The organism is Aquincola agrisoli (assembly GCF_036621135.1).
Taxonomy (GTDB): Bacteria; Pseudomonadota; Gammaproteobacteria; order Burkholderiales; family Burkholderiaceae_C; genus Aquincola; species Aquincola agrisoli.
This window is the reverse complement of the sequence record NZ_JAZIBG010000012.1, coordinates 1-55,826: the sequence shown is the minus strand read 5'-3', so window position 1 is coordinate 55,826 and position 55,826 is coordinate 1. Positions and strand designations below refer to the sequence as shown.

The 55,826-nt window shown below is 70.8% G+C and carries 52 protein-coding genes and 2 pseudogenes (1 of these 54 running past the window's edge); 32 read left to right on the top strand and 22 right to left on the bottom strand.

Annotation, left to right across the window (positions count from 1 at the left end; genetic code table 11):
• The 7 genes and pseudogenes from V4F39_RS04275 to V4F39_RS27175 form a co-directional block, all read right to left on the bottom strand.
• Positions 1-167, bottom strand: partial view of an aldo/keto reductase gene (locus V4F39_RS04275; RefSeq protein ID WP_332288056.1) — the start only. The gene continues 856 nt to the left of window position 1, outside the view; only the first 167 of its 1,023 coding nucleotides appear in the window; it begins with the start codon at positions 165-167; its stop codon lies beyond the left edge, outside the window.
• Positions 164-976 (bottom strand): hydratase, encoded by an 813-nt coding sequence (locus V4F39_RS04270; RefSeq protein WP_332288055.1) that lies wholly within the window; start codon positions 974-976, stop codon positions 164-166. Before V4F39_RS04270 ends, V4F39_RS04275 begins: the two co-directional genes overlap by 4 nt.
• Positions 977-1,048: 72 nt before the next feature.
• Positions 1,049-4,159 carry an efflux RND transporter permease subunit gene (locus V4F39_RS04265; RefSeq protein WP_332288053.1) on the bottom strand — a complete coding sequence of 1,037 codons (3,111 nt, stop codon included), beginning with the start codon at positions 4,157-4,159 and terminating at the stop codon, positions 1,049-1,051.
• A 19-nt stretch (positions 4,160-4,178) separates the two neighbouring features.
• Positions 4,179-5,342: an efflux RND transporter periplasmic adaptor subunit gene (locus V4F39_RS04260; protein ID WP_332288052.1), complete on the bottom strand. Its 1,164-nt coding sequence runs from the start codon at positions 5,340-5,342 to the stop codon at positions 4,179-4,181.
• Positions 5,343-5,347: 5 nt separating this feature from the next.
• The gene (locus V4F39_RS04255; RefSeq protein ID WP_332288051.1) at positions 5,348-6,778 is read right to left on the bottom strand and encodes an efflux transporter outer membrane subunit; all 1,431 of its coding nucleotides are present in this window, start codon (positions 6,776-6,778) and stop codon (positions 5,348-5,350) included.
• 47 nt (positions 6,779-6,825) lie between these two features.
• Positions 6,826-9,582 (bottom strand): response regulator, encoded by a 2,757-nt coding sequence (locus tag V4F39_RS04250; RefSeq protein ID WP_332288050.1) that lies wholly within the window; start codon positions 9,580-9,582, stop codon positions 6,826-6,828.
• A 91-nt stretch (positions 9,583-9,673) separates the two neighbouring features.
• Positions 9,674-9,880 (bottom strand): annotated as a pseudogene (locus tag V4F39_RS27175) (CHASE3 domain-containing protein); the annotation flags it as partial.
• A gap of 313 nt (positions 9,881-10,193) precedes the next feature.
• On the opposite strand from V4F39_RS27175, the gene V4F39_RS04245 reads away from it, so the two are divergent.
• The 19 genes from V4F39_RS04245 to nusB all read left to right on the top strand — a co-directional run bounded on the left by V4F39_RS04245 (position 10,194) and on the right by nusB (position 24,118).
• On the top strand, positions 10,194-10,433 hold the full coding sequence (locus V4F39_RS04245) for a hypothetical protein (protein WP_332288049.1): 240 nt from the start codon (positions 10,194-10,196) through the stop codon (positions 10,431-10,433).
• A gap of 129 nt (positions 10,434-10,562) precedes the next feature.
• A complete protein-coding gene (locus V4F39_RS04240) occupies positions 10,563-10,868 on the top strand; it encodes a hypothetical protein (RefSeq protein WP_332288048.1) in 306 nt (101 codons plus the stop codon).
• A gap of 73 nt (positions 10,869-10,941) precedes the next feature.
• A complete protein-coding gene (locus V4F39_RS04235) occupies positions 10,942-11,115 on the top strand; it encodes a hypothetical protein (RefSeq protein WP_332288046.1) in 174 nt (57 codons plus the stop codon).
• 72 nt (positions 11,116-11,187) lie between these two features.
• On the top strand, positions 11,188-11,475 hold the full coding sequence (locus tag V4F39_RS04230; RefSeq protein ID WP_332288045.1) for a hypothetical protein: 288 nt from the start codon (positions 11,188-11,190) through the stop codon (positions 11,473-11,475).
• 535 nt (positions 11,476-12,010) lie between these two features.
• Positions 12,011-12,943 (top strand): sigma-70 family RNA polymerase sigma factor, encoded by a 933-nt coding sequence (locus V4F39_RS04225; protein WP_332288044.1) that lies wholly within the window; start codon positions 12,011-12,013, stop codon positions 12,941-12,943.
• Positions 12,944-13,032: 89 nt separating this feature from the next.
• A complete protein-coding gene (locus V4F39_RS04220; protein ID WP_332288043.1) occupies positions 13,033-13,773 on the top strand; it encodes a c-type cytochrome in 741 nt (246 codons plus the stop codon).
• Positions 13,770-15,071, top strand: a complete 1,302-nt coding sequence (locus tag V4F39_RS04215) for a cytochrome c (protein ID WP_332288042.1) — start codon at positions 13,770-13,772, stop codon at positions 15,069-15,071. Before V4F39_RS04220 ends, V4F39_RS04215 begins: the two co-directional genes overlap by 4 nt.
• Before the next feature lie 15 nt (positions 15,072-15,086).
• Positions 15,087-15,275, top strand: coding sequence for a DUF2970 domain-containing protein (locus V4F39_RS04210; protein WP_332288041.1), 189 nt, complete (start codon positions 15,087-15,089; stop codon positions 15,273-15,275).
• A gap of 183 nt (positions 15,276-15,458) precedes the next feature.
• On the top strand, positions 15,459-15,953 hold the full coding sequence (locus tag V4F39_RS04205) for a pilus assembly FimT family protein (protein ID WP_332288039.1): 495 nt from the start codon (positions 15,459-15,461) through the stop codon (positions 15,951-15,953).
• Positions 15,947-16,489 (top strand): type IV pilin protein, encoded by a 543-nt coding sequence (locus tag V4F39_RS04200; protein ID WP_332288038.1) that lies wholly within the window; start codon positions 15,947-15,949, stop codon positions 16,487-16,489. The genes V4F39_RS04205 and V4F39_RS04200 overlap by 7 nt, the downstream gene beginning before the upstream one ends.
• The gene (locus V4F39_RS04195; RefSeq protein WP_332288037.1) at positions 16,474-17,064 is read left to right on the top strand and encodes a pilus assembly FimT family protein; all 591 of its coding nucleotides are present in this window, start codon (positions 16,474-16,476) and stop codon (positions 17,062-17,064) included. The genes V4F39_RS04200 and V4F39_RS04195 overlap by 16 nt, the downstream gene beginning before the upstream one ends.
• Positions 17,052-17,708, top strand: coding sequence for a PilW family protein (locus V4F39_RS04190; RefSeq protein WP_332288036.1), 657 nt, complete (start codon positions 17,052-17,054; stop codon positions 17,706-17,708). The genes V4F39_RS04195 and V4F39_RS04190 overlap by 13 nt, the downstream gene beginning before the upstream one ends.
• Positions 17,705-19,009, top strand: coding sequence for a pilus assembly PilX family protein (locus V4F39_RS04185; RefSeq protein WP_332288035.1), 1,305 nt, complete (start codon positions 17,705-17,707; stop codon positions 19,007-19,009). Before V4F39_RS04190 ends, V4F39_RS04185 begins: the two co-directional genes overlap by 4 nt.
• A complete protein-coding gene (locus V4F39_RS04180; protein WP_332288034.1) occupies positions 19,009-20,169 on the top strand; it encodes a type IV pilus modification PilV family protein in 1,161 nt (386 codons plus the stop codon). The genes V4F39_RS04185 and V4F39_RS04180 overlap by 1 nt, the downstream gene beginning before the upstream one ends.
• A gap of 40 nt (positions 20,170-20,209) precedes the next feature.
• Complete coding sequence (gene ribD / locus V4F39_RS04175; protein WP_332288033.1) at positions 20,210-21,328, top strand: bifunctional diaminohydroxyphosphoribosylaminopyrimidine deaminase/5-amino-6-(5-phosphoribosylamino)uracil reductase RibD; 1,119 nt, start codon at positions 20,210-20,212, stop codon at positions 21,326-21,328.
• Between the two features lie 43 nt (positions 21,329-21,371).
• Positions 21,372-22,004 (top strand): riboflavin synthase, encoded by a 633-nt coding sequence (locus tag V4F39_RS04170; protein ID WP_332288031.1) that lies wholly within the window; start codon positions 21,372-21,374, stop codon positions 22,002-22,004.
• Positions 22,005-22,051: 47 nt separating this feature from the next.
• On the top strand, positions 22,052-23,161 hold the full coding sequence (gene ribBA / locus V4F39_RS04165) for a bifunctional 3,4-dihydroxy-2-butanone-4-phosphate synthase/GTP cyclohydrolase II (RefSeq protein WP_332288030.1): 1,110 nt from the start codon (positions 22,052-22,054) through the stop codon (positions 23,159-23,161).
• 1 nt (position 23,162) lies between these two features.
• Positions 23,163-23,627 carry a 6,7-dimethyl-8-ribityllumazine synthase gene (gene ribH / locus V4F39_RS04160; RefSeq protein ID WP_332288028.1) on the top strand — a complete coding sequence of 155 codons (465 nt, stop codon included), beginning with the start codon at positions 23,163-23,165 and terminating at the stop codon, positions 23,625-23,627.
• Positions 23,624-24,118 carry a transcription antitermination factor NusB gene (nusB, locus tag V4F39_RS04155; RefSeq protein WP_332288027.1) on the top strand — a complete coding sequence of 165 codons (495 nt, stop codon included), beginning with the start codon at positions 23,624-23,626 and terminating at the stop codon, positions 24,116-24,118. The genes ribH and nusB overlap by 4 nt, the downstream gene beginning before the upstream one ends.
• Positions 24,119-24,136: 18 nt before the next feature.
• Here nusB and V4F39_RS04150 read toward each other — a convergent pair whose 3' ends face one another.
• Entirely contained in the window at positions 24,137-24,385 is a 249-nt protein-coding gene (locus tag V4F39_RS04150) for a hypothetical protein (protein ID WP_332288026.1), read from the bottom strand.
• Between the two features lie 115 nt (positions 24,386-24,500).
• The gene (locus tag V4F39_RS04145; protein WP_332288025.1) at positions 24,501-24,881 is read right to left on the bottom strand and encodes a Fur family transcriptional regulator; all 381 of its coding nucleotides are present in this window, start codon (positions 24,879-24,881) and stop codon (positions 24,501-24,503) included.
• Positions 24,882-25,148: 267 nt separating this feature from the next.
• Here V4F39_RS04145 and V4F39_RS04140 point away from each other — a divergent pair, with 267 nt between their 5' ends.
• Genes V4F39_RS04140 through V4F39_RS04115 form a run of 6 tightly spaced genes read left to right on the top strand, consistent with a single transcriptional unit; the run spans position 25,149 to position 30,885 of the window.
• Entirely contained in the window at positions 25,149-25,889 is a 741-nt protein-coding gene (locus tag V4F39_RS04140; RefSeq protein ID WP_332288023.1) for a metal ABC transporter ATP-binding protein, read from the top strand.
• Positions 25,886-27,709 carry a metal ABC transporter solute-binding protein, Zn/Mn family gene (locus tag V4F39_RS04135; RefSeq protein ID WP_332288021.1) on the top strand — a complete coding sequence of 608 codons (1,824 nt, stop codon included), beginning with the start codon at positions 25,886-25,888 and terminating at the stop codon, positions 27,707-27,709. The genes V4F39_RS04140 and V4F39_RS04135 overlap by 4 nt, the downstream gene beginning before the upstream one ends.
• Positions 27,706-28,305: a ZrgA family zinc uptake protein gene (locus V4F39_RS04130; RefSeq protein ID WP_332288020.1), complete on the top strand. Its 600-nt coding sequence runs from the start codon at positions 27,706-27,708 to the stop codon at positions 28,303-28,305. The genes V4F39_RS04135 and V4F39_RS04130 overlap by 4 nt, the downstream gene beginning before the upstream one ends.
• Positions 28,302-29,072 (top strand): ABC transporter ATP-binding protein, encoded by a 771-nt coding sequence (locus V4F39_RS04125; protein WP_332288018.1) that lies wholly within the window; start codon positions 28,302-28,304, stop codon positions 29,070-29,072. The genes V4F39_RS04130 and V4F39_RS04125 overlap by 4 nt, the downstream gene beginning before the upstream one ends.
• Positions 29,069-30,328: an ABC transporter permease gene (locus V4F39_RS04120; protein WP_332288017.1), complete on the top strand. Its 1,260-nt coding sequence runs from the start codon at positions 29,069-29,071 to the stop codon at positions 30,326-30,328. The genes V4F39_RS04125 and V4F39_RS04120 overlap by 4 nt, the downstream gene beginning before the upstream one ends.
• A gap of 2 nt (positions 30,329-30,330) precedes the next feature.
• Positions 30,331-30,885 (top strand): DUF3299 domain-containing protein, encoded by a 555-nt coding sequence (locus tag V4F39_RS04115; RefSeq protein WP_332288016.1) that lies wholly within the window; start codon positions 30,331-30,333, stop codon positions 30,883-30,885.
• A 12-nt stretch (positions 30,886-30,897) separates the two neighbouring features.
• On the opposite strand, the gene V4F39_RS04110 is transcribed toward V4F39_RS04115, so the two are convergent.
• From V4F39_RS04110 to V4F39_RS04100, 3 genes are read right to left on the bottom strand one after another with little or no spacing between them, the layout of a single operon-like run.
• Complete coding sequence (locus V4F39_RS04110) at positions 30,898-32,700, bottom strand: GGDEF domain-containing protein (protein ID WP_332288014.1); 1,803 nt, start codon at positions 32,698-32,700, stop codon at positions 30,898-30,900.
• Positions 32,701-34,947, bottom strand: coding sequence for a putative bifunctional diguanylate cyclase/phosphodiesterase (locus tag V4F39_RS04105; RefSeq protein WP_332288013.1), 2,247 nt, complete (start codon positions 34,945-34,947; stop codon positions 32,701-32,703).
• A 16-nt stretch (positions 34,948-34,963) separates the two neighbouring features.
• On the bottom strand, positions 34,964-35,431 hold the full coding sequence (locus V4F39_RS04100) for an Hpt domain-containing protein (RefSeq protein ID WP_332288012.1): 468 nt from the start codon (positions 35,429-35,431) through the stop codon (positions 34,964-34,966).
• Between the two features lie 101 nt (positions 35,432-35,532).
• Between V4F39_RS04100 and V4F39_RS04095 the strand changes: the two genes are divergently transcribed.
• The gene (locus V4F39_RS04095) at positions 35,533-37,155 is read left to right on the top strand and encodes a sensor histidine kinase (protein ID WP_332288011.1); all 1,623 of its coding nucleotides are present in this window, start codon (positions 35,533-35,535) and stop codon (positions 37,153-37,155) included.
• 5 nt (positions 37,156-37,160) lie between these two features.
• Here the strand turns inward: V4F39_RS04095 and V4F39_RS04090 are convergent, their stop codons facing one another.
• The 10 genes from V4F39_RS04090 to fliE form a co-directional block, all read right to left on the bottom strand.
• Complete coding sequence (locus tag V4F39_RS04090) at positions 37,161-37,769, bottom strand: ANTAR domain-containing response regulator (protein ID WP_332288010.1); 609 nt, start codon at positions 37,767-37,769, stop codon at positions 37,161-37,163.
• A gap of 60 nt (positions 37,770-37,829) precedes the next feature.
• Positions 37,830-41,162: a PAS domain-containing sensor histidine kinase gene (locus tag V4F39_RS04085; protein ID WP_332288009.1), complete on the bottom strand. Its 3,333-nt coding sequence runs from the start codon at positions 41,160-41,162 to the stop codon at positions 37,830-37,832.
• A gap of 25 nt (positions 41,163-41,187) precedes the next feature.
• Entirely contained in the window at positions 41,188-42,363 is a 1,176-nt protein-coding gene (locus tag V4F39_RS04080; RefSeq protein ID WP_332288008.1) for an EAL and HDOD domain-containing protein, read from the bottom strand.
• A gap of 39 nt (positions 42,364-42,402) precedes the next feature.
• Entirely contained in the window at positions 42,403-43,590 is a 1,188-nt protein-coding gene (gene flgL, locus V4F39_RS04075) for a flagellar hook-associated protein FlgL (protein WP_332288007.1), read from the bottom strand.
• 41 nt (positions 43,591-43,631) lie between these two features.
• Positions 43,632-45,605 carry a flagellar hook-associated protein FlgK gene (gene flgK / locus V4F39_RS04070; protein ID WP_332288006.1) on the bottom strand — a complete coding sequence of 658 codons (1,974 nt, stop codon included), beginning with the start codon at positions 45,603-45,605 and terminating at the stop codon, positions 43,632-43,634.
• 16 nt (positions 45,606-45,621) lie between these two features.
• Positions 45,622-46,542: a flagellar assembly peptidoglycan hydrolase FlgJ gene (gene flgJ / locus V4F39_RS04065; RefSeq protein ID WP_332288005.1), complete on the bottom strand. Its 921-nt coding sequence runs from the start codon at positions 46,540-46,542 to the stop codon at positions 45,622-45,624.
• 13 nt (positions 46,543-46,555) lie between these two features.
• Positions 46,556-47,689, bottom strand: a complete 1,134-nt coding sequence (locus tag V4F39_RS04060) for a flagellar basal body P-ring protein FlgI (RefSeq protein ID WP_332288004.1) — start codon at positions 47,687-47,689, stop codon at positions 46,556-46,558.
• Positions 47,690-47,727: 38 nt separating this feature from the next.
• On the bottom strand, positions 47,728-48,423 hold the full coding sequence (locus tag V4F39_RS04055) for a flagellar basal body L-ring protein FlgH (protein ID WP_332288003.1): 696 nt from the start codon (positions 48,421-48,423) through the stop codon (positions 47,728-47,730).
• Positions 48,423-49,208 carry a flagellar basal-body rod protein FlgG gene (gene flgG / locus V4F39_RS04050; RefSeq protein ID WP_332288002.1) on the bottom strand — a complete coding sequence of 262 codons (786 nt, stop codon included), beginning with the start codon at positions 49,206-49,208 and terminating at the stop codon, positions 48,423-48,425. Before flgG ends, V4F39_RS04055 begins: the two co-directional genes overlap by 1 nt.
• A 202-nt stretch (positions 49,209-49,410) precedes the next feature.
• Entirely contained in the window at positions 49,411-49,737 is a 327-nt protein-coding gene (gene fliE, locus V4F39_RS04045) for a flagellar hook-basal body complex protein FliE (protein ID WP_332288001.1), read from the bottom strand.
• A 214-nt stretch (positions 49,738-49,951) separates the two neighbouring features.
• Between fliE and fliF the strand changes: the two genes are divergently transcribed.
• From fliF to V4F39_RS04015, 6 genes and pseudogenes are all read left to right on the top strand, one after another.
• Positions 49,952-51,661, top strand: a complete 1,710-nt coding sequence (fliF, locus tag V4F39_RS04040) for a flagellar basal-body MS-ring/collar protein FliF (RefSeq protein ID WP_332288000.1) — start codon at positions 49,952-49,954, stop codon at positions 51,659-51,661.
• Between the two features lie 30 nt (positions 51,662-51,691).
• Positions 51,692-52,696 (top strand): flagellar motor switch protein FliG, encoded by a 1,005-nt coding sequence (gene fliG, locus V4F39_RS04035; protein WP_332287999.1) that lies wholly within the window; start codon positions 51,692-51,694, stop codon positions 52,694-52,696.
• Positions 52,680-53,495: a FliH/SctL family protein gene (locus tag V4F39_RS04030; RefSeq protein ID WP_332287998.1), complete on the top strand. Its 816-nt coding sequence runs from the start codon at positions 52,680-52,682 to the stop codon at positions 53,493-53,495. Before fliG ends, V4F39_RS04030 begins: the two co-directional genes overlap by 17 nt.
• Positions 53,492-54,883 carry a flagellar protein export ATPase FliI gene (gene fliI, locus V4F39_RS04025; protein ID WP_332287997.1) on the top strand — a complete coding sequence of 464 codons (1,392 nt, stop codon included), beginning with the start codon at positions 53,492-53,494 and terminating at the stop codon, positions 54,881-54,883. The genes V4F39_RS04030 and fliI overlap by 4 nt, the downstream gene beginning before the upstream one ends.
• 22 nt (positions 54,884-54,905) lie before the next feature.
• Positions 54,906-55,352 (top strand): flagellar export protein FliJ, encoded by a 447-nt coding sequence (gene fliJ, locus V4F39_RS04020; protein ID WP_332287996.1) that lies wholly within the window; start codon positions 54,906-54,908, stop codon positions 55,350-55,352.
• A 49-nt stretch (positions 55,353-55,401) separates the two neighbouring features.
• A pseudogene (locus tag V4F39_RS04015) lies at positions 55,402-55,826 on the top strand (hypothetical protein); the annotation flags it as partial.

Genomic DNA, 55,826 nt, shown 5'->3' with positions numbered 1-55,826 from the left:
TCGGCGGTGTCGATCGCGTTGAGGCCGGCGTCGCGGGCCAGGTCGACCATGCTGCCGGCCTCGGCCTCGGGCGTTTCGCCGCCGAACATCATCGCCCCGAGCCACAGCGGCGAGACCTTCAGTCCGCTGCGGCCGAGCGTGCGGTAAACGGGGGCCGGCGGCGTCATACGGCGATGTCCGCGATCGAGAACACCACCCGCGCGGCGCCGAGCCGGCCTTCGTAGGTGCCGGGCCCCGCCGTGTCCCACGGCTTGATCAACGTGCCGGTGGAGACGATCGCGCCGGCCGGCACGGACCACCGCTGCTGCGCGGCATGCCGCCAGAAGAGTGCCATCGACTGCAGTGGATCGGTGCGGTCGTCGCCCGCCAGGGCGGGGCCGACCTGTTCGTCGTGGTGCCACAGCGTCGCCGGCTCGCCGAGCAGCGGCGAGGCCGCACCGAGCGGCAGCGGATCCCCCAGGATGAAGGCGTGGAAGCCGGCATCGTCGCCGATGAAGCTGGGCACACCCACCGCCTTGCGGTCGACGAAGCGGCTGCAGACCACTTCGACCGCCAGGAATGCGGCGTCCAGCATGCCGGCGGGATCGAACGGCTCTTCGGCCGGCGCGGCCGCGCGGCCGAAACGCAGCGCCACCTCCACCTCGAGCGTGAACACCGCACTGGCCGGCGGGGCAGCCAGCACCGCGCCCGACGGATGCACACACGGCTCACGCAGGAAGCCGAACAGCGGCGCGCCGTGCGGACTCGCCTTCAGGCCGTTGACGCTGCCGCCGGCGATCTTCCAGCCAACGCTGCCGTCGCCCATCGCCTGCTGCAGCGCCGCCTGCAGCGCATAGGCCTGCGCCACGTCGGCCGGCCGCTCTTCGGGCGGCAACTCGGCCAGCCGGGTGCGCTTGCGCCAGGCGGCGGCGAGCCGGGCGGCCCCGGCACGGGGATCGAAGGAACCGGATGGACGTTCGGCGGGCAGTTCACTCATGCGGGGAGGCTCCAGGGGGCGGCGGCCAGGACGCGGCCGCCCGTGATGTTCGCACCTTCGAGCCGCTCCCGCTCACTTCGCCGCCGCGGGCTTGTCCGGGGCAGGCAGGTGCTCGGCGTGCGGCATCTTGAAGGTGTGGCGGCGCAGGAAATTCACCAGGTCGTCGACGTAGGTGAACACCACCGGGATCACCAGCAGGCTGAGGAAGGTGGAGGTGATCAGCCCGCCGATCACGACGATCGCCATCGGGGCGCGGAAGCTCGGGTCGACGCCGATGCCCAGCGCGATGGGCAGCATGCCGGCGCCCATCGCCACGGTGGTCATCACGATCGGCCGCGCGCGCTTGTGGCAGGCGTCGCGCAGCGCCTCCCAGCGGTTCATGCCGCGGTCGCGGCGGGCGACGATGGCGTACTCCACCAGCAGGATCGAGTTCTTCGTCGCGATGCCCATCAGCATGATCATCCCGATCATCGACGGCATCGACAGCGCCGTCTGCGTCGCGAACAGCGCCAGCGCCGCGCCCGGCAGCGACAGCACCAGCGCGGCCAGGATGGTCACCGGCTGCACGAAGTCCTTGAACAGCAGCACCAGCACGATGTAGATGCACAGTACGCCGGTCAGCATCGCGAGCGCGAAGCTGTCGAAGAGCTCGCCCATCGCCTCCGCGTCGCCCACCGCGCGCACCACCACGCCGGGCGGCAGGTTGCTCAGGCTGGGCAGCGAGAGCGCCTGCCGCTCCACGTCGCCGAGCGGCTGCTGGTTCAGCTCGATCTCGAAGTTGATGTTCCGCATGCGGTCGTAGCGGCCAATGATGGCCGGGCCGCTGCCGACCGAGATGTCGGCCACGTTGCCCAGCATCACCGGCCCGCGCGCGCCGGGAATCGCCAGGCGCGCGATCAGGTCGGGATCGCTGCGCGCCTCCTCCTTCAGCCGCACCAGCACCGGCACCTGCCGCTGCGACAGGTTGAGCTTGGGCAGGTTCTGGTCGTAGTCGCCCGAGGTGGCCACGCGCAGCGTGTCGGCGATCGCGGCCGAGGTGACGCCCAGGTCGGCCGCGCGGGCGGAGTCGGGCCGCACCACCAGCTCGGGCTGCACCAGGCTGGCGGTCGAGGTGACGTTGCCGATGCCGGGGATGGTGCGCAGGTCGGTCAGCACGCGCTGCGCATGCGCGTCCAGCACGGTGCCGTCCTCGCCGGCCAGCACGAGCACGTACTTCTCCGACGAGGCGCCCAGCCCGACCTTCAGCCGCGCGCCGGGCAGCACGGCCAGCGCATGGCGGTACTCGTCCTCGATTGCCTGCTTGCGCACGCCGGGCCGGTCGCCCCGGGGCGACATGTTGATCGTCAGCACCGCCTTGCGCACCTGCACGAGGCCCTGCGGCGCGAACGGGTCGCCGCCCGCGCTGCCGCCGCCCACCGCGGTGTAGACCATGCGGGTGTGCGGATTGCGCTGCACGATCTCGCGCGCCTGCTCGGCCAGCACCAGCGTCTCCTTCAGCGTGGAGCCGGGCGGCAGTTCGATCGTCACCTGCGTCTGCGCCAGGTCGTCGGGCGGGATGAAGCCGGTGGGCAGCAGGCCCATCAGGCTGAGCGAGCCGAAAAAGAACACTACCGCCGCGATCGATGTGAGGATGCGGTGCTTCAGGCACCACGTCACCCAGCGCATGTAGCTGCGCATGATGCGGCCGTCGCTCTCCTCGCGGCCGCTGTCGCGCAGGAGGTAGGCGGCCATCATCGGCGTGAGCATGCGTGCGACGACCAGCGAGGCGAACACCGCGATCGCGGCGGTCCAGCCGAACTGCACGAAGAACTTGCCGGGCACGCCGCTCATGAACGCGGTGGGCAGGAACACGGCGATCAGCGTGAAGGTGGTGGCAATCACCGCGAGGCCGATCTCGTCGGCCGCCTCCATCGCGGCCTGGTACGGCGTCTTGCCCATGCGCAGGTGGCGCATGATGTTCTCGATCTCGACGATCGCGTCGTCGACCAGGATGCCCACCACCAGCGACAGCGACAGCAGCGTGATGACGTTGATCGTGAAGCCCAGCAGGTGCATGCCGGCGAACGCCGGGATGATGGACAGCGGCAGCGCCGTGGCGGCGACGAAGGTGGCGCGCCAGTCGCGCAGGAAGAACCACACCACGATGACGGCGAGGATGGCGCCCTCGTACATCAGCTTCATCGAGCCGTCGTAGTTCTCGATCACCGGGTCGACGAAGTTGAACGCCTCGGTGATGGTGATGTCCGGGTGCGCGGCCTTGAGCTTGTCGAGCTCGGCGCGCACGCCCTCGGCCACGGCCACCTCGCCGGCGCCGCGGCTGCGGCTGATCTCGAAGCCCACCACCGGCTTGCCGTTGAGCAGCGCGGCGGAACGGATCTCGGCCACCGTGTCGCGCACCGTCGCCACCTGGTCGAGCCGGATGCGCCGGCCGTCCGACAGCGGCACCTCCATGCGCGCCAGTTCGTCGGCCGTCTCGACCGTGGCGATGGTGCGCACCGACTGCTCGGCGCCGCCCAGGTCGGTGCGGCCGCCGGAAGCCTCCAGCTGCACCTGGCGCAGCTGGCGGGAGATGTCGGCGGCCGTCGCGTTGAGCGCCAGCATGCGGGCAGGATCGAGCTCGACGGCCACCTCGCGCGTGACGCCGCCCACGCGGCCCACCGCGCCGACGCCCTGCACGCTGAGCATCGACTTGGTGACCTCGTTGTCGACGAACCAGGACAGCGCCTCGTCGTCCATGCGGGTCGACGAGACGGTGTACGTGAGGATGGGCAGCCCCGACAGCGTGACCTTGGCGATCACCGGGTCGCGCAGGTCGCCGGGCAGGTCGGAGCGCACGCGGGCGACGGCGTCGCGCACGTCGTCCACCGCCTCCTGCGTGGGCTTTTCCAGCCGGAACTCGATGGTCATCGACACCAGGCCGTCGGACGCCTGGGTGTAGATGTGCTTGATGTCCTGCAGCGTGGCGACCGAGTTCTCGATCTTGCGCGCGACCTCGGTCTCGAGCTGCGCGGGCGAGGCGCCCGGCAACGAGGCCGTGACGGTGACCATCGGCAGGTCGATGTCGGGGAAGTTCTGGACCTTCATCGCCCGGAACGACATCAGCCCGACGATCGTGAGCATCACGAACAGCAGGATCGCGGGCGTCGGGTTGCGGATCGACCAGGAGGAAACGTTGATGGCCATGCGCTGTGCTCCGGCTGCTTCAGCGTGCCGCGGCGGACGCGGGCGGCGCGGCGGCCTCGACCACGCGGACCAGGTCGCCGTCGGCCAGGAAGCCGACCCCCGCGGCCACGACACGTGCGCCCTGCGGCAGGCCCGACAGGACCTCCACCCGGTCGCCCTGGCGGCGGCCCAGCGTCACCTTGGTCTGCCGCACGCGCGACTGATCCTCGATCACGAACACGTACTGGAAGCCGTCGCGCAGCGCCACGGCGGCCTGCGGCAGCGTCAGTGCGCTCGAACGGCCCAGTTCGAATTCGCCGCGCGAGAACATGCCGGCGCGCACCGACGACGCGCCCGCCGCCGGCAGATCGACGTAGACGAGGCCGTTGCGCGTCTGCGGGTCGACCGTGGGCGCCACCATGCGCACCTGGCCGGTGGCGCTGCCGCCGTCGGGCAGCGCGAGCACGACCTTCATGCCGGGCTTCACCTGCGACAGCTCCGCCGCGGTGACCTCGCCGCGCCATTCGAGCCGGCCGCCGCGGATCAGGCGGAACAGCTCCTGCCCGTTGCCGGCCACCGCACCGACGGTCGCCATGCGGGCCGAGATCACGCCGTCGTCGGGCGCGGCGATCGTGGTCTTGGCCAGCCGCAGCTCGTCGGACTGCAGCCGGGCGCGCTGCGCCAGCAGCCGCGCCTGCGCCGTCTTCTCGGCCGTGAGGTACTGGTTGATCTGCTGCGCGCTGATGGCGCCGGTCGTCTGCAGCTGCCGCGCGCGCTCGGCGTTGGCCTGCGCCTCGGCCAGCGTGGCCTCGGCTTCGGCCAGGCTCGCGCGTGTCTGCGCGAGCTCGACCTGCACCGTGTCGACCGACATCCGCGCCAGCACCTGCCCGCGCCGCACCCGGTCGCCCACGTTGACCAGCACCTCGGCGAGCCGGTAGCCGCCCTGCTCCGCACTGACGATGCTCTCCTGCCAGGCGGCCACGCTGCCGTTGGCGCTGAGCGTGCGCGGCCAGGCCGACGGCACGGCGACCACGGCGTTGACCGTGAGCGCGGCCTGCGCTGCGGACGCCGGCTGCGCGGGCGCCGACGCCGCGCCTGGCGATGCCTCGCCCGCGGTCTTGCCGCCGCCGCAGGCCAGCAGCACCGCCGCCACACCCAGACCGGCCAGCGCGGCCGCGATGCCGCGTGCGGCCCTGTGCTCCATCGAGTTCAATTCGAATCCCCTGTCGTGCCGGCGGCGGCCTGCTGCCAGCCGCCGCCCACCGCCTTGTAGAGCGCCAGCCAGGCGGCGACGCGCTCGCGCCGCACCTGGATCAACGCCGCATCGGCGCCCAGCGAGCTGCGCCGCGCCTGTTCCAGATCGAGCAGGCTGCCAGTGCCCACCTGCCATTGCGTCTGCGCGGCCGCCAGGAACTCGGCGTAGCCGCTGGCAGCGCGCTGCGCGTCCTGCTCGCGCCGCTGCGCGGCCTCGAGGCGCACCAGCGCCTCCTCGACCTCCCGCGCCGCGGCGAGTACGCGCTCGCGCCAGCCCGCCACCGCTTCGTCGTAACGCCCCTGCGCGGCATCGACCGCCGCCACGCGCCGCCCGCCGTCGACCAGCGGCGCCAGCAAGGCGGGGCCGAACGACCAAGTGCGCCCGTCAAAAGTGTCGCCCCCCACGCGAACGCCGGCCCGCCCGATCGAGCCGGTGAGCGACAGCCGCGGGAACCGGTCCGCGTGCGCCGCGCCCACGTCGGCGGAGGCCGCGGCGATCTCCCGTTCGGCGGCAGCGACGTCGGGCCGCTGCGCCAGCACCTGCGCCGGCACCGCCTCGACGGCGAACGACGCCGGCTGCGGCAGCCGGGCCCGGCGCTCCGCGAGCAGGCCGCGCAGCACGGGCTCGGCCTCCACGGTGAGCGCGGCGAGCTGCTTGACCGAGAGGTCGCAGTCGGCACGCTGCGCGACCACCCGGTTGGCCGCCTCGGCCGCCGCGGCGCGTGCGAGGCCGGCGTTGGCCGGTGCCTCGAAGCCGGCGTCGACCTTCTGCTGCGTCAGCGATGCCGTCTGTCCGCCGGAACGGGCGTCGTTCTCGTAGACCTCCAGCACGGCCTCGCAGCTGCGCAGGCCGACGTAGGCGCCGGCCACCTCGGCGGCCAGGCTGACGCGGGCGTTGTGCCACTGCGCGTCGGCGCCGTCGGCGCGGGCCTGCGCGGCGGCCACCGCCTGGCGCGTGGCGCCGAAGAGGTCGATCTCCCAGGCGGCATCGAGCGTCGCGCTGCCCGCCGTCTGCAGGCCGGTGGTGCCGGGCAGGTCGTTGTCGGAACGCTGGGCACCCACGTTCGCGGCGAGGGTGGGCCGCGCCGCGGCACCCGCGATCCGCACCGAGGCCCGCGCCTGCGCGATGCGGGCCGCAGCCTGGGCCAGGGTCGGGTTGCGCCGCTGCGCGGTATCGATCAGCTGCGCGAGCAGCGGGTCGTCGAAACGGGCCCACCAGCCAGCCAGCTGCGCCGCCTCGCCGCCATGCGGCAGCGCGGCCTGCCACTGGGGCGGGACCGTATCGGCGGGTGGCTGGGCGGGCGGAGGGCTGGCGCAGGCGGTGAACAGCAAGCAGGCCAGCAGCGGCAGCGACGGGCCGCGCAGGCGATCGGATGTTGTTGTCATTGCTCGGTGGCGAACGGAGCCGGCCGGCAGTTTAAGGGCCTAACAAGTCAGGCCCGCATCCACACCCTCACCAGCGACAGCAGCTTCTCGACGTCGAGCGGCTTGGCGATGTAGTCGCTGGCGCCGGCCGCGAGGCACTTCTCCTGGTCGTCCCTCATCGCCTTGGCGGTGAGCGCGATGATGGGCAGGCCGGCGAACTCGGGGCGGCTGCGGATCTCGCGCATCGCGCTGTAGCCGTCCATCTCCGGCATCATGATGTCCATCAGCACCAGGTCGACCGGCGGCCCTTGCGCCGCGCTGCGCGCCAGCACCTCCAGCGACTCCCGGCCATTGCGCGCGATGGCGACGGTGCAGCCCTTGGGCTCCAGCACCGCGGACAACGCGAAGATGTTGCGCACGTCGTCGTCCACCACGAGCACGCGCCGGCCTTCGAGCACCGACTCGCGCTCGCGCGCCTGGCGCAGCATGCGCTGGCGGTCGGCCGGCAGGTCGCCCTCGGCCTGGTGCAGGAAGAGCGTCACCTCGGACAGCAGGCGCTCCGGCGACCGCGCCCCCTTCAGGATGATGGACTTGGAGAAGCGGCGCAGCCGTTCCTCCTGGTCGCGTGTCAGCGAGCGCCCGGTGTAGACGATGACCGGCGGATACACGATGCCCCCTCGCTCGGACAGCCGCTCCAGCAGGTCGAAGCCGCTCATGTCGGGCAGGCTGAGGTCCATGACGACGCAGTCGAACGCCTCGCCCTGCAGCCGGCCGAGCGCGGCGCCGGCGGTGGCTGCATCGACGATCTCGATGCCGTCGGACTGCAGCAGTGCACGGATGCTCTCGCGCTGGCGCGGATCGTCCTCGACCACGAGCAGGCGCCGCAGCGTGCGCGACAGCCGCCCGGCCAGCCGGGCCAGCACGCCGGCGAGCTGCTCGCGGTCGGCGGGCTTCATGTCGTAGCCGACGGCACCCATCCCGAAGGCATCGCGCGCATGGTCGACCACCGACACCACGTGCACCGGCACATGGCGGGTCTGCGGGTCCTGCTTGAGGCGGTCGAGCACCGCCAGGCCCGGCTGGTCCGGCAGCTGCATATCCAGCAGGATGGCTCCGGGCCGGTGCTCGCGGGCCGCCTGCAGCCCGTCGGCGGCGGTGTGCGCCACCACGCACTGGAACCCAGCCTCGCGGCCGAGGTCGCGCAGGATCGCCGCGAAGGGCAGGTCGTCCTCGATCACCAGCAGCGTCTGCACGCCGGGCTGCAACGCGGCCCGGTCGTCGGTTACGGCCTCGGCGGCCACCGGCGGCGCCGGCAGGACGGGCGCCGAGGGCGGCCCCAGGGCGGCGGGCGGCGGCAGCCCGTGCCCCGGCGGCCGTGCGCCCGGCGCCGCCGATGGGGCCGGAGCAGGCATCGACCACGGCAGGGTCAGCGTGAAGACGCTGCCGCGGCCGACGATGCTGTTCATGCGGATGCCGCAGCCGAGCAGCTGCGCCAGGTCGCGCGAGATGGTCAGTCCCAGGCCGGTGCCGCCGAACCTGCGGTGCGTGCTGCCATCGGCCTGAGTGAAGGCCTCGAAGATCGCCTCGTGCTTGCCTTCAGGGATGCCGACGCCGGTGTCGCGCACCGCGAAGTGCAGCATGCGGGCATCGGCATCGCTCGATACCTGCAGCACGACCTCGCCGGCCTCGGTGAACTTCACTGCGTTGGACAGCAGGTTCTTCAGGATCTGCGCGCAGCGGGCCTCGTCGGTGACGAAGCCATCCGGCACCTGCTCGTCCACCACCAGGCGAAACGCCAGGCCGCGGTCATGCGCCAGCGGCTCGACACTGCGCCGCAGCCGCTCGAGGAAGCCGGCCAGCCCGACGTGCTGCGGATCGACCTCCATCTTGCCGGCCTCGATCTTCGACAGGTCGAGGATGTCGTTGATGAGGCCGAGCAGGTCGTTGCCCGCCGCGGAGATGGTCTGCGCGAATTTCACCTGTTCCGGCGAGAGGTTGCCAGGGCGGCTGTCGGCCAGCAGCTTGGCGAGGATCAGCGTCGAGTGGAGCGGCGTGCGCAACTCGTGGCTCATGTTGGCCAGGAACTCGCTCTTGTACTGGCTCGCGCGCTCGAGCTCGCCCGCCCGTTCCGCCAGGATGCGCTGGGCGTTGGAGAGTTCGTCCCGCTGGTTCTCCAGCGTGCGCGCCTGGGTCCCGAGCCGCTGGTTGCTCTGTTCCAGCTCCGCCTGCTGGCCTTCCAGGCGCGCCTGCGACTGGCGCAGCACGCGGCTCTGCTCTTCCAGCTCCTCGTTGCTGACGCGCAGCTCCTCTTGCTGCGCCTGCAGTTCCTCGGCCTGGTGCTGTGTTTCCTCGAGCAGTTCCTCGAGGCGGCTGCGGTCGCGCGAAGCCCGCACGCCCATCGCCAGCGAAGCTGCGATCCGCAGCATCAGCTCCCGGTCGACGGGCGTGACACGCCGGAAGAAGCCCAGCTCGACCACGCACTGCACCCCGCCGTCGACCACGACCGGCGCGAGCAGCAGTTCGCGCGGCTTGGCGCGGCCCAGCGGGGAGCCGACGTGCAGGTAACCGTCCGGCACCTGGCTCACGTGCAGCACGCGCATGCCCTGGGCTGCCTGGCCCAGCAGGCCCTGGCCCGGCAGCACCGCCGCCGGCAACGGGGCCGCGTCCTCCAGCGCATAACCCGCCATGCGGCGGAAACTGCCGTCCGGCTGGGCGACGTACAAGGCACCGACCGGCGCCTCCATGAAGCCCGCCAGGAAGCGCAGGGCACGCTCGGCCAGCAGCTCGAGCCGCGGGTCGCCCTGAAGCTCGGCCCCCAGGGCCATCTGGCCGTGGCGCAGCCAGTTCTCCTCCGATGCGCAGCGCCTCCTCGGCCTGCCCGGCCCGGCGCAGCTCGATGGTTTCGGCCAGCTCGGCGAGCTTGTCGTCGGTGAGCTGTTCCAGTTGCGCGAGGCGGCCGCGCTGCTGCTGGTCGTCGCCGATCAGGGCCCCCAGCGCGACGAACTGGCCGGTGAGGGCCGCCTTTGCCATCCGGTACGGCGCCAGGTAGGACTCCTCGCCAGTGAGCAGGTAGCCCCGCTGGCCGGTCTCGGCGTCCCTGGTGCTGGACACCACGCCCTGCATCTGCTCGATCACCTCCAGGGTGTGGGACAACGCGTCCGCCGCCTGGTTCTGCCTCACCTGGACTTGATGGTTCCCCACCGCCATCACGACGATGATGGCGAAAGCGACCAGGAAGGCCGCCAGCGTGGGCCACGGCAGCCGGCCCAAAGGCGGCCCAGGGGGACGGCGACTGCTGGCGAACCGGTGGAGGGCATGGCGGGGGGCGAGTATAGGGACGGCCCCGCTGGCCGCCTGGCGCCGGCCGGCGCCCGCGCGGGCGTGGCGATTGCCCCGCTCCCGCCGAGCAAGGCAGGGGCCGTGCGAGGGTGATCGAATGGACGAGGCCGCGTTGATGGATCTGCTGCAATGGCCCGCGATGCTGGTGACGGTGGCCGCCTCCTGGCTCGTCGCGTCGCAGCGCCAAGGGCCGCGGCGCTGGGCCTTCTGGCTCTTCCTGTTCAGCAACGTGCTGTGGACCCTCTGGGGATGGCACAGCCAGGCCTGGGCGCTGGTCACGTTGCAGTTCTGCCTGGCCGCGATCAACCTGCGGGGGGCACACAAGAACGACGGCTGAACTCGGGAAAAGGGGGCGTCAGCCGTCGCACAGCGGCCTCCCACATGCCGACGGCATGCTGTCCTACAAAGGCGCCGCCAAGACGTTGCAACATGTCACCTGCCGCTGACGACAAGAAGGAGAACAACCGTGACCATGTGCCATCGATGCCATGCGCTGGAAGAGGCGCCGGATGCACGCGCCCACGAGGGCCTGCGGCTCACCGATGCGAAGAAGCGCCAGGGCGGCCTGTCGAGCGGCGTGGTGTTCCTCTACCGCTGCGGCAGCTGCGGCACCTTGTGGTCGCGCACCGCCGACTCCATGACGCGCAGCGCGAGCTGGGTCGCGCCGCTCGCCCCTGGACAACTCGATCACGTGGCAGGTGGACGCGGCGGCGGCGCAGCCACCTGCCCCTCCCTGTTCCAGACCGGTCTGCGCAACCAGCAGAGTGCATAACGCCGGCGCATCCCATCACCGACAGCGAGGAGTGCACGTGGCCATCCCTCCCGACACTTGCGGCGCCCCCCCCTTGGACGACCCGGACATGCCGGCCGACTGGCCGAAGGGACTCATCGTGCTGCCAGGCAGCGAGCGCCGGGTCTGGTGGACCGGCCGCGTTGCCATCGGCCTGCTCTACGGCATGCAGCGGCAGGAGGCGCCGCCCGGCGGGCCGCAGGCGGGGCGGGCAGGCACACTTTCTTGAGGCCGATCAGGCGGCCGGGTCAACATTCACCGGCCTGCACACCGGCCGGGGCGTGGCGGTTAGATTCCGCGCATGTTTTCCTGGCGTGTTCTCGAAGAAGCTGGAGCCACCAAGGCGCAGGTGCTGCGCGTGTGGCAATCCCGGCTGCAGGCCCAGATCGAATGGCTCAATGCCGAGTACTCGCTCGATCCGAGCGTGCGGCAGGGTGTGGTGATCGCGGGCCGCCGGCGCCTGCTGGCGGAGATCGCCGGCGTGGCCGAGGCAGGCGAGAAGGCGCACGAGTCGTTTGCCGCACAACTGTCGTCGTTGAGCATTGCGTTGGCCGCGGCAGGGCTGCTGGCGGACGAGACGGCTTTCTGAGCGCGCAGCGCCTGTCTCAGGCGCGCAGTGCGCCGCTGTCCGCCATCCACCGTGCCAGGCCGCTCTGCGAATCGGCGGCCCGCAGCCAGGCGCTGCCGCAACGGCTGCACCGGTAGCGGAACACCACGCCGGCTGAGAGGCCGCCGGGCAACTTGGTGGCGCCGCCCAACTGCAGGGCCCCATGCGCCGGCCCGCCCACGTTCCGTACCAACCCATCGCAGTTCGTGCATAAAGAGAGGGGAGCGATCGGATCGGGTTTCATGCCGGAGCAAATGCACCATTCGTGCCATGCTGCCCGCAGGGCACGACGGTGCCCCATGCGCGGCGCGCACAGCCACCTGAAGCGCCTGGAAACGCCCGGACTTCGCGTCTGAAGTATGTTCGGGGCTGGCGGACCGTCTGTACACACAGACCGGAACGCCCGCCGCGCCGGCCCTCCAACGGGCGGGAGCGTCGTACGCTCGCCCCCTGCCTTCGCCCTGGGGACACCTGCCGCAGGCAGGTTGACGGTCTGCAGTAACGGGACGTAAACCTCATGATTTCCATGGAAGGCGTGTGTTCGTCACTCGTCGCCCGAAACACCTCGTGGGTGCGACAGGAGGCAGCTTCGCTGGCCCGGCGTCTGCCCAGCAACGTGGAGCGGGCGGACCTGATCCAGGCGGGGCTGATCGCCGTGGCGCAGTCCGCCGTGGCTTTCGAATGGGAGGGCGACCACGACAGCGAGGAGGCGCGCGAGGCCTTCGTCCGGTATGCACGCATGCGCGTGCGCGGCGCGATGCTCGACGAATTGCGCGGCATGGACGTTCTGCCCCGCAGCGATCGGCGGAAGGTCAAGGCCTTGGAAATAGCGCGCGACCGGTGGATCGCCGCTCACGGCAGGGAGCCTAACCTGTCGGAGCTGGGCGAGGTGTGCGGCCTGACGGTGGCGGAGGTCGCCGACCTGCAGTACGCAGCCCATATGGCGCATCCGCGAAGCCTGTCGCCGCGCGCGGACGACGAGGCACCGGAGCACGTGCACGAGCCCGCGACAGCCCACGACGAAGTGGAAGCGCGCGTGGATACCGGCCTGGTGTTGCGCCACCTGGAGAAGCTGTTCGCCAAGCTGCCGGAATCGGAGCGCCGCGTGATCGATGCCTACCTTGGCGTGGGGATGACGCCAGTGCAATTGGCGGGCTCGATGGACCTCAGCCCCTCGCGCATCGCACAGATGTACGCCAATGTGTGCCGCAAGATCGCGATCCACATGGGCCACGCGCCGGTGCGGGCCGCGGACTTGAACGGCGCCGAGTCTTCGGACAAATTCGACGCGCTGATGGATGCCCGGGATTCCGAGTTGTCGCGCCAGCCGGGCGGCACCCACTGGGCCGCCATGCTCGAAACGGTGCTGACGGCACCGGCTGAACGTTTCGGCGAAGCGTCGGCAGGCGAAGAGCACATTCACGTCGGTCCGGGAACACGCTGGGGCTGAGCGCGCGCCGCGCAGCGGCTGCGCTGATCCGGTGTCCGGCTCCTCACTGATCCTGTGCAGGACCGCCGCGGCTGCCTACCCTCCCCGGCATGCAAGCAAGTGATCAGAGTGCACGGCGGGCGCCCGGATGGGCCGCGCTGGCCGCGTGCATCGCCAGGGCCGGGGTGACGTTGCTGCTGGCTGCGAACGTGTCCGCGGCACAGGACCTGCCGGACACCCTAGGCCAGCGCATGCAGGCGTGCATGGGCTGCCATGGCAACGAGGGCCGCGCCACCAACCACGGCTACCTGCCTCGCATCGCCGGCAAGCCGGCCGGCTACCTCTACAACCAGCTCGTGAACTTCCGGGAAGGCAGGCGTCCCAACGCCGACATGGCCGCCCTGCTGCAGCACATGACGGACGACTACCTGCGCGACATCGCCGGCTACTTCGCGGCCTCGAAGCTGCCCTACCCGCCGCCGCAAACCACGGGCGCGGATGCAGCGGTGTTATCGCGAGGCCAGGCCCTGGTACGGCAGGGCGATGCCGCGCAGGGCATCCCCGCCTGCGTCCAGTGCCACGGCGCCGCCATGACCGGCGTGCGGCCCTCGGTGCCAGGACTGCTGGGTCTGCCGCGCGACTACCTGCTGGGGCAACTCGGCGCATGGCGCAGCGGCCAACGCCGTGCAGCCAGCCCCGACTGCATGGCGCACATCGCCAGGCAGCTGCAACCGGCAGACGTCGGCGCGCTGGCGACTTGGCTGTCGTCGCAGCCCGTCCCCGGCGATGCCGAACCTGCCGATGGGCTGCCGCTGCCGCCGCCGGCCGATTGCGGAAGCGGTCTGCCATGAGCGCCGCCCGCCGGACCCCTGCGCCGCACGTCCTGCGCAGAACGATCCGCCTCGCACTGCTCGCATGCGTGTCCGCGCTGGCTACCGCCGCCTTGGTGGCCTGGCTGAACGTGCGGGGCGAAGCAGCCATCGACGACATGCAGGCGCGACCGGACCGCTTCTCAGAGCAGCAGGTCGAACGGGGTGCCTACCTCGCACGCGCCGGCAATTGCGCCGGATGCCACACGGCACCCGGCGCGCCGGCATACGCCGGTGGCAAAGGCATCGACACGCCATTCGGCACCGTCTACGCCGGCAACCTCACGCCGGACGCGCAGACCGGGCTCGGCAGCTGGACGGCTGCGCAGTTTTGGCGCGCCATGCACCACGGCCGGTCGAAGGACGGGCGCCTGCTCTATCCCGCCTTTCCGTACGCGAGCTACACGCTGATCACGCGCGACGACAGCGACGCGCTGTACGCGTACCTCGGCAGTCTTCCCCCGGTCGTGCGAGCCAATCGGCCGCATGACCTGCGCTTCCCCTACGGCCTGCAGGCATCACTCGCGGTGTGGCGCGCGCTGTTCTTCCGCCCCGGCCAGTTCGTGCCGGACAGCCAGCAGACCGCTGACTGGAACCGTGGCGCCTACCTGGTGAAGGGACTCGGCCACTGCATGGCATGCCATGCACCACGCAACGTCTTCGGGGCGACGATCGATGGCGATGCACTGGACGGCGGATCGCTCGCGCTGCAGGGCTGGCATGCCCCTTCGCTCGCCGCAGCCTCCGAGGCCGGCGTGGCGGACTGGCCCCTGGCAGACATCGCCGGCTTGCTGAAAAGCGGCACCGCACCAGGGGGATCGACGCTCGGCCCGATGGCGGATGTGGTGTTCCGAAGCACGCAATACCTGGACGACGCCGACCTTCGCGCGATGGCTGTCTTCCTGAAAGCCTTGCCGCAGCAGAGACGCCCGCCCCAGCCACCAGCGCCGGCCGACCCGGGCACACTCGGGTTGGGCGAACGCCTCTACGCTCGACACTGTGCCGAGTGCCATGGGGCGCAAGGGCAAGGCCGAGGGCCATATCCGGCACTCGCCGGACAACGAACCGTGACGCAGCACGCACCCGACAACCTCCTCCAGGTGATCCTGGCCGGCGGCTTCGCGCCGACCACGCCGGCCAACCCGCGCCCTTACGGCATGCCGCCGTTCCGCCAGGCCCTGTCGGACGCCGAGGTAGCTGCGCTCGCCACCTATCTGCGGCGCTCCTGGGGTCATAACGCATCGCCTGTGTCCGAGCTGGCCGTACTGCGAAGCCGCTGAACGGCATCGATCGAGATGAAGCTGCTCCGATACGTCCAGGCTGTTCTCTGGAGCTTCATCGGCCTGGGCCGACGAAGCGACATGGCCGAATTGCACCGCACAGGCCATCCCCTCGTGCTGGTCATCGTCGCCGTGGCGCTGGCGGCATTGCTCGTGGGGTTGCTGGTGGGCGTGGCTGTCGTGGCCGTTCGAACCTTGGGCTGAGCCTCTTCCGGTCAACTTTGCCGTGGCACTTTCACGGCTTCGCTGCACTCCGTGTCGATCGTCCCTCCAGCGAGGGAACTGCAATTCATGATACGGCCAATAAATTTGCATCATCTATGCCGATTTATTGGACGACAAGTGACATTGCCAATTCATCAATTCGCCAAATCAAGCGGCGTCACGATGATCGAAGCGACGGTGGCGGCAGCGATCCTCGCGCTATTGACCAGCCTTGCGACACCTGCGTTCGTCGGCAGCATTGAACGCCATCGCGTCGAAGGCACGACCTACCAGCTCAGGACGGATATCCGCTACGCCCACTCGGAAGCACGAGCAAGGGGCGAGACGGTGCGTATCGGGTTCTGGGACACCACGGCCGGCAGCTGTTATGTCATGCACACCGGCGAGCATTGCCGGTGCACCCACGAGGGCCTGGCTGTCTGCGAGGCAAGCGCCCGCCCGCTGCGCACGGTGCTCCTGCCCGCGCAGTCCGGGGTGAGGTTGCACGCCAACGTGGCGCACATGACGTTCGACGGGCAACGCCACACCGTGACGCCTGCGGCCGCGATCAGCATCCAGTCGGCGCACACACCCCCCTTGAGGACCATCGTGAACGTCCTGGGCCGCACGCGCGTCTGCGCGCCAGCAGGCGCGATCGCCGGATACAAGCCGTGCTGAACCATCGCCCGAAGGCTGCGCTCGGCTGCGACGAACGGCCATTCAAACCCGACAGGCGGCAGGCCACACTGTGCATAAAGTCACGCCGGCCTTTCACAATCGGCGGCATGGTCCGCCCCGAAGTTCATGCAGACCGCGGCTTCACGCTCGTGGAGTTGCTGGTGGTCATTGCCGTGCTGGCCGTGATTGCCGCAGTGGCGCTGCCCTCTTTCACCGAATCCATCCGCAAGAGCCGACGCGCGGATGCCATCACGCTGCTGACCGGACTGCAGCAGATGCAAGAGCGGTTCCGTTCCAACAACGCGAATTACGCGACCACGCTCGAGCAGCTGCAAACCGATGGCAAGGGCGAGCACTACCAGGCCGCCGTCGTCCAGGCCGATGCGACCAGCTACACCCTCAGCGCAACGGCCTTGAGCACCTCGCCGCAGGCAGAGGACGACAAATGCAACGTCATGACGCTGGTGATGGCAGACGGGGGCCTGTTGCAGTACACGGGCACCTCGAGCGCCAGCAAGCCATGCTGGAGCCGATGACCATGCGGCATACACGGCGGCATCCGGCGAGCGGGGCTTCGGCGGGCCTCACGTTGGTGGAGCTCATGGTCACGCTCGTCGTCCTGGGCGTCGTGCTGACGCTGGCCGTGCCGGCCTTCAACGACCTCATCGTTCGCGAGCGCGTCAGGGGCGTCAACAACGAACTGATCGCTGACATGCAACTGGCGCGTTCGGAGGCCGTGCAACGGCTCAATACCACGCTCATCCACTTCAAGGCCAACGAGACGATGTCCTGCTACGCGGTCTACGCGAAGCAGGGTGGCGGCGGATGCGATTGCCTGCGCACCGCGAACCATTGCGAGAACGGCGGTGTCACGCTGACGCGTCTTCTGAAGGTGGTCCAGATCCCGCGTGACAGCGGCATCACGATCGGCGTCGCCGGACGAAGAGCCGAGATCGAGAACCGGCGGGGGACCCTGGACGTCGAGAGCCTGGCGGTGCCCGTCACCAGCACGCGCGGCCCCGCGCTGGTGACGACGCTGGAAAAGGCCGGGCGCATATCGACCTGCTCCCCGAATCAGTCCTTTGCCGGAGTGCCCGCATGCGCGCCCTGACGCCGCCCGTCGCGGGTACCCGCCAGCGCGGGTTGTCGCTGGTCGAACTCATGGTCGGCATCACCGTCGGCCTTTTCATCGTCGCCGCCGCGTCGATGATGGCCACCAACCAGCTCAACGACAACCGGCGACTGATGCTGGAAACCAACGTGCAGCAGGAGCTGCGATCGGCAATGGACGTCATTGCGCAGGATGTACGCCGTGCCGGCTACTGGGCGGGCGCCCCCAGCGGCGTGTGGAGCCCCGACAACCCGTCCGTCGCCACCAATCCCAACGATGCGATCGACAGTTCGGAAGGCGCGACCACCCTCGAATTCGACTATCGCATCGACAGCAGCCGGACCGCCGCCGGGTTCCGTCTGCACGAACACGCCGTGCAGATGCTGATCGGGGACCGATGGCAATCCGTCACGGATCCACAGACTGTCCTGATCGACACGTTGACGATGCAGGTCGACGAGCATGAGGTGCCGCTCTCGGCCTATTGCCTCAACGCCTGCGCTGCAGGATCGTGCCCGGCGCTGAAGGTGCGCACGGTGGCGGTCAACCTGGCCGGCCAGGCAGCGCACGATGGCAATGTGCGGCGAGAGCTGAACAGCACGATCCGGCTGCCGAACGACAAGGTGACGGGGAGCTGCCCATGAGCACCGTCCGGCCGCATGCACCTCGAGGCGCTTGCCGCCCTGTGCACCAGTCTGGCGCGGCCACGCTGGTCGTCGTGATGATCCTCTTCTTCCTGATGCTGCTGGTATCGGCGTATGCCAGTCGCACCTTGATCTTCGAACAACGGACCTCGGCGAACCAGTACCGCTCCACACAGGCATTCGAGGCTGCGCAGGGCGGACTGGAATGGGCCCTGTCGATGCTGAACAGCGAGCGCCGCATCGACACCTCCTGCAATCCCACGACCGACCCGTCGGCAACGACCTTCCGTGCGCGCTACCTGGCCACGGACGTCGTCACGGAGCGGGTCACACCCGTCCCCGCCAGCGGAACCGCCTTTGCCGCCTGCATGCGCAACGATGCGGGCTGGCAGTGCCAATGCCCGCTGACGGGTGCGCCGGCACTGGTCGCCGAAGCGAACACCCGGTCGGCATTCGTCCTGAGGTTGGTGCCGCCCCCGGCGGGCGCACCGGGCGTCATGAAGGTCCAGGTCTCTTCCTGCTCCAGCACGAACGACATGCGGTGCTTCTCGACGGAGTCGGTCACGGGCTCGGAGGACGCGAGTTCGCTGCAGCAAATGCAGGTCGCGCTGGTGCGTGTGCTGCGCGCACCGCCGGCTGCGGCCCTGACGGTGGTCGGCGACGCTGCATTCCCATCTGGCTCGCTCGTGCAGTTGGTCAACATTGCACCGGGCGGGAACGCCCTCGCGATCCATGCCTCGGGATCCGCGTCCGGCTACCAAGCCCGGTTGGTGCTGCCAGGCGGCACCCCGCCGGAAGCGGCGGTGCTGGACGGCGACGCCGCTTTGGGCTCGATCCCGTTTCCCTCGCGCTTTGCGAACTTCAGCGGCATCAAGCAGACGACATTCCGCAACCTTCCCGGCGTCGTATCGCTCGCATGTCCCGGAGGAGACTGCGCAGCGCAGATCACGGAAGCGGCCGCCAAGGGGAAGAAGCTGTTCTACCGCTCCGGCGACCTGATGCTGCCCACGGGCACCTCGCTAGGCACGCCCGACGACCCCGTCATGGTGGTCGTCGATGGGCGATTGCGGCTCGAAGGCACCGTGCAGATCGTGGGCCTGGTCTATTCGACCGGCATCGAATGGCAAAGCGGCACGGCGAATGCGTTGATACGCGGTGCCACGGTGGTCGACGGCGATTGCTGCACCCAGGTCACCGGCTCCCCCAGCCTGGTCTACGACAAGGAAGTTCTCACGCGCCTCCAAGTGGGAGCCGGTGCTTATGCCCGCGTCCCTGGAAGCTGGACTGATCGGCACGAATGATGAACCACCAGCACCGCGGCAACGGCCGACGCCCCCGGGCACAGCGCGGCGTCACGCTCGTCGAAGCGCTCGTGGCGTTCCTCGTCATGGCGATCGGCATGTTGGCCGCCGTGGGAACCCAGCTCACCCTGCGCTTGAACAGCGACGTCGCCAAACAGCGCTCCGAAGCCGTGCGCCTGGCGCAGAACGACCTCGACGTGATGCGCTCGTTCACCACGCTCCCGGCCACCGAGGGCGTGAACAGCTACGCCGACATCGTGCAGACCCAGGCGCCGGTGCCGCTGGGCTTTTCGAGCAACACCCAGCATCGGCTGACCCGCAACGTCGCGTCGACGGAAGACCTGCCTTTCCGGACCGTGTCGGCGGAAATCACCTGGGAGGACCGCCAGGGCGTGGCGCATCCGGTGCGCCTGGACACGATCGTGGCCGGCATCGATCCGGCACTGTCCGGCTACCTCGGCCTGGTGGCCAACGGCAAGCCGGCGGCCGTTGTCAGCCGCTCGAACCACCGGCTGCCTGCGTGGGTGCGCGACCTCGGCAATGGCCGCAGCGTGCTCAAGCCCGCAGGATCGGACACCACGGCGTGGATCTTCGACAACCGTTCGGGACTCATCGTTTCCCGCTGTGTCGTGCCGGCCAACAGCACGACCCAAAGCCTCACGTTGGGCGACCTGAGCGGCTGCCTGGACCCGACCTTGACGCCGCTCGCCGGCCGGCTGGTCGCGGGCTACGTGCGATTCTCCCTGGCGTCTCCGCCGGACCCGGCGACGCCGGCCTCCCCGGCGATCGAAGTCCACCCCGTGCTGGACTTGAGCGGTGGGCTCTCGCAGACCTCCGAATGCTTCGACGATGCAGCAGCCGCCGCCGGCCAACGCACCCTTGTCCAGTACTACTGCGCGGTGTTCTCGCCCTCTGCGGAGGTGGGGTGGTCGGGCTACCTCTCGCTCGATCCCTCGACGCATTGGCGCGGAGACAATGCGCTTTACCTGCTTTGCCGGTACACCGCGGACGTGGACGCGTCAGGCTCCATCGGCAATGAGGAGCACCCGCTCGACTACGCGAATGTGACGAAGAACCTGCTGAACCAGAATTTCCTCGTGGTCGCGAGGGGCGAAAGCTGCCCTCTCGGCACGGCACAGCACGACCCACGCCCGCTCTGATCCGCAGCCGGGGCACATGGGTTGGCCGACAATCCCGGCCATGTCGACGACGCAGTCCTTCACCGCCGAAGACGTGCAAGCCATGCACGAGGCCCTGGCATGGGCAGACAAGGCCATCGGCCTGTCCGACCCCAACCCCCGCGTCGGCTGTGTCCTGGTAGGAGCCGGATGGCGGGCAGGCGGGCATACCCAGGCAGCCGGCGAGGCTCACGCCGAAGTGATGGCCTTGAGGGCGGCGCGACAGGCCGGCCATGATCCCCGCGGCAGCACGGCCTACGTCACGCTGGAGCCCTGCGCGCACCATGGCCGCACGCCGCCCTGTTGCGACGCGCTGATCGACGCCGGCGTCGCTCGCGTCGTCGTCGCCCTCGAAGATCCCTTCCCTCAGGTTGCCGGCAAGGGTCTCGCCCGGCTGAGACAGGCCGGCATCGACGTGCGGCTCGGCCTGTTGGCCGCGCAGGCTCGGGACATCAACATCGGGTTCCTGTCGCGTGTTCAACGCGGCAGACCGTGGGTGCGGATGAAGATCGCCGCGTCGCTCGACGGCCGCACGGCCTTGCACAACGGGGAGAGCCAGTGGATCACGGGCCCCGAGGCGCGTGCCGACGGCCACGCCTGGCGCAAGCGCGCCGGGGCTGTCCTCACCGGGATCGGCACGGTGCGCGACGACGACCCGCGCCTGGACGTCCGCCTGGTGGGAACGCACCGGCAGCCGCTGCGGGTGATCGTGGATTCGCGGCTGGAAATCACCCCGACGGCGCGTGTCCTCCAGCCCCCCGGCCAGGCGCTCGTCTACACCACGGTGGCGGCAAGCCGAAGGCACCTGGATGCCATCCATGCCGAAGTGGCGCCGTTGCCGTCCACCCCCGATGGCAAGACCGATCTCGCGGCGCTGCTCGACGACCTCGCAACACGCGGCATCAACGAACTCCACGTGGAAGCGGGCCATCGGCTCAACGGCTCGTTGCTGCGTGCGGGGCTGGTCGATGAACTGCTGGTCTACCTTGCACCCACGCTGCTCGGCAGTGGCCGCGACATGGCGGCATTCGGCCCGCTGGAGCGGCTGGCGGACGGCCTGCCGTTCCACTTCGTCGACAGCGCCTTCGTGGGTACCGACCTGCGCCTGCGGCTGCGCCGCGCGGGCGCTGCCGAGTTCTGACCCTGGCCAAGCCCTGCCCCGCGCGAACTGCGAGAATCGGCGCATGTTCACAGGCATCATCAGCGGCGTGGGCCGCATCACCGGCATCGACCCGCTCGGGCCCGACGCCACGCACGGCAGGCGGCTGACGATTTCTGCCCCGCCGGGCTACCTCGACGACGTGCAGCTGGGCGACAGCATCGCGCTGAACGGGGCGTGCATGACCGTCACGTCGTTCGACCGTGCGGCCAACTGCTTCACGATCGACATCTCCGCCGAAAGCCTGCAACGCACGGCCGGCCTCGCCGAGCGGGGCCGCATCAACCTCGAGAAGGCGTTGCGTGCCCATGATCGCCTCGGAGGCCACCTCGTGTCCGGCCATGTGGACGGGGTGGGGACGGTGTCCCATTTCTCGCCCGTCGGCGAATCGTGGGAGCTCCGGATACTGGCGCCGCGGGCACTCGGCAAGTTCCTCGCGTACAAGGGCTCCATCACCGTCAACGGCGTGAGCCTGACCGTCAACCGCGTCACCGACGCCCCGCAAGGCTGCGAGTTCAGCATCAACCTGATCCCGCATACCCTGGAGAACACGGCGCTGGGCGAACTGGCGCCGCAACGGCCGGTGAACCTCGAAGTGGACCTGATCGCCCGCTATGTGGAGCGCATGCTGAGCGTCGAGGCCGCGGCGTCCGACTGACGAGGCCCGGCGGCGGAGCCGTTCCAGCCGCCACCTACAATCCACTGATGCCCATTTCTCCTGTTCCCGAGCTGGTCGCCGAGCTCGCAGCCGGCCGCATGGTCATCCTCGTCGATGAGGAGGATCGCGAAAACGAAGGCGATCTGGTGCTGGCCGCCGAGCATGCGACGCCCGAAGCGATCAACTTCATGGCCCGGTACGGGCGCGGGCTGATCTGCCTGACGTTGACGCGCGAACGGTGCGAAGCCCTCCAGTTGCCCCCGATGGCCAGCCGCAACGGCACCAAGCACGGCACCGCCTTCACCGTCTCGATCGAAGCTGCGGAAGGCGTGACCACCGGCATCTCGGCAGCCGACCGCGCCCGCACCGTCCAGGCGGCAGTGGCCAAAGGGGCCGTGCCCGGCGACCTGGTGCAGCCAGGCCACATCTTTCCGTTGCAGGCGCAGGAGGGGGGCGTGCTCATGCGCGCCGGCCACACGGAAGCCGGCTGCGACCTGGCGGCCATGGCGGGTTTGACGCCAGCGTCGGTGATCTGCGAGATCATGAACGACGACGGCACGATGGCCCGGCTGCCCGACCTGGAGATCTTCGCCCGCGAGCATGGACTGAAGATCGGCACGATCGCCGACCTCATCCAGCACCGCAGTCACAACGAATCGATGATCGAGCGCGTCGGCACCCGCCGACTGACGACGGCCCAGGGCACATTCGACTGCATCGTGTACCGGGATCGCACGGGCGGCGCCCACCTGGCGCTGAGCGTGGGGCAGTGGCAACCCGAAGATGAAGTGCTCGTGCGCGTGCACGAGCCGTTGTCGTTGATCGATCTGCTCGACGCCGCGGGCACACGCCATTCCTGGCCGCTGCCCAGCGCGCTCGCCGCACTGCAGGCCGGCGGGCGTGGGGTCGCCGTGCTGCTGAACTGCGGGGACGACGCGGAGGGCCTGCTGACGCGTGCCCTGGCCCCCCAAGGCGGGCCGTCGCTGCGCAACAGCGGCAGCATCGACCTGCGCACGTACGGCATCGGGTCCCAAATCCTGCGGGATGTCGGCGTGCGGCGCATGCGCCTGCTGGGCAAACCGCGCCGCATGCCCAGCATGACCGGCTTCGGGCTCGAAGTCACCGGCTTCACCGCCGCGCCCTCTACGAAAGATTGATATGCAAGGCTCAGACAAGGGCGATGCCGCCGGCATCGATGGCGGGCAACTCGCCATCGGCATCGTCCGCGCCCGCTTCAACGACGCGCTGACCCGCCAGCTCGAATCGGCCTGCCGTGCCGAGCTGCAGGCGCTGGGCGTATCTGCCGAACGCATCGTCGGTATCACCGTGCCTGGCGCGCTCGAAGTGCCCCTCGCCTTGAAGGCGCTGGCCGGACAGGGCCGCTTCGACGCGCTGGTGGCGCTCGGCTGCATCATCCGTGGCGAGACCTACCACTTCGAGTTGGTGGCCAATGAAAGCGGTGCCGGCGTCACCCGGGTGTCGCTGGACCATGCGCTGCCCATCGCCAACGCGATACTGACCGTCGAAAATGATGCCCAGGCCCGGGCACGCGCCGAGGACAAGGGCCGCGACGCGGCACGCGTCGCGGTCGAAATGGCCCTGTTGCTGAAGGACCTGAAGTGAGCCCCGCCCCCAAGAAGCCGCACGGCGGCAAGCGGCCGTCCGCGGCCAACGTCGCGAGGCGCCGTGCCCGCGAGGTCGCCCTGCAGGGCCTGTATGAATGGCTGGTGTCCGGCACCGACGCCGGCGTCATCGACGCACACATGCGCGAACAGGAAGATTTCGCCCAGGCGGATGCGGTCCATTTCGATGCCCTGCTGCACGGCTGCATCACCGAGGCGGCCGACCTCGACACCGTCATCGCGCGGCACGTCGACCGCCAGACCTCGCAGTTGTCGCCCGTCGAGCACGCCGTGCTGCTGATCGGCGCGTACGAGCTCAAGCACTGCGTCGACATCCCCTACAAGGTCGCCATCAACGAGGCGGTCGAACTGGCCAAGAGCTTCGGCGGCACCGACGGCCACAAGTACGTCAACGGCGTGCTCGACAAGACGGCTGCCGACCTGCGCCCTGTCGAGACCCAGGCCGCGCGAGAGGCGCGCCGGCCCGCTTGACCCGCCGCAGCCGCGCCATCAGGCGCGGCCGAACTCGCCGGCCGCCAGGTCGCACGAGACCGCGGTGAGCCACGAAGCGCCGAGGTAGAACCGCACCGCGCCGGTCGACCGCCGGCGCACCAGCATCAGGCTGTCCTGCAGGCCCAGCGCCGCGCTGAGATCGGGCTCCGGATCGCGCTCGAGCTCGAAATCGCGGGCGTCGAAGCCATGCGCCGCCAGCGTGGTGCCGAACCACTGGGGCGGGGCTGAGTGCTGCATCGTCGACATGATGTCGCATCCTCGAATCAGGGGGGTTCGGCAATGGTGCCTGTGCAGCAAATCGCACTGCATCCCCCTGAAGGACGAAACCGTGGGCGACCGGCGCCCTGGCATGCCAGGAATGTCAGCCCTGCGCCGCCATGCACTCGGCGCAGCGGCCGTACAAGGTCAGCTCGTGCCCGTCGACCGCAAAGCCGGCCGGTGCCAGCCGGGCAAGATCTCCCGGGCATCCGTGGACGTCAAAGACACGCTGGCACGACCTGCACTGGAAGTGGTGGTGGTGCGCCAGGTGGGTCGGTTCGTAGCGGGGGCTGTCGCCCGGCAGCGCGACCGCCTGGATGCTGCCCTCGTCCACCAGCAGCTTGAGGTTGCGGTAGACGGTCGCGATGCCCAGCCCGCTGACCTCGGCACGCGCCGCTTCGAGCACCTCCTGGGGCGACAAGGGCCGCGAGGCAGCGTCGATCACGGCGCGGATGGCGGAACGTTGGCGGGTGGTTCTTTCCATGGCTGGCGGCAGCGGGACGGGAGGCCGAGCCCCGGCATTCTGGCATGGCCCGATAAGGAGAATTCGTTATCATTAGGGATCACGATGCATCCGCGGCCATGAACCCACCCGTTGTTTCCCCAGACGCCGATCGGGCGCCGGACGGCCGCAGGCCTGGCGGCGGGCGCACCTGCTGCGGCCTGTTGGCAGCCGGTGCCCCTGCGCGGGTCGGCGCTGCGCTGTCAGCCACCGTGGCGCTGTGGCTGCTCGTCGAATGGGCGCTCCGCCATGCTGCATGACACGGCGCCCGCCGTGCGGCTCGACGCCGTTGAAGTGGCCTATGGGGCGGCTTCGGCGGTCGGCCCCGTCACGGGCATCTTCGAACGTGGCCAACTGCATGCCATCGTCGGGCCCAACGGCGCCGGCAAGAGCAGCCTGCTCGGCGCACTGGCAGGCCACCTTCCGGCTGCGGGCTGCATCACCATCGCGAGCGACCTGCGCGACCGGATTGGCTGGCTGCCGCAACGCACGCAGATCGACCGCAGCTTCCCCATCCAGGTCGACGATTTCGCCGCGCTCGGCCTCTGGCCGCGGATTGGCGCCTTCGGCGCCGTCGGCGTGCCACACCGCCGGGCGATCGACGGGGCGCTGACGCGCCTCGGGCTGCAGGGCCTGCAGCGCCGACTGATCGGGGAGTTGTCGACCGGACAGTTCCAGCGGCTGCTCTTCGCCAGGCTGTGCCTGCAGGATGCCCGGCTGCTGCTGCTCGACGAACCGTTCACCGCGCTCGATGAACGGACGGCCACCGACATGCTGGCGCTGCTGCACGAGTGGCAGCGCGAAGGCCGCACGGTGATCGCCGTGCTCCATGAGCACGCCGTCGTGCACGATCACTTCACCAACATGCTGCTGCTCGCCCGCCAGCCGATGGCCTGGGGCGCCCCCGCCGAGGCACTGACCGCCGACGCCTGGCAGCACGCGCAGGCATGCATGGCATCGCACCAGCGCATGGCCGAGGTGGCCGCATGACGATGCTGATGCACGACCTGTACGCCATGCTGTGGCAACCCTTCGTCGAGTTCGCCTTCCTGCGCCGGGCATGGGTCGCCTGCCTGGCCCTGGCGCTCACCTGCGGCCCGCTCGGCACGCTGCTCGTGCTGCGCCGAATGAGCCTGGTGGGGGATGCGATGGCCCACGCGCTGCTGCCCGGCGCCGCCGTCGGCTACCTGGCGGCCGGCCTGTCGCTCGGCGCGATGAGCGCCGGCGCCTTCGCCGCGGCCCTGCTGGTCGCGCTGCTCGCGGGCGCCGTGGCGCGGTTCACGCCGCAGCGGGAAGACGCCAGCTTCGCCGCCTTCTACCTGATCGCCCTGGCCGCGGGCGTGCTGCTGATCGCGCAGCGTGGCGGCAGCGTCGACCTGATGCATGTGCTGTTCGGCAGCGTGCTCGCCGTCGACGACGCCTCGTTGCAGCTGGTGGCCACCGTGTCCGGCGCGTCGCTGCTGCTGCTCGCGCTGCTGTGGCGCCCGATCGTCGCCGGTGCCGTCGACCCAGTCTTCCTGCGGTCCGTGTCGCGGGCTGCGCCGGCGGTGCACTACGCCTTCCTCGCCCTCGTCGTCGCGAACCTGGTAGCCGGCTTCCAGGCGTTGGGAACCTTGATGGCCGTGGGCCTGCTGATGCTGCCTGCCACGGCCGCACGCTTCTGGGTTCGCGGCCTCGGTGCACTCGCCGGGCTCTCCAGCGTGATCGCGGCGCTGAGCGCCTGGGCCGGGCTGCTGCTGTCGTACCACGCGAACCTGCCTTCGGGCCCGGCCATCGTGCTCGCCGCGGGCGGCTGCTACCTGGCCTCGCTGGCCTTCGGACGCCACGACAGCCTGCGTGCGCGATGGCGGCGACACCCAGGCACGACGGGGCCGGCTCGACGGCCGCGCGCCGCGGCCCTCACCGTCCTCGGCGCCGCTGCCGCCGCCCTCCTGCTGGCGCCCGCACCGCAGGCCCGCGCGGAGACCGTGCCCCCCTTGCCGGCCAAGCCCCGCGTCGTGGCCAGCTTCTCGATCCTGGCGGACCTCGTCAGGGAGGTCGGCGGAGACGCCTTCGACGTCAGCAGCCTGGTCGGCCCGGGCGGAGATGCACACGTCTACGAGCCGACGCCGGCCGCGGTCCGGCAGATCAGCTCGGCACAGCTGGTGGTCGTCAACGGGCTGCGCTTCGAGGGCTGGCTCGACCGGCTCGTCTTCGCTTCCGGCTACCGCGGGCCGGTGCTGATCGCCAGTGAGGGCATCGCCGCGCGCCAGGTGTTCGGTGCGCCCGATCCCCACGCCTGGCACGACCCCGCCCACGTGCGCCGCTATGTCGCCAACCTTCGCGAAGGGTTGACGCGGCTGGCACCGCAGGAGGCCGCCGCGATCGAGCGCCGCGCGGCGCAGTACCTCCAGCGGCTCGATGCGCTGGACACGCGCCTGCGGGCCCGCGTCGCGCAGGTGCCTCCCGAGCGCCGGCGCGCCATCACGTCGCACGACGCGTTCGGCTACCTCGCCGCCGCCTACGGCGTGCGCCTGGTCGGCGTGCAGGGCTGGACGACGGCCGCCGAACCGTCGGCCGCCGACATCGCCCGCCTGATGCGGCAGATGCAGTCCGAGCACGTGCGCGCCCTTTTCCTGGAAAACACCGGGAACCCGCGGCTGGCCGAGCGCATCGCACGCGACACCGGTGCCGTCATCGGCGGCACGCTCTACGCTGACACACTCTCGCCGCCGGGCGCCGGCGCAGACACCTTGCTGCGCCTGCTCGAGCACAACCTGACCACCCTGACCACCGCCTGGCTCACCGCCGGCCGCACCGCGACACCATGACCACACGACGCCTCTCCAAGACCTTGTGCCGCCATGCTGCGGTGCTGCTGCTGGCCACCGGTGCCGGCGCCGCCTGGGCACAACCCCACGGCCATGCCGGCCACGCGGCCCACCAGCATGGCAAGGCGTCGCTGGACATCGCCGTCGAGCGCCAATCGCTGGCGGTGCAGATCGAGACCCCGTTGGACAGCCTGCTCGGCTTCGAGCGCGCGCCGCGCACGGATGCAGAGCGGCAGGCCGCGGCCCAGGCGCTGGCCAAGCTGCGCGAAGCCGACAAGCTGCTGGTCGTCGACCCCGCCGCCGGCTGCACGCTCGCCAAGGTCGACATCGACGCGCCGGTGCTGGGCGAGCCCGGCGGCCAACCGCAGGCGCCCCAGGCCGGCCACGGCGCACAGGGTGCCCATGAAGACCATGCCGAACTGCAGGCCGCCGTCGAGTTCCGCTGCACCGACGCGTCACTGGCCAAGTACATCGATGTCGGCCTGGCCGACGCCTTCCGCCGCATCCGCACGATCGATGTCCAGGTGGCCGCCCCGCAGGGTCAGCTCAAGCGCACGCTCACCGGCAAGGCGCGCCGCGTCAACCTGACGCGATGAGCCTGCCAAGTTCCCCTGCTGCGCGCGTGCAGGGCGCGCCGGCCGGCGCCGGCGGCCCGCTGCTGGCCTGCACCGGCCTGCGCTTCAGCTGGCCAGGCGCCGCCACCCCCACGCTCGACATCGACCGCTTCGACGTGGCCGCCGGCGAGACCCTCTTCCTCCACGGCCCCAGCGGCTGCGGAAAGAGCACGCTGCTGACCATCCTCGCGGGCGTCCTGCAGCCGCAAGCCGGCAGCGTGGAGCTGCTCGGCACGCCCTGGTCCGCGCTCCGGTCGAGCCGGCGCGACCAGCGGCGCGCCGACCACGTCGGCTACGTCTTCCAGCAATTCAACCTGCTGCCCTACCTGAGCGTGCTCGACAACGTGCTGCTGCCCTGCCGCTTCTCCGCGGTGCGGGCGCGGGCAGCCGGCGATGCGCAGGGCGAGGCGCGCCGCCTGCTCGGGCACATGGCCCTGCCCGCCGCGCTGTGGCAGCGCGAACCCACGGCGCTGTCCGTGGGCCAGCAGCAGCGCGTGGCGGCCGCCCGCGCCCTCATCGGGCGGCCGGCCCTCGTCATCGCCGACGAACCCACCTCCGCACTCGACGAAGACCTGCGAGAGCGCTTCGTCGAGGTGCTGCTGAACGCCTGCCGCGACGCCGGCAGCGCCCTCGTCTTCGTCAGCCACGACCAGCGGCTGGCCCCGCGCTTCGAGCGCAGGGTGTCGCTGCCCGCGCTGAACCGCGCGGCCGGCGCCACGCTGGCGGCCGGCGAGGAGGCCGCGGCATGAAGGCATTGATCGGCCTGGCCGCCCGCAGCGCGTGGAACCGCCGCTTCACGCTGATGCTGACCGTGTGCTCCATCGCCCTGGCGACCGTGCTGCTGCTGGGCATCGAGCGGGTACGGACCGACCTGCGCGCCAACTTCTCGTCGGCAGTCTCCGGCACCGACCTCATCGTCGGCGCCCGCAGCGGCTCGACGCAGCTGCTGCTCTATTCGGTGTTCCGCATCGGCGCGGCGACCAACAACATGGGCTGGCAGAGCGTGCAGGCGCTGGCCGGCCACCGGGCAGTGGCCTGGGTGGTGCCGCTGTCGCTGGGCGATTCGCACCGGGGCTTTCCGGTGCTGGGCACCACGCCCGACTACTTCCAGCACTTCCGCTACGGCGACCGCCAGCCGCTGCGCCTGGCCGAAGGCCAGCCCTTCGCCCAGGTCTTCGAGGCCGTGCTGGGTGCCGACGTGGCCCAGCAGCTCGGCTACCGCCTCGGCCAGCGCCTGACGCTGGCCCACGGCAGCGGGGAGCTCGTCGCCGAGCATGCGGACAAGCCCTTCGTCGTCACCGGCATCCTCGCGCGCACCGGCACCCCGGTGGACCGCACGGTGCACATCAGCCTGCAGTCGATGGAAGCGCTGCACATCGACTGGCTCGGCGGCATGCAGGTGCCCGGCATGGCCCTCTCGCCCGAGAAGCTGCGCCAGATGGACCTGCAGCCCCGGGCCGTCACCGCGGCGCTGGTCGGCCTGAAGAGCCGGCCGGCGGTGTTCTCCGTGCAGCGCTGGGTGGCCGACTACCGCGGCGAGCCGCTGATGGCCATCCTGCCCGGCGTGGCGCTCGACGAGCTGTGGGACGTGGTCGGCGTCGGGGAGCGTGCACTGCTCGTGATGTCGGCGCTGGTCGGCATCGTGAGCCTGGCCGGGCTGGTGTCGGTCGTCCTCACCAGCCTCAACGAACGCCGGCGCGAGCTGGCCGTGCTGCGCGCCGTGGGTGCGGGGCTGCGCCACATCGTCGCGCTGCTCGCACTGGAAGGCGCGCTGGTCACCCTGCTGGGCGCGGTGCTCGGGCTCGTCCTCGTGCTGGGGCTCACCGCGGCGCTCGGCCCCTGGCTGCAGGCCCATCACGGTCTGGTGATAGGCTGGGGCCTGCCGTCGCCGGTGCAGTGGGCGCTGTGGAGTGCCGTCATCGCCACCGGCTGGCTCGCCAGCCTGCTGCCCGGGCTGCGCGCCTACCGCCTGTCGCTGGCCGACGGGTTGTCACCAAGGATCTGAGCATGTCGTCGCTGTCCCGCCGTTCGCTGTTGTCCATCGCCTTCGCCGCCACCGCCCCGGCGGCCTTCGCCGCTCCGCCGGGCGGGGAGTACCGCACCATCACCTGGGAAGCCCTGGTGCCGAAGGACTGGGATCCGTCGTCGCAGTTCAAGGACGCGCCGGCCAGCCTGCAGGACGGCGACCCCCGGGCGGTCGAGATGCTGAACAAGCTGCGGGAGGTCTGGAACAACGCGCCGGCCAACTCGGCGATGCAGAACGCGGCCGTGCGGCTCCCGGGCTACGTGGTCCCGCTGGAGGAAGCCAACGGCGGCATCACCGAATTCCTGCTCGTGCCCTACTTCGGCGCCTGCATCCACACGCCGCCGCCGCCGGCCAACCAGATCGTCCACGTGCTGCCCAAGGCGCCGCTGAAGCAGCTGAAGTCGATGGACGCGGTATGGGTGCGCGGCAAGCTGCAGCTCAGCCGCACCGATTCCGCGATGGGCACGAGCGGCTACCGCATGGAAGCGGTGTCGGTCGACAAGTACGTCGCGGACGAAGACGCCAAGAAGCGCTGAGCCCGGCGTGGCTCATCCTGCGCAGGTGCGGTTCTTCCCCTGGTGCTTGGCTTCGTAGAGCGCCTCGTCGGCGCGCTCCAGCGCCACCTCGATGCGCTCGCCAGGCCGGTAGGCGGTGACGCCCGCGGAGAACGTGACGAACACGTCCTGGCCTTCATGCATGAAAAGGCTCGCGGTGAGCTGCCGCTGCAGCCGGGTCAGCACCTGCTGGGCTTCCTCCACCCCGGTGTCCGGCAGCAGCACCACGAACTCCTCGCCGCCGAACCGCGCCACATGGTCGATCGGCCGCAGGGCCTCGCGGACCCGGCGGGCCAGCGACTTGAGCGCCTCGTCGCCGGCGCCGTGGCCCAGCGTGTCGTTGAGCCGCTTGAAGTTGTCGATGTCGATCAGCCCGACGGCCAGCGGCCGGCCGTCGCGGTCGATGCGCGCACGCTCGGCCTCGAAGGCCTGCATCAGGCCCCGCCGGTTCGCCACCTGCGTCAGCGCGTCGGTGGCCACCTCGTCGGACAGGCGGCGCAGCTCGCCCTCCAGATCCCGCACGCGTGATTCCAGCTCGCTCGCACGGGCGTGCTCCTCGCTCAGCCGCTGCTGCGTCCGGCTCACCCGCTGCTGCACGGCGCGGCTTTCGTCGACCATGGCCTGGACCACGCCCGCCAGGTCGACCAGCGAGTCGGCCTCGGCGATGGTCTCGGCGTAGCGGCCCAGGTTCTCGCTGAAGCGGCCGGTCTCGTCGCCGAGGTCGCCCACCTGTTGAAGCAGGCTGTGGATCAGGGTCTTCAGCGCATCGCGCGCCTGGTCGCGTTCGGAGCGCAGCCGGTGTTGCTGCTGGCGGGTCTGCGCGAGCAGTTCGCCCGCGGCACGCACGCCGCGCACGTTGAGCGTCTCGGCGCCTGTGTCGGCGTCCTCGCCCTGCAGCCGCGCACGCAGCGCTTCCGCCTGACCCTGGGCCCAGCTGCCCTCCTCGGCCAGCTCCGTCAGGCCGGCAGTCAGCTCCAGGCACAGCGCGCCCACCTGCTCCAGCAGGTGATGCCGATGGGCGAACAGCCGGCGCGCCCGCTCGCACACGCCGTGCACCGCCTGCGCCAGCTCCGGCGTCGCGCCTTCGTGGTGGATGCGGTCGGCCAACTGGGCCAGCGTCGCCGCCAGTTCGCAGGCGTTGGGCGCCGAGGTCGGCAAGGCAGCCACGACGGTACCGCTCAGGCTGCTCGCGAGTTCGGGCCAGTGCCCTGCCGACGAGGCCGGCATGCCGCCGACCGCCGCGCTGGCGGGCTCCTGCGCCGCGGCCGCGTGGTGCACGGGGACGGCAGCGCCGCCCGCATCGCCCGACCCCTCGTCCACGTTCGAATCGCTGTCCCAGCCGGCGACCAGCTGCCGCAGGCGCTGCTGCAGCCGCGGAAGATCGCTTCGGCTGCCGTCCAGCACACGCTGAAGGCTGTCCTTCTTGCGTGCCATGGTCCACTGCCGGCCGCCGCGCTCCAGGCCGCGCACCATGCGCTCGAGCAGGCCCGCCCACGCCTGGGCCGACGAGGCACCGTGGTCGGCGCTGCGGTCCAGCGCCCGCGCCAAGTCGTCCCACTGGCCCTGCATCAGGCTGCGCACGAGCTCGGTCCGGCTGTCGGCATCGTCGCTCGCGCGGGCGGCCAGCCGCTCCAGCAGCGGCCGGCTGCGTTCAGGCAGCGCCGCGGCGGCGGCCGGCTGGCCCAGTTCCTCGGCCCAGGCGCGCGCGTAGTTCTCGGGGGTAGGCTCCTGCTGCGTGACGGCCAGGCGGCGCAACGCACCCTTGGCGATCTGCGCCGGCGTCAGGGTGGCGTTCATCTACAGGCGGCCGCCGCCGATCACGCGGGTAGGCTCGCCGCCGTCCGTAGAGGCTTGCGCGATCCAGGGCGCCTTGCGCGGCAGCACCGTCTGCTGCAGCCACTTCTCGATGTCGTTGGGCGGGATCGGCCGGCTGAACAGGAAGCCCTGCATCACGCCGCAGCCCAGGCGGTGCAGCACCTCCATCTGCCGAAGGTTCTCGACGCCCTCTGCGATCACCCGCAGGCCCAGCGAGCGCGCCAGTGCGATGATCGCGGTGACCACCGCCGAGCTCTGCGGCGTGATGCCCAGGTCGCGCACGAAACTGCGGTCGATCTTCAGCTCCGAAATCGGCAGCGTGGTCAGGTAGGCCAGCGACGAATAGCCGGTGCCGAAGTCGTCGATCGAGATCTCGACGCCGATTTCGTTGAGCCGGTGCAGCGCCGGGATCACGTTCTGCAGGTCCTTCATCAGGCCCGTTTCGGTGATCTCCAGCTGGATCGACCGGTGCGGCACCCCATAGGTGCCGACCGACTGGTGGATGTGCTCGACGAGGTCGGAGCGCTCGAACAGCCGGTTGGGCAGGTTGACGGCGATCGAATCGGCGAAGCCGAAGCTCACCGCCCACGCCTTGGCCTGCCGGGCGGCCTCGCGGATCGCCCATTCCGACAACGGGATGATCAGGCCGGTTTCCTCGGCCAACGGGATGAACTCCCCGGGCGGCACCAGCGTGCCGCCGCGCTGCCAGCGCATCAGCGCCTCGGCACCGACCATGCGCGCCGCCCGCACGTCGACCTTGGGCTGGTAGTGCAGCACCAGCTCGTCGCGTTCGATCGCCTTGTGCAGCGCGCTTTCGAGCTCGAGCTTCTCGCGGCCCCGCCCCGCCAGCTGCGGGCTGTAGACCGAGGCTGCGTTGCGGCCCTGCGACTTGACGGCATACATCGCGACGTCGGAGTTGCGCAGCAGGTCGGCCACGGCTGCGCCGTCGCGCGGAAAGAGCGCGATGCCGACCGATGCAGTGACGAAGCACTCCTGGCCCGCGACGAAGATCGGCTCGCGCATCGCATCGAGCACGCGGGCGGCGACGCGTTCGGCGTCACGCTCGTCGGCCACCTCGGGCAGCAGCGCGACGAATTCGTCGCCGCCCAGCCGGCCCACGGCCTCCAGCGTGCGGTGCGACCGGGAGCCCACGGCTTCGAGCGCCCCTTCCATCACCTGGTCGGAGTGGCGCACGCAGGCGCGCAGCCGGCGCGCCACTTCCATCAGCAGCTCGTCGCCGGCGGCATGACCCAGGGTGTCGTTGATGATCTTGAAGCGGTCGAGGTCGATCAGCAGCAGCGCGGCCTGGTGGTTCAGGCGGCGCGCATGCTCCAGCGCCCGCTCGGTGCGCCAGATCAGCTGGCGTCGGTTGGGCAGCCCCGTCAGCGCATCGAAGTTGGCGAGGTGGCGGATCTTGTCCTCGGCGATGCGCCGGTCCGTCACGTCCTGCACGATGCCGGTGTAGCCGCTGCTCTGCCCGTGCTCGTTGAACTCCGGCTCCGCCTCGACGTGGATGATGCGCTGGCGGCCGTCGAGCAGCGTCACCGGCACGTCGGTGGCCAGCACCGAGCTGTGCGCCAGCACCTCGTGCAGCACGCGCAGCAGGCCGCGGCGGTCGCTCGGCGGCACCATGCGCAGCAGCGGCCGCAGGCCCAGCCGCTCGTTGGGGCTGCGGCCGAAGACGCGCAGGCCTTCCGGGGAGATCACGATGCCGCCGCCGGCCGGCGGATGGCCGCGCCGCCAGTCGAAGCTGCCCATGCGGGCCAGGTCCTGGGCGCGGGCCAGGCGCGTCTTGCTGCGCTCCAGTTCGACGCGCGTGCGCGACGCACGCAGCAGGTAGTGCAGCCGGCCAGCCAGCAGGCTCCACTGCGTGCTCTTGACGAAGAAGTCCGTCGCCCCCGCCTGGTACGCCCGCGTGATCGATGCGTCGTCGTCGAGGCCCGTCAGCATCAGCACCGGCATGTTTTCGAAACCAGGCAACGTGCGCAGCTCGGTGCAGGTGCGGAAGCCGTCCATGCCGGGCATCAGCGCATCCAGCACGATGATGTCCGGCGCCCACTGCGCCAGCATCTGCAGGGCCTGTTCGCCGCTGCTCGCCTCCGTGATCGAGAAACCCCGCTCGCGCAGCGCGACGGCGGTGAGCATCAGGTTCACTTCGTCGTCGTCGACGAGCAGGACCTTGGGCTCGGTCGGGCCGTGCTGGTCGGCAAATGCGTGGAGCGAGTTCATGGGTCGTTGACTCATGCTATGCACTGCCAAGCAATTTCAGGCCGGTCTGCAGTCGCTTGCATTCGGTAACCATAGCATCGAGTTGCGTCGACAGGCTCGCCGTCTGCAGCTCGCGCACGTTGCGCTCGATCTCGGCGCACAACTGCGAAAGATGGAGCGCGCCCACGCTGGCCGCCGACGATTTGAGCGTATGTGCCACATGCTTGATCGCCTGGAAGTCCTCGGCGGCACGCGCCTGTTCCAATTGGATCAGCAGTTTCGCCATTGAACTGTCGAAAGTCCGCAGCACCCGCAGCACGAGCCCCATCTGGCCGGCAGGATCCAGCTCACGCAGCCGGTTCAGCGCGGCCTCGTCCAGCATGGCGAGCAGCGTGCCCGGCAGATCGCTCCGCGCAGCACCGCCGCCGCCCTCGCCGGTTTCAGCGGAGGGGGCGCGAGTCTGGGAGCGGAGCGGAGAGAAGGGCACGAGGCGATATTCGGCCATTGTCGGCCGCTTCTGAAATGGAACGATGAATCGGGCGGCCGCCCGTAACAGCGCAGCCAGGCTGGAATCTTGCCACGTCGCCGATGCATACAATCCCTTGCATGTTTGGTGGCTCCCCTCACGACGCCGAAACGTCAGCGGCGCGCGACGGACGCCGAGCGCCGCTGCGTGCCGGGTTCCTTTCGCAGCGCGGCCCGGCGGCGCTCATCAAGATTGCGGCCGCGCTGGCCGTGGCCTCGCTGCTGGCTGTGTGGCCCGTCCTTATCGCATTGCAGCAAACCGCGCCGCAGACCGTGCCGCCCCTCTGGCTGATGTGGCTCGCTTGCGCGCTGTGGCTGGGTGCAGCGGCCGCGGCCGGCTACCTGCTGGCCCGGCGCAGCAGCGCCGCCGTGCTGCGTGACACCCGCCTGGAGCGCCAGGCGCTGGGCCAGATGCTGGATGTCTGGCAGTGGCACACCGACCGGCAGCACCGGCTCGTCCACCTGCAGCCTCCGCTGGGCGCGCCGCCCCTCGACTGGCTCGGCCGCGCCGGCGTACCGCTGTGGGAGCGTTTCGACAGTCCGCAGCATCCCGGCGTGATCCGCGGCAAGCTGGAAGCGCACACCGCCCTCGACGACCGCGTGACGCAGCCCGACGGCAGCACCTGGCAGCTGCGTGGCATGCCCCGCTTCGACGAGGCGGGCCTCTTCGCAGGCCACTGCGGCACGGCGCGGCTGCTCGACCACGCCATCGAGCAGGCTGCGGACCACGCCGCGTTCAAGGCCCTGCTGCCCACGCTGCCGGGGCCCTTCTGGGTGGCCAGCCCGGCCGAAGGCGGCCTGCGCATCGTGCGGTGCAACGACGCGGCGCAGCGCCTGGCTTGCGGCGTCGGCGCCACCTGGGACGAGCTGCTGGCGCGGCTGCCACACGACCTGGCACGCGCGGTGCAGGCGCTGCAGCCGGGCGATGCCGGCACCCACGAAGGGTGGGCCGTGCACCTGATGCCGGTGGGCGACGCGGGCGAAGGCCGGCTGCTCGCGCTGCTGCCCCGGCCCGGCCTTCCCGAGGCGACGGAAGACAACGATTCGGCGGCCTTCAGCTACACCGTCTCGCACGACCTGCGTGCGCCGGTGCGCGTGGTCGAGGGCTTCACCCGCATCCTCAAGGAGGACTACGGCCGCTCCCTCGACCGCATCGGCAACGACCATCTCGACCGCGTGCTGGGCGCCGCCGCGCGCATGAACAGCATGATCGATGCGCTGCTGGGCCTGGCGCAGCTGTCCAACCAGCCGCTGGTCCGCCAGCCGGTGAACCTCTCGCAGCTGGCCAGCTATGTCGTCGACGACCTGCGCCGCCAGCAGCCGCAGCGGCACGTGGAGGTGCACATCCAGCCGGGCCTGCAGGCGCAGGGCGATCCAACGCTGCTGCGCCTGGTGCTGGAGAACCTGCTGGGCAACGCCTGGAAATACACCGGCCAGCGCGAACGCGCCGAGATCACCTTCGAAGGCACGGCAAATGACCACGGCGAGGGCTTCGTCGTGCGCGACAACGGCGCCGGCTTCGACATGCGCTTCGCGGACCGGCTCTTCGGCGTCTTCCAGCGCCTGCACAGCGCGAACGACTTTCCCGGCACCGGGGTCGGGCTCGCCTCGGCACGGCGCATCGTGCGGCGGCACGGCGGGGACGTCTGGGCCGAATCCGAGGTCGGCCAGGGCGCGCGCTTCTACTTCACGCTGCGCAGCTAGCCGGCTCAGCCCGAGCCGGCTAGCAGCTCCACCGCATCGACCACCCGTTCGGCGTAGGCCGGCAGCGACCGGTTCTCCGCCTGGGCCTGGCGCTGCAGCCGCTCCAGCGCCTGCGTGCGCGACAGCGAGTACCGGTGCATCAGCACGCCGGCCGCCAGCGCCACCACATCGCCCAGCGGATCGCCGCCCTCGCGCGGGCGCTCCGGCACGGCGGCAGCGGACGCCGCGCGCGGCGGCTCGGCCCGGCGCAGGCGCGCGAAGGCAGCGTCGACGGTCGGCAGGATCTGCCCGATGTCCAGCGGCTTGACGAGGTAGGCCACGGCGCCCAGCGCCTCCACCTGCCGCGCCGTCTGGTCGTCGGAGAAGGCGGACAGGAACATGAACGGCACCTGGCAATACTCGCGCAGGTAGGCCGCCACGTCGAAGCCGCTCTTGCCTTCCATGCGGATGTCGAGCAGCGCGAGATCGGGCCGGTGCTCGCGCGCCAGCAGGATGGCGTCGTCGCCGTTGTCCGCGTCGATCACCTCGTAGCCCGCCTGCGCGAGGCCGTGCGACACCGTCGCCAGCACGAGCCGGTCGTCGTCAACCACGAGAATCTTGCCTTTGCTGGACATGGCGCCGGATTGTGGCTCAACCACGCGCGGCTGCCCGCCACGCCGCGGGCCGCGGCACGGTCACACGTCGACCCACTGCACCCCGGGAGGCACGAGCACGATGGTGGCGACCACCTTGGGCCCGTCGGCGTCCATGCCGGGCAGCAGCGTCAGCGTCGCGCTGCGGCGCGGCAGCAGCGCCCGCACGAGCCCCAGCCCCGAGACGCCGCCCGGCACACGCGCCAGTTCGAAGCCCGGCGGCAGGCTGCCGCGGTTCACGATCTCGATGCGCACCTGCGCAGCGCCGCTGATCAGCGTGCACTGCACGTCGCCGTCGCTGCTGTGCTTGATCGCGTTGGTCAGCAGTTCGTTGACGGTGAGCGCCAGTGGGATCGACTCGGCCTCCGGCAGCGCCCAGCCGGTCGGCGCCTGGCCCTGCGCGCTGAAGACGATGGGCCGGCCGAACATGCGCCGCACCGAGCCGGTGATCGACTCCAGCACGCTCTGCACACGCAGCGGGCCGCCCGCGCCCACCTGCAGCCCGTAGACCTGCGCGATCGCCTGCACCTGGCCGATCGCCTCCGAGATCACCGGCGCCACCTCCGGCCGGCGCAGCGCGATCTGCTGCATCAACCCCGCCACGCCCTGCAGGTTGTTCTTGATGCGGTGGTGCACTTCCTTGACGAGCATCTCGCGCTGCACGATGGCGGCCTCGAAGCGCGCCTCCTCGGCCGCGCGCTGCTCGGTCACGTCGCTGGCCACCAGCAGCAACTGCTCGGGCTCGGCCTCGGGCGTGGCGCTGATGGTCACGTAGCGCGCGTCCCAGATGCGCAGCGACCCTTCCGGACCGCTGGGCACGCGGTACTCGCGCCGCGTCACTTCGCTGCTGCGCAGGGCCTCGCGCATGTCGGCCTTCAGCACCGCGGCGATGTCGGGAGGGAAGATGGTCTCCAGCGGCTCGCCGGCCAGCGCCTCGATCGGCCGGCCGATGAAGTTGGCGGCCATCTGGTTGAGCTGCAGCAGCCGCAGCGTGCGCGCATCGTGCAGGCCGATGGCCAGGGGGGCCGTCTCGATGATGCGCTGCAGCCGCGCCTGCGCCCGCGCGATGCGCTGCTCGGCCTCACGCCGGCGCTCGATGTCGAGCAGCGCGAAGGTGAGCTGCCGCCCCCCGGAGCCGTCCGCGCCGGTCGCGACCACGTTGCCGACCACCAGGAACTCGCGCCCGTCGCGGGCGCAGAGCAGGCACTCGAAGGACTCGGCTTGGCCATCCATCAGCGCGTGCAGGTAGTGCGTCCGGCGGAACGGGTGATCCTCGTCGGCGGTGGCGACGACGGCGATCGGCTCGCCGTAGAAGTCGGCCAGTTCGCCGCCGAACATGCGCCGCGCGGACCGGTTCATCCACTCGATGCCCTGCGAGCCGACGGTGACGATGCCCACCAGCACCGAATCGAGGATCGCCCGCGTGCGGTCCGCCTGCCGCACGAGCAGCTTGCGCGCGCGGTGGCGCTCGTCGACGTTGACGAACGAGCAGATCAGGCCGGCGCCCGGGTCGGCCGGGTCGACGCGCCGCAGGTTCACCTGCACCCACAGCAGGGAGCCGTCCTTGCGCCGCAGCCGCCGCTCGCCGGCGTGGCGGCCCTGCGCATCGAGCAGCGGCTCGTCGTGCGCGCGGTAGTGCTGCCAGGCGCTGCGGTCCTCGAACAGGTCGGCATGCTGCAACGTCGACAGCTCCTGCGGCGCGTAGCCGCTGAGGGCCGCGAAGGCCTCGTTCGCGCGCTCGATCCGGTCGGCCTTCAGCCAGGCGATGCCGACCTCCGAGAGGCTGAACATCAGCTCGCGTTCGTGCAGCAGCGTCTCCAGCTCGGCCTGCTGCGACTTCAGGCGCGAGATGTCGGTGAGCACGGCCACCACCTCCCCGGGCTCGCCTTCGCGCGTGCCGAGCCCGTCGGCGCGCCGTACCGAGAGCGAATACCAGGTGGCCACGCCGGTGTGCGGGTGCACGAGGCGGAACTCCGTCTCGTAGGTGTGATGCTCGTGCAGCGCCGCGTCCAGGCCCTGGATCACCGGCTGCAGGTGTTCGTGGCCGGCGAACAGCTCCGCCAGCGTGAGCCCGGCCGCCCGGCCGCCCGCCAGGCCCAGCATGCGCTCGAAGCGCTGGTTGCAGCGCACCAGCACCGTGCCGCGCAGGTAGGCGATGCCCGCGCTGGTGCCGTCGAGGATGGTCGTCAGCTCGCGCAGCAGCTGCTCGTTGCGGTGCTGCGCCTGGGCCTGCTCGGTGACGTCGAGCGTCACCACCGAGGTCGTCGTGCGGCCGGAGCCCAGCTGCCCCGGCTCGACGCGCGTCAGCAGCCAGCGCAGGCCCAGTTCGGGATGCCGGACCGCATAACGCACCTCGGCGCGTTCGCCGCCCTTGAGCGCGCGCTGCAGGCGCTCGTAGTCCGGCAGCGACGCCGGCTCGACCAGCTCGCGCGAGATGCCCTGCAGGCCGCCCGCGCGCTCCTCGCCGCCCGCGCGTGCGCTGGGCAGCCAGCCGCGGGACGGCTCGAATGTCGCGACGCCGACGCCCGCCGTGTTCATCAGGGCCCCGATCTCGAGCTGCGCGAGGTCGCGTTCGTCCTCGGCACTGCGGTCCTCGATCACCGCAAGGTAGCGGCGATGCCCGCGGGACGGTTCGATCGCGCGGACGCGCGCGCGCAGCTGGCGCCTGCGGCCATGGGCGTCGACGAGGCTCACGCGGCGCTCGATCGCCGGCGCCTGGGGCTGCAGCGCCGCATGCGGGCCGCCGTCCTCCCACCCCAGCAGCATGCACAGCGCCGGATCCGCGTCCGGCAGCGCCACCGGCACGCGCCCGACCAGGGCTTCAAAGGCCGGGTTGCTGCGCACCAGCAGGCCGTGCGCGTCGAACATCAGCATGCCCACGGTGCTCAGCGCGAACCACTGCTCGAGCTCGCTCAGCGAGCGGTCGACCTGCTCGCGCGCATGGTGCTCGGCCGTCGCGTCCTGCAGCACGCTCATGTAGAGCTTGCGGCCCCGGGCATCGGCGATGCGGCTCGCGGCCGCGCGGTACCAGCGCTCGTGGCCCTGGCCGTCCACGATGCGCCGCTCGATCATCCGGGAGGCGCCCAGCGCGTCGGGCAGCTCGGTCTCGCGCCCGCCGAGGTGCAGTTCGCGGTCTTCGGCGTGCATCAGCTCGACCGGGTCGCGGCCGATCAGTTCGGTCCGTGCGCGGCCGGCGAAGGTCACGTAGGCGTCGTTCACCGCGACGAGCCGCATGTGCTCGTCCTGCAGCGTCACTGGAAAGGCCGAATCCCAGAAGCTCTGCAGCAAGGGCCCCCAGGGCCCCTTGGCGAGGCTGGTGAGCAGGTCCTGCTCGAGCGGTCTGTCTCTGGCGGGCGTGGGAACAGCAGGGCCCATGGCACGGCGAGCAGCGGGTGGAGGGTCAGTCGAGCTGGTGGGCGGTGGCCAGCGCACGCAGCACGGCGCGGTTGACGGCCTCGACGCTGAGCATCAGCCCTTCCGCGGCGTCGCGGATGTCGAAGAGCGACTCCTGCTCCACCGCGCGCACCAGTTCGAGGTAAGGCTGGTAGGGGCCGGTGCCGGCCCCCAGCGCCTGCGAGACGCCGTCGGGTACGGGGATGGTGCGCAGCAGGGCGTCGAACGGCTGCTTCATCATGCGGTCGAGCAGCGAGAACACGCCGCAGATGAAGATCTCTCCGCGCATCTCGTCGTCGCCCTGGCCGCGCACCAGTTCCTCCATCAGCAGGCCGCGGCGCACGGCAGCGAACATCACCGGCCGCATGTCGTGGTCCTTGCTGGCCGAGACCAGCAGCAGCGCGAGCCAGCGCTTCAGGCGCTGGTAGCCCAGCATCATGATCGCGTGCCGGAACGAGCCGATCTCCACCCGCAGCCCGAAGGCGGGCGAGTTGATGTAGCGCATGAGCTTGAACGCCAGCGCCGGATCGAGCTTGAGCGACGCCTCGAGGCGGTCGATCGGCTCCTGCTGGTCGACACGCCGGATCAGCTCGACGATGGTGGCCAGGTCGGGCTGGGTGGCTGCCTTCGCGGGAGCGGCTTCGATGGGGTCGTCCAGCGGCCAGCCCAGCGCGCCGGCGGCGCCGGCCTGCAGTGCCCTCGCCAACTCGGCCTGGGAGCGCACCCCCGAGGCCAGCGGCGGCTGGGGCATCGGCAGCGCGCCCGGCTGGGCGAGCTCCGCGCCTTCGACGATCGCCTGTCCGAAGCAGGCCAGCACGCCGGGCGGCAGCTCCCGCGTGGGCCGGCCCTTGATCAGCAGGCTGGCACCCGCCGCACGCGCCGCCAGCAGCGCCTGGGCATGCTGCGCATCGGCGGCCATGAAGGCCGGCACCTCCAGCGCGATATGCGCCGGCGTGCGGGCGGCGAGCATGTCGGCCAGCAGCGGCTCGCTGGCGATGTTGAGCAGCACCCGGCCCGCCTGCGGCGGCCAGACCTCCGCCACGGCCGCCAGCAGCGAGGCGGCGTCCGGGCGGGCATCGGGCCGCTGGGGGAAGACGGTCAGGCGCGTGGCGCTCACGGCGCGCTGCGCATCGATCCAAGGCGAGTAACCGAGGGCCACCTGGCCCAGGACAGCGTGGTCCATCATCTGAAATGCACTGCGCCCGGCAGCCAGTGGCGGGCGTTAGGTGATGTACTGGAACAGCGACAGGCGCTGCACCGACGAATAGGTCTGGAGCGAAGCACTGTAGCCGGTCTGCTGGTTCTGGAAGTCGGAAATCGCCTGCACCAGGTCGAGATCCTCGGCGTTGGAGCGCTCCGTCTCGCCATAGAGCTTCAACGCCGACACCCGGCCCTCGACCGCATCGGCGCGGTTGAGCGATTCGCCGGCCGACGCCCGCAGCGCCTGCAGCGAGCCCGCCACGGCGTCGATGTCGCGCAGCGCCGTCTGCGCGCTCTGCGTCACCTGCGCGCCGGTGCGGTGGGGCGTGGTCAGCTCGGCGATGGTCCGGTCGAGCACGCCGAAGACGCTGAGCGAGCGCGTGGACGGCACGATGTCGAACCGGTCGCCCGCCGCCGGGCTGCCGCCCACGGTGAACGAGATGCCGTCCACCTCGATCGCCTTGCCTTGCGCGTACGGGCCGCTCGCCACCAGCGTGCCGCCGGCATCGCGGACCTCGTAGGTGGTGGTGCCCCCGGCCACGCTGAACTGGACGTCGTAGCTGCCGCCGGTGAGTTGCGACGGATCGGTCACCTGGCCGGCATCGATCCATGCGGTGGTGGTGCTCGTCGCACGCGTCTCGAACACGCCGTTGCCGCTGGGCGCACTGAGCCAGGCATCGGCGCCGTTGATGGTCAGCGGCAGCGCCTCGTCGCTGCCCACGTTGATCTGGCCGGAGGCGCCGCGGAACTGGACGCCGGCGGCGGTATCGAGGAACGGTGGCTGGCTGGCACCCTGGCCGGCGAAGAGGTAGCTGCCGGCGCCGTCCGACCGGTTGGCGACGCTGAAGAGCTGCGTGCGGATCTCCTTCAGCTTCTCCGCCAGCGCGGAGCGCTCCGCGTCGCTGTAGCTGCCATTGCCGGAGGCCACGATGCCTTCGCGCGCCTGCTGCAGCAGCTCGGTGGCGTCGCCCAGGGCGCTTTCGGTCAGCGTCATCGAGTTGCGACTCGCCTGCAGCGCGCGCTGGTTGGCATCGGAGCGCGAGACGACCGCCAGCGCCCGCTCGGCACGCGCCGCGCTGGTCGGGTCGTCGCTCGCCTTCTCGACCCGCTTGCCCGAGGTGAGGCGGCCGTTGGCCTCGTTCAGTTCGGTCTGCCGCTTCTGCAGGTTCGCGAGGCTGGCAGCGTAGGAATAGGCGGTCGTGACTCTCATGGCTGTAAGGCTCCCTCAATGCGATGCGCCAGGCGCCGGGCTCAGGCCCCCGCCGCGTTCAGCAGCGTGTCGAACACCTGCTGCGCCACCTGCAGGATCTTGGCGGCGGCCTGGTAGCTCTGCTGGAACTGGATCAACTGCGCCGCCTCCTCGTCGAGGTTGACGCCGGTGGTCGAGGCCAGTCGCTGCGCCAGCGTGTCGGCCACGCCCGCCGAGATCTGCGCCGACGCGTTGGCGCCCTGCACCGCCACGCCCACGCCGGCCATCGTGTTGGCATAGGCATCGGTGATCGTCGTGCCGCCGGCCGGCTGGCCGGACGCATCGAGACGCCGGCCCACCATCGTCTCGTCGCGCAGTGCGGCCAGCGCCAGGGCGTTGCCGTTGTTCGCGGCCGGGAACTGCGTCGGCGCGACGGTGAAGCTGTCGCCGCTGGCGGGCACGCCCTTCAGCTCCAGCTCGAACCCGTTGAGCGCGATCGGCTGGCCCGACTGCCAGGTGCCCGTCCCGGTCGTGGTCGTGCCGGTGGCCGGATCGTGCAGCGACCAGGTGTAGTCCACGCCGGCCCCGTTGGCCGCGCCGAACGCGAAGGTCGCGGTGCGCGCCGCGTCGATGCTGCTGCTGACGACCGTCAGCGAGTCCACGGTCGCGGTGCCGGTGTTCGAGGCGTTGGCCGTGGCGGCCACGGGCGAGGCCGCGGCGATGCCCTTCGGGTCGTTCAGCACCGTCTTCATGCCGTTGGCGGCGCGGGTCACCGGCTGCAGCAGGAAGCGGTCGTTGGCGCCCGGCGTGCCGCTGACGTTGACCGTGATGCCGTCGACGGTGTCGCCGTTGGCGATGCTGCGCACCATGCCGTCGCTGCGGCGGGTGAGCAGGAAGCGGCCGGCGTTGCCGGGGTCGGCCTGCAACTCGTACTCGCTGGCCTCGAGCTGCGTCGCATCGGCCACCGACAGGCTCACGCCCGCCAGGTAGTTGCCCGATGCATCCTTGGCGTTGGTGGAGGCCGGGCCCGCCGTCGGCGCGCCCACTGAGAAGATCGGCACGCCGGCGCCCGGCGGGTTGCCCAGGTCCAGCCCCAGGCCCTGCTGCTCGTTGACCCGCGCCGAGAAGGCCGCCGCCATCTGCCCGAGGCTGGTACGCGCGTTGACGAGGTCCTGGTTCTGGAATTTCAGCAACCCGGAGATCGATCCGCCGGTGAGGCTGTCGGCCTGCAGCATCCGCAGGCCGCCGCCCGCCTCGACGATGCCCAGCGCCGAGCGCGAGGCGTCCATCGGATCGGGGGCGATCTGCAGCGGCGTGGCCTGGTTGCCCAGCACGAGCCGCTGGCCGCCGGCCATGAACACGCCCATCGTGCCGTCCTCCGCCGGCAGCGTGGTGACCTGCACGAACTGGCTGAGCTGCGAGACGAGCTGGTCGCGCTGGTCCAGCAGGTCGTTGGGGGAATGGCCCAGGCCGTTGACCTTCGCGATCTCCTGGTTCACACGCGCGATGTTCGCGGTGATCTCGTTGACGGTGCCGACGGAGGTCTTGAGGTCCGCCGTGACGCCCGCCTGCAGCGAATCGAGCTGCAGCCCCGCGTTGGCGAAGCGCGCCGACAGCTCCGACGCACGCGAGAGCGCCACCTGCCGCGCCGACAGGTCCTGCGGGTTGCTGGCCAGGTCGACCATCGCGTTGAGGAACTGGCCCGCGGCATGGCCGACGCCGTCCTCGCCGGTCGGAAACACCTTCTCCAGCGCCTGCAGCTGCGACAGGCGCGTCAGGTCCATCATCGCGGCCGACTTGGTGGTGGCGGCCTCCGCCGTCAGGAACTTGTCCTGCGAGCGCGTCACCGTCACCACGTTCACGCCCTTGCCGAAGAAGCCGGCGCCGCTGAAGTGGCCCTTGTTGGTCTCCAGCATCACGTCCTGCCGCGAATAGCCGGCGACGTTGGCGTTGGAGATGTTGTTGCTGATCGTCTGGAGCTTCGCGTAGTTCGCGGTCATCGCCCGCGTACCGATCGACAGCAATGCACTGCCCATGGCCTGCAGCCCTCCTTCAGGTCAGCGCGCGTTGCAGGCGCAGCGTGGTGTTGATGACCCGCCCGAGCTTCTCGGCGTATTGCGGATCGGTGGCATAGCCCGCCTTCTGCAGGTTCTGCGCGAAGCCGTGCGCCGAGTTGCTGTTGGCCACCACGTTCTGGTAGCGCGGGCTCTCCTTCATCAGCTTGCCGTAGTCGTTGAAGGCTTCCTCGTAGCTGGAGTAGGCGCGGAACTTGGCCTTCACCTTGGTGGCCTTGCCGTCGATGAATTCGGTGGTGGTGATCTCGGCGGTCGGTCCGGTCCAGCTGCCGCCGGCCTTGATGCCGAAGAGGTTGAAGGAGTTGGACCCGTCGGCCATCTTGATCTCCTTCTTGCCCCAGCCGGTCTCGAGCGCGGCCTGCGAGATCATGAACGCCGCGGGGATGCCGGTGGCCGCCTCGGCGGCCTTGGCATCGCCGGACACGCGCTCGACGAACTCCTGCGCCGTGGCCGGCGGACGCAGCGGGGTGCGCTGCACGGCCGCGCTGGCTGTGGCACCAGGCGCGACCAGCGACGAAGAGCCGCCCAGCACCGCGGCGGCCGACCGCGTGGGTCCCAGCGGCATCGGCCCGGACGACGCCGTGGCCGACGACGCGGCCACGCCCATCTGGCGCTCGATCTGGCGCGCGATGACGTCGGCCAGCCCGCCCTTCTGGCCGCTGAGCTGCTTGGCGTACTGCGTGTCCAGCATGTCGGTGCCGAGCTGCGTGCCGCTGTTGTCGAGCATGCCGCTCGACAGGGTCGATGCGCGCATGTTCTTCAGCAGCTCCTGCATGAAGATGGCCTCGAACTGCCGGGCCGCCTCGCGCGTGGCCGACTTCGGATCGGCCCCCGCCTGCGTGCGCAGCGCCGCGAGCGATGCCGGGTCGGTGCCCAGGCCGGAGGTGTTCGGGATCATCGCGGCGGCTCCGTCAGATGACTTCGAGTTCGGCGTTCAGCGCGCCGGCGGACTTCATCGCCTGGAGGATCGCCAGCAGGTCCTGCGGCGTCGCGCCGAGCGCGTTGAGCGCCTTCACCACGTCGGCGAGCTTGGTGCCCGCCGGCATCTGCACGAGCGCGCCAGCCTGCTGCGTGATGGCGATGTCACTCTTCTGCGCCGCCACCGTCTCGCCCTGCGAGAACGGCGCCGGCTGGCTGACCACCGGCGTGCTGCTGATCGTCACCGACAGGCTGCCGTGCGCCACCGCGCACGCCGACAGCGTGACCGCCTCGTTCATCACCACCGAGCCGGTGCGCGCATTGAGCACGACCTTGGCGGCGGGCTTGGCGAGGTCGAGCGCGAGGTTCTCGATGTCGGCCAGGAAGCCGACGCGGGCGTTCGGATCGAGCGGCGTGCGCACGCGCACCACCCGGCCGTCGAGCGCCTGGGCCGTGCCCTCGCCCTTGGCGCGGTTGATGGCGCGGGCCACCTCGCGCGCGGTGGCGAAGTCGGCGCTGTTGAGGTCGAGCTGGATGAAGTCGCCGCTCTGCGACAACGGCGTGTTCACCGCCCGCTCCACCGTCGCGCCCTGTGGCACGCGCCCGGCGGACAGGTGGTTGATCTGCACCTTCGAGCCGCCGGCCGACGCGCCCGCGCCGCCCACCACCAGGTTGCCCTGGGCCAGCGCGTAGATCTGCCCGTCGGCGCCCTTCAGCGGCGTCGCGATCAGCGTGCCGCCGCGCAGGCTCTTGGCGTTGCCGAGCGACGAGACGTTGATGTCGATCTGCTGGCCCGGCTGCGCGAAGGGGGGCAGCATGGTGGTGACCATCACCGCGGCCACGTTCTTCAGCTGCATGTTCGTGCCGGGCGGCACCGTCACGCCCATCTGCTGCAGCATCGCGTTCAGGCTCTGCGTGGTGAACGGCGTCTGCGTGGTCTGGTCGCCCGTGCCGTCGAGGCCCACGACGAGGCCGTAGCCCACCAGCTGGTTGGGCCGCACGCCCTGCACTGCGGCCACTTCCTTGATGCGTGCGGCCTGGGACGACGCCGGCCACCACAAGGCGGCGCTGGCGGCGACGGAAGCGACTGCGATGGCGATGCGCACGAGGCGGTCTGCAGGTCCCATGGTTCGGCTCCGGAAGGGGGAAAGGACGGGGTACTGCATCAGATCGGCAACACGCTGAGGAAGATGCGGCCCAGCCAGCCCATCACCTGGGCATCGGCCTGCTGGCCCTTGCCGCGGTGCTCCACACGCACGTTGGCGACCTGGGTGCTCTGCACCGCGTTGCCGGCGCGGATCGCGCGCGGATCGACCTGGCCCGAGAAGCGCAGCACGTCGACGTTGGCGTTCACGCCGATCTGCTTTTCCCCGGTGATCAGCAGGTGCCCGTTGGGCAGCACGCCGGTGACGATCGCAGTGATGGTGCCGGAGAAGTCGTTGCTGCTCTCCGTGCTGCCCTTGCCGCTGAAGTTGTTGGCGCCGGTGCCGGCCGCGCTGGCCTTGGCCAGCAGCGACGCGCTGCTGATCAGCGGCACCGCGGTGAGGCCGGCCTCGACCGAGCCGCTCTTGTCGACCGTGCTGTTGGAGCTCTGGCTCGCGCTGACCTTCTCGACGATCTGCACGGTGAGCACGTCGCCGGGCAGGCGCGCCCGGTGGTCCTCGAACAACGGCCGGTACCCCGCCGACTGGAAGATCGCACCATTCGTCGCCATGGGTTGCGGCATCGCGGCCGGCAGCACCGGCGGCGGCGCGTTGATGTCCACCGGCGGCACGCGGTAGTCGTTGATCGCGGCGCAGCCGCCCAGGCAGGCGGCGGCGGCCGGCAGCAGCGCGGCGAGGAGCGTACGGGAGGTCGCCATCAGAGTTGCCCCAGCTTGGCCAGCATCTGGTCGGAGGTGCTGATGGCCTTGGAATTGAGTTCGTAGGCGCGCTGCGTGGCGATCATCGTCACCAGCTCCTCGACCACGTTGACGTTGCTGGTCTCGACGAAGCCCTGCTGCAGCAGGCCCAGGCCTTCGGTGCCCGCGGTGCCCACCGTCGGGGCGCCGGAAGCGGCGGTCTCGGCGAAGAGGTTGCCGCCCAGCGGCTCAAGGCCCGGCGGGTTGATGAAGTTGGCCAGTTGCAGCTGGCCCATGTTCTGCGGCGCGGCCTGGCCCGGCATCGACACGTTGACGGTGCCGTCCTGCGCGATCTCCACCGCCGTGGCGTTGGCCGGCAAAGTGATGCCGGGCATCAGCACGTAGCCGCTGTTGGTGACGATCTGGCCGGTCTGCCCGTCGACCTTGAACGACCCGTCGCGCGTGTACGCGGTGGTGCCGTCGGGCATCTGGATCTGGAAGAAGCCGTTGCCCTTGACCGCCACGTCCAGCGGGTTGGTCGTCTGCTGCAGGTTGCCCTGGCTGAAGTTGCGCGAGGTCGCAACGGTGCGCACGCCCAGGCCCACCTGCAGGCCGGTGGGCAGCTGCGTCTGTTCGGAGGTGGCCGCCCCCGCCTGGCGCAGGTTCTGGTACATCAGGTCCTCGAACACGGCGTGCTGGCGCTTGTAGCCGTTGGTCGATGCGTTGGCCAGGTTGTGCGACACGTTGTCCAGCTGCATCTGCTGGGCTTCCATGCCGGTCTTGGCGATCCAGAGGGAACGGATCATGGCGGGGGCTCCGTGAGTCTGGGAGCGATGATCCGCCGGACTTGAGCCTTCAAGCGGGCCGAAAAGCAGGCTGCAAACCGGGCTTATCGTTCCTGGGAGACAGCGCCCCATGCCGGGCCGCGGCCGGCGCCGGGCCGCCCCAAGGCGGCCGCGCCACCCTCTCGGAGGGTGGCGACAGGTACCCCTGGCACCCGGTGCCCCATCACACCGACATGTTCATGATCTCGGAATAGGCCTGCACCAGGCGGCCCCGCACCGTCAGCGCGGACTGGAAGCCGATCTGCGACTTCTGCATCGCCACCATCGTCTGCTCGAGGCTGACGGTGGGGTTGTCGAGCTGCACCTCGCGCTGCAGACGCGACGTCTCCATCTGCTGCGCGCTGACCGCCTTGAGGGCCCGCGTCATCTCGGTCTGGAAGCTCCCGCTCTCGGCCACCTTGCCGACGGCGCCCAGGGGCTGCCCGTTGGGCTGCAGCCCGGCGCGGGCGGCGGCTTGTGTGAAGTCGAAGGGTTTGAGCTTGAGTTCCATGGGAGCCCTCGTCGGTGGTTGGGGGGCGGCAACACGGGCACAGGCGGTCCGGAGGGCACCTTGCCACGGACGCAACTCTAGGGGGGCACTCCGCCGCACGATGGAGCGAACTGGCGCCCGTTTGCTCCACTGTTTCCGCTATAGCCGGCCGACCCTCGGCCGAACAATGGCGCCACGCTGAAAGCCCCCTGTCGTAAGACCGTCGCACCGCCGAATGGACACCGCACTCGCCCCCCTGCCGAACCAGGCCCTGACGCCACCGCCCGACGGCGCCGTGGCGGAAGCGCCTTCGGCGCCGTCCACCACGCTGGCCCGGCTGGCGGCGATGCCCGCCAAGTCCAAGGCGATGCTGGGCGCCGCGGCCGCAGGCCTCATCGCCGTGCTGGTCGCGATCGTGCTGTGGAACCGGCCCGACGATTACAAGGTGCTGTTCGCCAACCTGAGCGAGAAGGACGGCGGCGCCGTCGTGGCGCAGCTGTCGCAGATGAACGTCCCCTACCGGTTCCTCGAAGGCGGCAACGCCATCCTGGTGCCGGCCGAGAAGGTGCACGACGTGCGCCTGAAGCTCGCCACCGCCGGCCTGCCCAAGGGCTCGGTGATCGGCTTCGAGCTGATGGACAACGCCCGCTTCGGGCAGACGCAGTTCCAGGAACGCCTGACCTTCCAGCGCGGCCTGGAAGGCGAACTCACCCGTTCCATCCTGGCGCTGGGCTCGGTGGAAGCGGTGCGGGTGCACCTCGCGCTGCCGAACCAGAACGGCTTCTTCCGCGAGCAGCAGAAGCCCTCCGCCTCGATCCTGCTGACGCTGCACCCCGGCCGCACGCTCGACCGTTCGCAGATCGCCGGCATCGTGCACCTGGTGTCGTCGTCGGTGCCCGAGCTGAACCCCAAGGCCGTGAGCGTGCTCGACCAGACCGGCGCGCTGCTGTCCGACCCGCCCGACGGCAGCGCCCAGAGCCTGGACGAGCAGCAGTTGAAGCGTGTGCAGCAGATCGAGGCGATCTACCTGAAGCGCGTGACCGACATCCTCGAGCCGGTGGTCGGCCGCGACAACCTGCGCGCCAACGTGACCGCCGAGCTCGACTTCTCGCAGAGCGAATCGACCTCGGAGCAGTTCCGGCCGAACCAGGGCCCGGACGCCGCCGCGGTTCGGAGCCAGCAAAGCCTGGAGTCGACCAACGGCATCAACCCGATGCCCAGCGGCGTGCCCGGCGCGGCCACCAACCAGCCCCCCGTGCCGGCGGCCGCGCCGATCAACGGCGCCTCGCAGCCCCTGCAGGGCGCGCAGGGCGGCGGCGCCGGCGGCAACCAGCTGCGCCGCGAGAACACCACCAACTACGAGGTCGACAAGACCGTGCGCGTCACCCGCGGCGCCACCGGCACCGTCAAGCGACTGACCGCCGCGGTCGTCGTCAACCACCGCACCACGACCGACCCCAAGGGCAAGACGGCCACCGTGCCGCTGACGCAGGAGGAGCTGGACAAGCTCACCTCCCTCGTGCAGGAGAGCATCGGCTTCAACAAGGACCGTGGCGACTCGGTCAAGTTGATCAACGCGCCGTTCCGCGTCGAGCCGCCGAAGGAAGAGGAAGACGTCCCGCTGTGGAAGCAGCAGGAAGTGCGCGATCTGCTGCAGACCGGCGCCGTGCCGCTGTCGCTGGCCCTGGTCGCGCTGATCATCGTGTTCGGCCTCGTGCGCCCCGCCCTCAAGGCGGCCCGGCCGCCCGAACCGGAGCCCGAGGCCGCGCCGCAGCTCGACGCGATGCTCGACGAGCCGGTGGCGCTGCCGGGCGACGAAGCCCTCGCCGCGCTGGAAGGCCCCAAGTCCATCGAGAAACTGGAGCAGGCCCGTGCGCTGGCCCGCGAGAACCCTCTGGTCGTCGCCAACATCGTGCGCGGCTGGATCAGCGGCGAACCCGCCTGACGACCCCCGCCGCAACCGGACAACGCATTCATGGCCAAGGAAGAAGATCAAGGTGCCGAGGACGCAGCGATCCTGCTGATGTCGCTCGGCGAGGAAGAGGCGGCGGGCGTGTTCAAGCACCTCGCCCCCAAGGAAGTGCAGAAGCTGGGCGAAACCATCGCCCGGATGAAGACCATTCCCCGGGAGCGGCTCGACGCGGTGCTGACGAAGTTCACCGAGACGGCGAGCGACCAGCACATGCTCGTGCCCGACAACGACGAGTACGTGAAGTCCGTGCTGCGCAAGGCGCTGGGCGAGGACCGCGCCAACCTGCTGATCGACCGCATCCTGCAGGGCGGCGACACCAGCGGCATCGAGAGCCTGAAGTGGATGGACGCGCTGTCGGTGGCGGAACTGCTGCGCAACGAGCACCCGCAGATCGTGGCCGCCATCCTGGTGCACCTCGACTTCGACCAGGCCAGCTCGGTGCTCAAGTGCTTCACCGAGCGCCAGCGCAACGAGGTGCTGATCCGCATCGCCACGCTCGACGGCATCCAGCCGTCGGCGATGAAGGACCTGAACGAGGTGCTGAGCAAGGTGCTGGCCGGCGGCGAGCGCACGCGCAAGGCCAACCTGGGCGGCGTCAAGGCCGCGGCCGAGATCATCAACATGCTGGGCTCGGCGGTCGAGACCTCCGCGCTCGACTACATCCGCGAATCGGACAACGACCTGGCCCAGAAGATCATGGACAACATGTTCACCTTCGACGACCTCGACAAGGTGGACGACAAGGGCATCCAGACGCTGCTGAAGGAAGTGCAGAGCGAATCGCTGGTGATCGCGCTCAAGGGCGCCTCGGCCGAGCTGCGGGAGAAGATCTTCCGCAACATGTCCAGCCGCGCGGCCGAGACCCTGCGCGAGGACCTCGAGTCGCGCGGTCCGGTGCGGCTGTCGGAAGTGGAGGCGGAGCAGAAGGAAATGTTGAAGACCGTGCGCCGCCTGGCGGACGAGGGCCAGATCGTGCTGGGAGGCGCAGGCGATGACGATTTCGTCTAAGGACGACGACGCCCCGCGCCACGTGCCGCCCGCCAGCGGCAACCGCTCGGCCTCGATGTACGCACGCTTCATCCCGCGCGAGGAGCTGCGCGGCTTCGCGGCCTGGCGCCCCGACTCGTTCGGCGACGACCTGGACGGCGTCCAAGCGCTGCGCCGCCCGCCCGAGCCGGCCCCCGAGCCCGCGCGGGAACCGTTCGACGAACCCGAGATCGAGCTCGCGCCGCCTCCCCCGCCCGGCCCCACGGTGGAGGAACTGCAGGCCGCCGTGCAGGAGGCCGCGCAGGAAGCCCGCCAGACCGGCTACCAGGACGGCTACCGCGACGGCCTGGTCGCGCTCGAAGGCTTCAAGCAGAGCTTCGCGCAGCAGATGGCCGCGCAGATCGGCCAGCTGGCGACGGCCTTCAACACGCAGCTCGACACGCTGGAAGCGGAGCTGGCCGCCACCGTGGCCGCCACCGCCACCCAGCTCGCGCGCCAGGTCGTGCGGGAGGAACTGGCGGCACGGCCCGAACTGGTCGCCCGCGTCGCCGAGGAGGCGGTCAACGCGGTGCTGCTGTCGGCGCGCCACATCCGGGTGTTCGTGCACCCGGAAGACCTGCCCCTCGTCGCCTCGGGCGCCGCCGAGGCGCTGGAGGCGCGCGGCGCACGGCTGATGCCCTCGGGCCAGCTGCAGCGGGGCGGCTGCCTGATCGAATCCGATGTCGGACGCATCGACGCCCGCATCGACACCCGCTGGGCCCAGGCCGCGGCCGTGCTGGGCCAGGATGTGCCCTACGACGGCGGGACGCAGGCGCCATGAGCCGCGAGGAGAAATGGTCGCGCTACATGGCCGACCTCAAGGCGTTCTCGGCCACGGCGCTGCCGCTCGAATGCGAGGGCGCGCTGGTGCGCGTGACGGGCCTGGTGCTGGAAGCCGCAGGCGTCCGTGCGCCGGTCGGCTCGGTGTGCGAGGTGCGCATGGAGGGCCAGCCCCCGGTGCTGGCCGAGGTGGTCGGCTTCAACGGCGACCGCGCCTTCCTGATGCCCACCGGCGAGCTGCACGGCCTGGCGAGCGGCGCCCGCGTGGTGCCCCGCCCCGCGCCGCGCATGCCGCCCCGGCTGGGCCACGACAACCGGCCCTGGCGCCGCAGCGAGGACCGCGGCCTGCACCTGCCGATGGGCGATGGCCTGCTGGGCCGCGTGGTCGATTCGCACGGCCACCCGATGGACCGCAAGGGCCCGCTGGGCGCCACGCACAACGAGCCGATGATCCGCCGCGCCATCAACGCGATGGACCGCGACCCGGTGCGCCAGCCGCTGGACACCGGCGTGCGCGCGATCAACGCGATGCTCACTGTCGGCCGCGGCCAGCGGCTGGGCCTCTTCGCCGGCACCGGCGTCGGCAAGAGCGTGCTGCTGGGCATGATGGCCCGTTACACCCAGGCCGATGTGATCGTCGTCGGGCTGATCGGCGAGCGTGGCCGCGAAGTGAAGGAATTCATCGAGGACATCCTCGGCGAGGAGGGCTTGAAGCGCTCCGTCGTGGTGGCCGCGCCGGCCGACGCGCCGCCGCTGGTGCGCATGCAGGGCGCCACCTACGCTACCGCGATCGCCGAGCACTTCCGCGACCGGGGCCAGCACGTGCTGCTGCTGATGGACAGCCTGACCCGCTACGCGATGGCGCAGCGCGAGATCGCGCTGGCGATCGGCGAGCCGCCGGCCACCAAGGGCTACCCGCCGAGCTGCTTCGCGAAGCTGCCGCAGCTCGTGGAGCGCTCCGGCAACGGGCTGAACGGCGTGGGCTCGATCACCGCGTTCTACACCGTGCTGAGCGAAGGCGACGACCAGCAGGACCCGATCGCCGATGCCGCCCGGGGCATCCTGGACGGCCACATCGTGCTGTCGCGCGACCTGGCCGAGGCCGGCCACTACCCTGCCATCGACGTGGAGAAGTCGATCTCGCGGGTGATGACCAGCGTGGCGCCCAAGGAGCACATCGACGCCGCGCGCCGCGCCCGGCAGCTGCTTGCCAAATACAACAAGGCGCGCGACCTGATCCAGCTCGGCGCCTATGCCCCCGGCCACGACGCCGAGCTCGACGCGGCGGTGCGCGCCCACCCCGCGCTCGTCGGCCTGCTGCAGCAGGGCATGCACGAGCAGGCGAGCCTCGACGCCAGCCGCCGCCAGCTCGCCCAGGTGGGCGGCTGACACCCCACCAGGAGCCTGACCGGTGAGCACCACCCAATCCCTGCAAGTGCTGCTGGACCGCGAGACGGACGAGCGCGACGGCCTGCTCGCGGCGCTGCAGCAGGCGCAGATGCGCGCCCAGGCCGCGCGCGCACAGACGGAGCAGCTGATCGCCTACCGCGACGACTACCACCGGCGCTGGTCGGGCCAGTTCCGCACGCAGGCCACGATGGACATCCTGCGCTGCTACCAGGACTTCTCGCAGCGGCTGGAGGAAGCCATCGCACAGCAGACCCGCGTGGCCACGCATGCGGAAACCCAGGTGCAGCGCGCGCGCGAGGCGCTCACCGCGCAGGAGATCCGCGTCGCCTCGGTCCGCAAGCTGATCGAGCGGCGCATCGCCGAACAGCAGCGCGCCGCCGAGCGCCGCGACCAGAAGCAGACCGACGAAGCCGCGCAGCGGGCCGCCTGGCGCCCCACGCCCGCCTGAGCGGACGCCGCGGCGCCCTCCCGACAACGAACACCCCGCCACCATCGCCATGCTGAACGCCACCTCGCTGTCCTCGTCCCCCTCGCCGCTGCAGGGCGCCCGCACACCGCAGGCCGGTGGCGGCAGCAACGGCGCGCCGACCGCCGCCGACGAGGCGCCCGACGCGTTCGCCCGCCAGCTGGCGCAGGCCCAGGCGGCCAAAGCGCTCGCTGCGCAGCGTGCACAGTCCGCGCGTGAAGCACAGCAGGCGCTCGATGCGCGCCCGGCGGAAGCGCCCAAGGCCGCCGAGCCGGCACAGGCCGCCGCCGAGACGGCCGAAGCCTCCGGCAGCGAGCACCGCACCGAAGAGGACGACGCGGCGGCCGACCCCGCCGCACCCGAGGCCGCCTGGCTTGCCCAGCTGCTGCCCGGGGGCGCCGAGCGCCTCGCGCGCGCGCGGGCCGCGGGCGCCGGCCCGGCCGACGGTGCGCGCCG

Coding starts and splice junctions, on each gene's coding strand:
- V4F39_RS04270 (WP_332288055.1), bottom strand. CDS start 976: ATGAGTGAACTGCCCGCCGAACGTCCATCCGGTTCCTTCGATCCCCGT.
- V4F39_RS04265 (WP_332288053.1), bottom strand. CDS start 4,159: ATGGCCATCAACGTTTCCTCCTGGTCGATCCGCAACCCGACGCCCGCG.
- V4F39_RS04260 (WP_332288052.1), bottom strand. CDS start 5,342: ATGGAGCACAGGGCCGCACGCGGCATCGCGGCCGCGCTGGCCGGTCTG.
- V4F39_RS04255 (WP_332288051.1), bottom strand. CDS start 6,778: ATGACAACAACATCCGATCGCCTGCGCGGCCCGTCGCTGCCGCTGCTG.
- V4F39_RS04250 (WP_332288050.1), bottom strand. CDS start 9,582: ATGGCCCTGGGGGCCGAGCTTCAGGGCGACCCGCGGCTCGAGCTGCTG.
- V4F39_RS04245 (WP_332288049.1), top strand. CDS start 10,194: ATGGACGAGGCCGCGTTGATGGATCTGCTGCAATGGCCCGCGATGCTG.
- V4F39_RS04230 (WP_332288045.1), top strand. CDS start 11,188: ATGTTTTCCTGGCGTGTTCTCGAAGAAGCTGGAGCCACCAAGGCGCAG.
- V4F39_RS04225 (WP_332288044.1), top strand. CDS start 12,011: ATGATTTCCATGGAAGGCGTGTGTTCGTCACTCGTCGCCCGAAACACC.
- V4F39_RS04220 (WP_332288043.1), top strand. CDS start 13,033: ATGCAAGCAAGTGATCAGAGTGCACGGCGGGCGCCCGGATGGGCCGCG.
- V4F39_RS04215 (WP_332288042.1), top strand. CDS start 13,770: ATGAGCGCCGCCCGCCGGACCCCTGCGCCGCACGTCCTGCGCAGAACG.
- V4F39_RS04210 (WP_332288041.1), top strand. CDS start 15,087: ATGAAGCTGCTCCGATACGTCCAGGCTGTTCTCTGGAGCTTCATCGGC.
- V4F39_RS04205 (WP_332288039.1), top strand. CDS start 15,459: ATGATCGAAGCGACGGTGGCGGCAGCGATCCTCGCGCTATTGACCAGC.
- V4F39_RS04195 (WP_332288037.1), top strand. CDS start 16,474: ATGCTGGAGCCGATGACCATGCGGCATACACGGCGGCATCCGGCGAGC.
- V4F39_RS04190 (WP_332288036.1), top strand. CDS start 17,052: ATGCGCGCCCTGACGCCGCCCGTCGCGGGTACCCGCCAGCGCGGGTTG.
- V4F39_RS04185 (WP_332288035.1), top strand. CDS start 17,705: ATGAGCACCGTCCGGCCGCATGCACCTCGAGGCGCTTGCCGCCCTGTG.
- V4F39_RS04180 (WP_332288034.1), top strand. CDS start 19,009: ATGAACCACCAGCACCGCGGCAACGGCCGACGCCCCCGGGCACAGCGC.
- ribD (WP_332288033.1), top strand. CDS start 20,210: ATGTCGACGACGCAGTCCTTCACCGCCGAAGACGTGCAAGCCATGCAC.
- V4F39_RS04170 (WP_332288031.1), top strand. CDS start 21,372: ATGTTCACAGGCATCATCAGCGGCGTGGGCCGCATCACCGGCATCGAC.
- ribBA (WP_332288030.1), top strand. CDS start 22,052: ATGCCCATTTCTCCTGTTCCCGAGCTGGTCGCCGAGCTCGCAGCCGGC.
- ribH (WP_332288028.1), top strand. CDS start 23,163: ATGCAAGGCTCAGACAAGGGCGATGCCGCCGGCATCGATGGCGGGCAA.
- V4F39_RS04150 (WP_332288026.1), bottom strand. CDS start 24,385: ATGTCGACGATGCAGCACTCAGCCCCGCCCCAGTGGTTCGGCACCACG.
- V4F39_RS04145 (WP_332288025.1), bottom strand. CDS start 24,881: ATGGAAAGAACCACCCGCCAACGTTCCGCCATCCGCGCCGTGATCGAC.
- V4F39_RS04140 (WP_332288023.1), top strand. CDS start 25,149: ATGCTGCATGACACGGCGCCCGCCGTGCGGCTCGACGCCGTTGAAGTG.
- V4F39_RS04135 (WP_332288021.1), top strand. CDS start 25,886: ATGACGATGCTGATGCACGACCTGTACGCCATGCTGTGGCAACCCTTC.
- V4F39_RS04130 (WP_332288020.1), top strand. CDS start 27,706: ATGACCACACGACGCCTCTCCAAGACCTTGTGCCGCCATGCTGCGGTG.
- V4F39_RS04125 (WP_332288018.1), top strand. CDS start 28,302: ATGAGCCTGCCAAGTTCCCCTGCTGCGCGCGTGCAGGGCGCGCCGGCC.
- V4F39_RS04120 (WP_332288017.1), top strand. CDS start 29,069: ATGAAGGCATTGATCGGCCTGGCCGCCCGCAGCGCGTGGAACCGCCGC.
- V4F39_RS04115 (WP_332288016.1), top strand. CDS start 30,331: ATGTCGTCGCTGTCCCGCCGTTCGCTGTTGTCCATCGCCTTCGCCGCC.
- V4F39_RS04110 (WP_332288014.1), bottom strand. CDS start 32,700: ATGAACGCCACCCTGACGCCGGCGCAGATCGCCAAGGGTGCGTTGCGC.
- V4F39_RS04105 (WP_332288013.1), bottom strand. CDS start 34,947: ATGAACTCGCTCCACGCATTTGCCGACCAGCACGGCCCGACCGAGCCC.
- V4F39_RS04100 (WP_332288012.1), bottom strand. CDS start 35,431: ATGGCCGAATATCGCCTCGTGCCCTTCTCTCCGCTCCGCTCCCAGACT.
- V4F39_RS04095 (WP_332288011.1), top strand. CDS start 35,533: ATGTTTGGTGGCTCCCCTCACGACGCCGAAACGTCAGCGGCGCGCGAC.
- V4F39_RS04090 (WP_332288010.1), bottom strand. CDS start 37,769: ATGTCCAGCAAAGGCAAGATTCTCGTGGTTGACGACGACCGGCTCGTG.
- V4F39_RS04085 (WP_332288009.1), bottom strand. CDS start 41,162: ATGGGCCCTGCTGTTCCCACGCCCGCCAGAGACAGACCGCTCGAGCAG.
- V4F39_RS04080 (WP_332288008.1), bottom strand. CDS start 42,363: ATGGACCACGCTGTCCTGGGCCAGGTGGCCCTCGGTTACTCGCCTTGG.
- flgL (WP_332288007.1), bottom strand. CDS start 43,590: ATGAGAGTCACGACCGCCTATTCCTACGCTGCCAGCCTCGCGAACCTG.
- flgK (WP_332288006.1), bottom strand. CDS start 45,605: ATGGGCAGTGCATTGCTGTCGATCGGTACGCGGGCGATGACCGCGAAC.
- flgJ (WP_332288005.1), bottom strand. CDS start 46,542: ATGATCCCGAACACCTCCGGCCTGGGCACCGACCCGGCATCGCTCGCG.
- V4F39_RS04060 (WP_332288004.1), bottom strand. CDS start 47,689: ATGGGACCTGCAGACCGCCTCGTGCGCATCGCCATCGCAGTCGCTTCC.
- V4F39_RS04055 (WP_332288003.1), bottom strand. CDS start 48,423: ATGGCGACCTCCCGTACGCTCCTCGCCGCGCTGCTGCCGGCCGCCGCC.
- flgG (WP_332288002.1), bottom strand. CDS start 49,208: ATGATCCGTTCCCTCTGGATCGCCAAGACCGGCATGGAAGCCCAGCAG.
- fliE (WP_332288001.1), bottom strand. CDS start 49,737: ATGGAACTCAAGCTCAAACCCTTCGACTTCACACAAGCCGCCGCCCGC.
- fliF (WP_332288000.1), top strand. CDS start 49,952: ATGGACACCGCACTCGCCCCCCTGCCGAACCAGGCCCTGACGCCACCG.
- fliG (WP_332287999.1), top strand. CDS start 51,692: ATGGCCAAGGAAGAAGATCAAGGTGCCGAGGACGCAGCGATCCTGCTG.
- V4F39_RS04030 (WP_332287998.1), top strand. CDS start 52,680: ATGACGATTTCGTCTAAGGACGACGACGCCCCGCGCCACGTGCCGCCC.
- fliI (WP_332287997.1), top strand. CDS start 53,492: ATGAGCCGCGAGGAGAAATGGTCGCGCTACATGGCCGACCTCAAGGCG.